This window comes from Streptomyces sp. NRRL WC-3626 (genome assembly GCF_000718785.1).
In the GTDB taxonomy this organism is placed as follows: Bacteria; Actinomycetota; Actinomycetes; order Streptomycetales; family Streptomycetaceae; genus Streptomyces; species Streptomyces edwardsiae.
On the sequence record NZ_JOCA01000032.1, the window covers coordinates 1 to 56264 of the forward strand.

General features: G+C 74.0%; 53 protein-coding genes (1 of these 53 running past the window's edge). 34 read left to right on the forward strand and 19 right to left on the reverse strand.

Annotated features, from left to right (window positions below):
• Positions 1–382: 382 nt before the first annotated feature.
• From IF28_RS0133930 to IF28_RS0133945, 4 genes are read left to right on the forward strand one after another with little or no spacing between them, the layout of a single operon-like run.
• Entirely contained in the window at positions 383–895 is a 513-nt protein-coding gene (locus IF28_RS0133930) for an SRPBCC family protein (protein ID WP_030228799.1), read from the forward strand.
• Entirely contained in the window at positions 888–2534 is a 1647-nt protein-coding gene (locus IF28_RS0133935) for a phytoene desaturase family protein (protein WP_030228801.1), read from the forward strand. The genes IF28_RS0133930 and IF28_RS0133935 overlap by 8 nt, the downstream gene beginning before the upstream one ends.
• 43 nt (positions 2535–2577) lie before the next feature.
• Positions 2578–3039, forward strand: a complete 462-nt coding sequence (locus tag IF28_RS0133940) for a hypothetical protein (RefSeq protein ID WP_030228805.1) — start codon at positions 2578–2580, stop codon at positions 3037–3039.
• A complete protein-coding gene (locus IF28_RS0133945) occupies positions 3036–3917 on the forward strand; it encodes an SDR family oxidoreductase (protein WP_030228807.1) in 882 nt (293 codons plus the stop codon). The genes IF28_RS0133940 and IF28_RS0133945 overlap by 4 nt, the downstream gene beginning before the upstream one ends.
• Positions 3918–3927: 10 nt before the next feature.
• On the opposite strand, the gene IF28_RS0133950 is transcribed toward IF28_RS0133945, so the two are convergent.
• The 3 genes from IF28_RS0133950 to crtI are packed head-to-tail and all read right to left on the reverse strand — an operon-like array spanning position 3928 to position 7453.
• Positions 3928–4929 carry a DUF5914 domain-containing protein gene (locus IF28_RS0133950; protein ID WP_030228809.1) on the reverse strand — a complete coding sequence of 334 codons (1002 nt, stop codon included), beginning with the start codon at positions 4927–4929 and terminating at the stop codon, positions 3928–3930.
• On the reverse strand, positions 4926–5927 hold the full coding sequence (locus IF28_RS0133955) for a phytoene/squalene synthase family protein (protein WP_030228812.1): 1002 nt from the start codon (positions 5925–5927) through the stop codon (positions 4926–4928). Before IF28_RS0133955 ends, IF28_RS0133950 begins: the two co-directional genes overlap by 4 nt.
• A complete protein-coding gene (gene crtI, locus IF28_RS0133960) occupies positions 5924–7453 on the reverse strand; it encodes a phytoene desaturase family protein (RefSeq protein ID WP_030228815.1) in 1530 nt (509 codons plus the stop codon). Before crtI ends, IF28_RS0133955 begins: the two co-directional genes overlap by 4 nt.
• A gap of 484 nt (positions 7454–7937) precedes the next feature.
• Here crtI and IF28_RS0133965 point away from each other — a divergent pair, with 484 nt between their 5' ends.
• Genes IF28_RS0133965 through IF28_RS0133975 form a run of 3 tightly spaced genes read left to right on the forward strand, consistent with a single transcriptional unit; the run spans position 7938 to position 11462 of the window.
• The gene (locus IF28_RS0133965) at positions 7938–9131 is read left to right on the forward strand and encodes a lycopene cyclase family protein (protein WP_030228818.1); all 1194 of its coding nucleotides are present in this window, start codon (positions 7938–7940) and stop codon (positions 9129–9131) included.
• Positions 9132–9165: 34 nt separating this feature from the next.
• Positions 9166–9897: a class I SAM-dependent methyltransferase gene (locus IF28_RS0133970; protein ID WP_030228822.1), complete on the forward strand. Its 732-nt coding sequence runs from the start codon at positions 9166–9168 to the stop codon at positions 9895–9897.
• Complete coding sequence (locus IF28_RS0133975) at positions 9894–11462, forward strand: FAD-dependent oxidoreductase (protein ID WP_030228824.1); 1569 nt, start codon at positions 9894–9896, stop codon at positions 11460–11462. The genes IF28_RS0133970 and IF28_RS0133975 overlap by 4 nt, the downstream gene beginning before the upstream one ends.
• Positions 11463–11517: 55 nt before the next feature.
• Here IF28_RS0133975 and IF28_RS0133980 read toward each other — a convergent pair whose 3' ends face one another.
• From IF28_RS0133980 to IF28_RS0134000, 5 genes are all read right to left on the reverse strand, one after another.
• A complete protein-coding gene (locus tag IF28_RS0133980) occupies positions 11518–12600 on the reverse strand; it encodes a cobalamin B12-binding domain-containing protein (RefSeq protein WP_030228826.1) in 1083 nt (360 codons plus the stop codon).
• The gene (locus IF28_RS0133985) at positions 12597–14132 is read right to left on the reverse strand and encodes a PP2C family protein-serine/threonine phosphatase (protein WP_078621632.1); all 1536 of its coding nucleotides are present in this window, start codon (positions 14130–14132) and stop codon (positions 12597–12599) included. The genes IF28_RS0133980 and IF28_RS0133985 overlap by 4 nt, the downstream gene beginning before the upstream one ends.
• Positions 14133–14431: 299 nt before the next feature.
• Positions 14432–14581: a hypothetical protein gene (locus IF28_RS39595; protein ID WP_199809082.1), complete on the reverse strand. Its 150-nt coding sequence runs from the start codon at positions 14579–14581 to the stop codon at positions 14432–14434.
• Positions 14582–14675: 94 nt separating this feature from the next.
• Positions 14676–15728, reverse strand: a complete 1053-nt coding sequence (locus tag IF28_RS0133995) for a DUF6745 domain-containing protein (protein WP_030228833.1) — start codon at positions 15726–15728, stop codon at positions 14676–14678.
• A gap of 58 nt (positions 15729–15786) precedes the next feature.
• On the reverse strand, positions 15787–16113 hold the full coding sequence (locus IF28_RS0134000) for a hypothetical protein (protein ID WP_030228836.1): 327 nt from the start codon (positions 16111–16113) through the stop codon (positions 15787–15789).
• Positions 16114–16323: 210 nt separating this feature from the next.
• Here IF28_RS0134000 and IF28_RS0134005 point away from each other — a divergent pair, with 210 nt between their 5' ends.
• The 8 genes from IF28_RS0134005 to pgm all read left to right on the forward strand — a co-directional run bounded on the left by IF28_RS0134005 (position 16324) and on the right by pgm (position 24698).
• Positions 16324–17280, forward strand: a complete 957-nt coding sequence (locus IF28_RS0134005) for an STM4015 family protein (protein WP_030228838.1) — start codon at positions 16324–16326, stop codon at positions 17278–17280.
• Positions 17281–17290: 10 nt separating this feature from the next.
• Positions 17291–18241, forward strand: a complete 951-nt coding sequence (locus IF28_RS0134010) for an STM4015 family protein (protein WP_030228841.1) — start codon at positions 17291–17293, stop codon at positions 18239–18241.
• The gene (locus IF28_RS0134015; protein ID WP_051713973.1) at positions 18222–19397 is read left to right on the forward strand and encodes an STM4014 family protein; all 1176 of its coding nucleotides are present in this window, start codon (positions 18222–18224) and stop codon (positions 19395–19397) included. Before IF28_RS0134010 ends, IF28_RS0134015 begins: the two co-directional genes overlap by 20 nt.
• 37 nt (positions 19398–19434) lie before the next feature.
• On the forward strand, positions 19435–20256 hold the full coding sequence (locus IF28_RS0134020) for an STM4013/SEN3800 family hydrolase (RefSeq protein WP_030228847.1): 822 nt from the start codon (positions 19435–19437) through the stop codon (positions 20254–20256).
• Positions 20253–21599, forward strand: coding sequence for an STM4012 family radical SAM protein (locus tag IF28_RS0134025; RefSeq protein ID WP_030228849.1), 1347 nt, complete (start codon positions 20253–20255; stop codon positions 21597–21599). Before IF28_RS0134020 ends, IF28_RS0134025 begins: the two co-directional genes overlap by 4 nt.
• A 10-nt stretch (positions 21600–21609) precedes the next feature.
• Positions 21610–22485, forward strand: coding sequence for an STM4011 family radical SAM protein (locus IF28_RS0134030; protein WP_037894628.1), 876 nt, complete (start codon positions 21610–21612; stop codon positions 22483–22485).
• A gap of 28 nt (positions 22486–22513) precedes the next feature.
• Positions 22514–22942, forward strand: a complete 429-nt coding sequence (locus IF28_RS0134035; protein ID WP_106982205.1) for a hypothetical protein — start codon at positions 22514–22516, stop codon at positions 22940–22942.
• A 115-nt stretch (positions 22943–23057) separates the two neighbouring features.
• Complete coding sequence (gene pgm / locus IF28_RS0134040) at positions 23058–24698, forward strand: phosphoglucomutase (alpha-D-glucose-1,6-bisphosphate-dependent) (RefSeq protein WP_030228858.1); 1641 nt, start codon at positions 23058–23060, stop codon at positions 24696–24698.
• Positions 24699–24738: 40 nt separating this feature from the next.
• Here pgm and IF28_RS0134045 read toward each other — a convergent pair whose 3' ends face one another.
• Complete coding sequence (locus tag IF28_RS0134045) at positions 24739–25245, reverse strand: hypothetical protein (protein WP_030228861.1); 507 nt, start codon at positions 25243–25245, stop codon at positions 24739–24741.
• A gap of 260 nt (positions 25246–25505) precedes the next feature.
• Here IF28_RS0134045 and IF28_RS0134050 point away from each other — a divergent pair, with 260 nt between their 5' ends.
• The 6 genes from IF28_RS0134050 (at position 25506) to IF28_RS0134075 (ending at position 32603) form a co-directional block, all read left to right on the forward strand.
• Positions 25506–25907, forward strand: a complete 402-nt coding sequence (locus IF28_RS0134050; protein WP_030228863.1) for a hypothetical protein — start codon at positions 25506–25508, stop codon at positions 25905–25907.
• A 64-nt stretch (positions 25908–25971) separates the two neighbouring features.
• Positions 25972–27237: a glycosyltransferase family 4 protein gene (locus IF28_RS0134055; RefSeq protein ID WP_030228864.1), complete on the forward strand. Its 1266-nt coding sequence runs from the start codon at positions 25972–25974 to the stop codon at positions 27235–27237.
• Positions 27234–28031 (forward strand): hypothetical protein, encoded by a 798-nt coding sequence (locus IF28_RS0134060; protein ID WP_030228865.1) that lies wholly within the window; start codon positions 27234–27236, stop codon positions 28029–28031. The genes IF28_RS0134055 and IF28_RS0134060 overlap by 4 nt, the downstream gene beginning before the upstream one ends.
• A 108-nt stretch (positions 28032–28139) precedes the next feature.
• Positions 28140–29483 carry an NAD(P)/FAD-dependent oxidoreductase gene (locus tag IF28_RS0134065; RefSeq protein WP_030228866.1) on the forward strand — a complete coding sequence of 448 codons (1344 nt, stop codon included), beginning with the start codon at positions 28140–28142 and terminating at the stop codon, positions 29481–29483.
• A gap of 214 nt (positions 29484–29697) precedes the next feature.
• Entirely contained in the window at positions 29698–30711 is a 1014-nt protein-coding gene (locus IF28_RS0134070; protein WP_030228869.1) for a hydroxyacid dehydrogenase, read from the forward strand.
• A complete protein-coding gene (locus IF28_RS0134075; protein WP_030228870.1) occupies positions 30708–32603 on the forward strand; it encodes a DUF2264 domain-containing protein in 1896 nt (631 codons plus the stop codon). Before IF28_RS0134070 ends, IF28_RS0134075 begins: the two co-directional genes overlap by 4 nt.
• A gap of 15 nt (positions 32604–32618) precedes the next feature.
• On the opposite strand, the gene IF28_RS0134080 is transcribed toward IF28_RS0134075, so the two are convergent.
• A complete protein-coding gene (locus IF28_RS0134080; protein WP_030228872.1) occupies positions 32619–33380 on the reverse strand; it encodes a hypothetical protein in 762 nt (253 codons plus the stop codon).
• A gap of 307 nt (positions 33381–33687) precedes the next feature.
• Here IF28_RS0134080 and IF28_RS0134085 point away from each other — a divergent pair, with 307 nt between their 5' ends.
• A complete protein-coding gene (locus IF28_RS0134085) occupies positions 33688–37068 on the forward strand; it encodes a CARDB domain-containing protein (RefSeq protein ID WP_030228874.1) in 3381 nt (1126 codons plus the stop codon).
• Here the strand turns inward: IF28_RS0134085 and IF28_RS39335 are convergent.
• Positions 37065–37220, reverse strand: a complete 156-nt coding sequence (locus IF28_RS39335; RefSeq protein ID WP_158713739.1) for a hypothetical protein — start codon at positions 37218–37220, stop codon at positions 37065–37067. The two genes, IF28_RS0134085 and IF28_RS39335, sit on opposite strands and share 4 nt — an antisense overlap.
• A 9-nt stretch (positions 37221–37229) precedes the next feature.
• On the opposite strand from IF28_RS39335, the gene IF28_RS0134090 reads away from it, so the two are divergent.
• The gene (locus IF28_RS0134090) at positions 37230–38042 is read left to right on the forward strand and encodes a L,D-transpeptidase family protein (protein ID WP_030228877.1); all 813 of its coding nucleotides are present in this window, start codon (positions 37230–37232) and stop codon (positions 38040–38042) included.
• A 7-nt stretch (positions 38043–38049) separates the two neighbouring features.
• Here the strand turns inward: IF28_RS0134090 and IF28_RS0134095 are convergent, their stop codons facing one another.
• The 3 genes from IF28_RS0134095 to IF28_RS0134105 form a co-directional block, all read right to left on the reverse strand.
• Entirely contained in the window at positions 38050–39465 is a 1416-nt protein-coding gene (locus tag IF28_RS0134095; RefSeq protein ID WP_030228880.1) for a hypothetical protein, read from the reverse strand.
• 149 nt (positions 39466–39614) lie between these two features.
• On the reverse strand, positions 39615–40616 hold the full coding sequence (locus IF28_RS0134100) for an MASE1 domain-containing protein (protein ID WP_199809083.1): 1002 nt from the start codon (positions 40614–40616) through the stop codon (positions 39615–39617).
• Between the two features lie 51 nt (positions 40617–40667).
• Positions 40668–41498, reverse strand: coding sequence for a PP2C family protein-serine/threonine phosphatase (locus IF28_RS0134105; RefSeq protein ID WP_030228886.1), 831 nt, complete (start codon positions 41496–41498; stop codon positions 40668–40670).
• A gap of 95 nt (positions 41499–41593) precedes the next feature.
• On the opposite strand from IF28_RS0134105, the gene IF28_RS0134110 reads away from it, so the two are divergent.
• Positions 41594–41944, forward strand: a complete 351-nt coding sequence (locus tag IF28_RS0134110; RefSeq protein ID WP_030228888.1) for a hypothetical protein — start codon at positions 41594–41596, stop codon at positions 41942–41944.
• 125 nt (positions 41945–42069) lie between these two features.
• Positions 42070–44121, forward strand: coding sequence for a discoidin domain-containing protein (locus IF28_RS0134115; protein ID WP_030228890.1), 2052 nt, complete (start codon positions 42070–42072; stop codon positions 44119–44121).
• Here the strand turns inward: IF28_RS0134115 and IF28_RS0134120 are convergent.
• Together IF28_RS0134120 and IF28_RS0134125 are read right to left on the reverse strand one after the other, a co-directional pair.
• Entirely contained in the window at positions 44109–45686 is a 1578-nt protein-coding gene (locus tag IF28_RS0134120; RefSeq protein WP_030228892.1) for a glycerol-3-phosphate dehydrogenase/oxidase, read from the reverse strand. The genes IF28_RS0134115 and IF28_RS0134120 overlap by 13 nt on opposite strands.
• Positions 45683–46282, reverse strand: a complete 600-nt coding sequence (locus tag IF28_RS0134125) for a TetR/AcrR family transcriptional regulator (RefSeq protein WP_030228893.1) — start codon at positions 46280–46282, stop codon at positions 45683–45685. The genes IF28_RS0134120 and IF28_RS0134125 overlap by 4 nt, the downstream gene beginning before the upstream one ends.
• Before the next feature lie 82 nt (positions 46283–46364).
• Here IF28_RS0134125 and IF28_RS0134130 point away from each other — a divergent pair, with 82 nt between their 5' ends.
• Both IF28_RS0134130 and IF28_RS0134135 read left to right on the forward strand, forming a co-directional pair.
• Entirely contained in the window at positions 46365–47957 is a 1593-nt protein-coding gene (locus tag IF28_RS0134130; protein ID WP_030228894.1) for an FAD-binding oxidoreductase, read from the forward strand.
• 37 nt (positions 47958–47994) lie between these two features.
• Entirely contained in the window at positions 47995–48876 is an 882-nt protein-coding gene (locus tag IF28_RS0134135) for a YegS/Rv2252/BmrU family lipid kinase (RefSeq protein ID WP_030228895.1), read from the forward strand.
• A 7-nt stretch (positions 48877–48883) separates the two neighbouring features.
• On the opposite strand, the gene IF28_RS0134140 is transcribed toward IF28_RS0134135, so the two are convergent.
• Positions 48884–49330, reverse strand: a complete 447-nt coding sequence (locus IF28_RS0134140) for a DoxX family membrane protein (RefSeq protein WP_030228896.1) — start codon at positions 49328–49330, stop codon at positions 48884–48886.
• A gap of 87 nt (positions 49331–49417) precedes the next feature.
• Between IF28_RS0134140 and IF28_RS0134145 the strand changes: the two genes are divergently transcribed.
• The 7 genes from IF28_RS0134145 (at position 49418) to IF28_RS0134175 (ending at position 54781) form a co-directional block, all read left to right on the forward strand.
• Positions 49418–50101, forward strand: coding sequence for a helix-turn-helix transcriptional regulator (locus IF28_RS0134145; protein WP_030228897.1), 684 nt, complete (start codon positions 49418–49420; stop codon positions 50099–50101).
• 23 nt (positions 50102–50124) lie between these two features.
• Complete coding sequence (locus IF28_RS0134150; protein WP_051713974.1) at positions 50125–50670, forward strand: DUF488 family protein; 546 nt, start codon at positions 50125–50127, stop codon at positions 50668–50670.
• 106 nt (positions 50671–50776) lie between these two features.
• Positions 50777–51214 (forward strand): Fur family transcriptional regulator, encoded by a 438-nt coding sequence (locus tag IF28_RS0134155; RefSeq protein WP_030228902.1) that lies wholly within the window; start codon positions 50777–50779, stop codon positions 51212–51214.
• 33 nt (positions 51215–51247) lie between these two features.
• A complete protein-coding gene (katG, locus tag IF28_RS0134160; protein ID WP_030228904.1) occupies positions 51248–53479 on the forward strand; it encodes a catalase/peroxidase HPI in 2232 nt (743 codons plus the stop codon).
• A gap of 109 nt (positions 53480–53588) precedes the next feature.
• Complete coding sequence (locus IF28_RS0134165; protein ID WP_030228906.1) at positions 53589–53822, forward strand: DUF2945 domain-containing protein; 234 nt, start codon at positions 53589–53591, stop codon at positions 53820–53822.
• Positions 53819–54172 (forward strand): DUF3140 domain-containing protein, encoded by a 354-nt coding sequence (locus tag IF28_RS0134170; RefSeq protein ID WP_030228908.1) that lies wholly within the window; start codon positions 53819–53821, stop codon positions 54170–54172. The genes IF28_RS0134165 and IF28_RS0134170 overlap by 4 nt, the downstream gene beginning before the upstream one ends.
• 162 nt (positions 54173–54334) lie before the next feature.
• Positions 54335–54781, forward strand: coding sequence for a hypothetical protein (locus IF28_RS0134175; protein ID WP_051713975.1), 447 nt, complete (start codon positions 54335–54337; stop codon positions 54779–54781).
• A gap of 132 nt (positions 54782–54913) precedes the next feature.
• On the opposite strand, the gene IF28_RS0134180 is transcribed toward IF28_RS0134175, so the two are convergent.
• Together IF28_RS0134180 and IF28_RS0134185 are read right to left on the reverse strand one after the other, a co-directional pair.
• On the reverse strand, positions 54914–55336 hold the full coding sequence (locus IF28_RS0134180; RefSeq protein ID WP_030228913.1) for a DUF350 domain-containing protein: 423 nt from the start codon (positions 55334–55336) through the stop codon (positions 54914–54916).
• An 88-nt stretch (positions 55337–55424) separates the two neighbouring features.
• Positions 55425–56264, reverse strand: the final stretch of a protein-coding gene (locus IF28_RS0134185) for a bifunctional serine/threonine-protein kinase/ABC transporter substrate-binding protein (protein ID WP_030228915.1). Its footprint extends 1254 nt past the window's final position; the window shows 840 of its 2094 coding nt (coding positions 1255–2094); its start codon lies off the right edge, out of view; the stop codon is at positions 55425–55427.

The window sequence follows — 56264 nt, forward strand, 5'->3', positions numbered from 1 at the left end:
CCGCTGGGGCGGCACGGGTGGGCGCGACGGCACCCCGCAAGCGCCGGGCCGCGCGAACATCCCCCGGTTCCCCCACGCGGAGCGCCTCGCAAGCGCCGGGCCGCGCGGACATCCCCCGGTCTCCCCCCACGCGGAGCGCCTCGCAAGCGCCGGGCCGCGCGAACATCCCCCGGTTCCCCCACGCGGAGCGCCTCGCAAGCGCCGGGCCGCGCGGACATCCCCCGGTCTCCCCCCCACGCGGAGCGCCTCGCAAGCGCCGGGCCGCGCCGGCCCGCACACAACGGCACCCCCAGAAGAGGCACCCGGCGGCACCCCGGGTTGACCCCCGTCAGATGGGGCACTCAGTGCTCACCGACACCACCCACCTCCCCGGGAGGCCGACGTGGCGGTCCGCCATCGTCTGATCCGCACACCCCCGCACACCGTCTGGTCCGTCCTGGCGGACGGCACCCGCTACGCGGAATGGGTCGTAGGCACAGCGACCTCGAAACCCGTCCACGGCCACTGGCCCCGCCTCGGCTCGGCGATCGGCTTCGAGATCCGCCTCGGCCCCCTGAGCCTCACCAACGAGACCATCGTCCGCCGCTGCGTCGAGGGCGAGATCCTCGAACTGGAGGCCAAGGCCGGCCCCCTCGGCACGGCCCGCATAGCCATCGAGCTGCGCTCCTGGGGCGACCACAGCCTGGTGATCGTCGACGAACACCCCCTGCGCGGCGCCGGCGGCCTGGTGCACAACGTCGCCGTGGATGCCCTGATCCAGCTCCGTCACCGAGCCATGCTCGCCAGGCTGGCCACCCTCTGCGAAACCCAGGAAGCCGAGGCCGAACACCACCGCACACTGGGCCAGGTCGTCTCCACCGACCCCGCCCCCGACGGCGGAGGCCCCCATGCCTGACGCCGTGGTCATAGGCGCCGGCCCCAACGGACTCGTCGCGGCCAATCTCCTCGCCGACGCCGGCTGGAGCGTCGAGGTGCTGGAGGAACAGCCCGTCCCCGGCGGCGCCGTACGGCACGACCGGGGCGTCGAGCCCGACTTCGTCAGCGACCTCTGCAGCTCCTTCTACCCCCTCGCCGCCGCCTCCCCGGTCCTCACCGGTCTGCGCCTGGAGGAACACGGCCTGCGCTGGAGCCACGCCCCGCAGGTCCTCGCCCACCCGCTGACCGACGGCAGGTGCGCGGTCCTCGACCGCCGTGTCGACGCCACCGCCGACTCCCTGGAGGCCTTCGCACCGGGCGACGGCGCCGCCTGGCACCGGCTGCACGAGGTGTGGGAGACCCTGCGGCCGGCCCTCGTCGACGCCCTGTTCACCCCATTCCCGCCGGTGCGGTCCGCGGCCCGGCTGGCCGTCCGGCTGCGCGGCACCGGCGGGCTGCGGATGGCGCGCACCCTCGTCCTGCCGGTGCGCCGGCTGGGGGAGGAGGAGTTCCGCGGCGAGGGCGGAGGACTGCTCCTGGCCGGCAACGCGCTCCACGCCGACCTCGCCCCGGAGGCCGCCGGCAGCGGAGGCTTCGGCTGGCTGATGTCGATGCTCGCACAGACGTACGGATTCCCCGTCCCGGCCGGCGGCGCCGGAGCCCTCACCGAGGCCCTGACGCGCCGCCTGCGCGCACGCGGCGGCGTGCTGCGCTGTGACACACGCGTCGACCGGATCCTCGTACGCGACGGAAGGGCGGCCGGAGTGCGCACGGCGGGCGGCGACACGGTCCGGGCCCGCCGGGCCGTCCTCGCGGACGTGGCGGTACCCGCCCTGTACCGCGACCTCCTCGGTCCGCAGGACGTCCCCGCCCAGCTGCTGTCCGACCTGCGGCGCTTCCAGTGGGACTTCGCCACCTTCAAGGTCGACTGGGCGCTGGACGGCCCGGTGCCCTGGCAATGCGAGCAGGCCGCGGGCGCCGGAACCGTCCATCTCTCGGACGGCCTCGGCGAGCTGACCCGCTTCGCCGCCCAGCTCGCCACCGGCAGTGTCCCGGACCGCCCCTTCTGCCTCTTCGGCCAGATGACCACCGCCGACCCGTCCCGCTCCCCCCGCGGCACCGAGTCCGCCTGGGCCTACACCCATGTGCCCCACGACGTCACCGGCGACGCCGGCGGCGAGTCCCTCACCGGCGGCTGGGACGCCAGGGAGCGGGAACTGATGGCCGACCGTGTGGAGCGCCAGGTGGAACGTTTCGCGCCCGGCTTCCGGACACGGGTGCGGGCCCGGCGCGTCCTCGCACCGCCCACCCTCCAGGCCCTCGACCGCAATCTGCACGGCGGCGCCATCAACGGCGGCACGGCGGCCATGCACCAGCAACTGCTCTTCCGCCCGCTCCCCGGTACCGGACGCCCCGAGACCCATGTGAAGGGCCTCTACCTGGCGTCCGCCGGCGCCCACCCCGGCGGCGGTGTGCACGGCGCGCCGGGCGCCAACGCCGCACGGGCCGCGCTGCGCCGGCCGTTCGCGCCGGCCCTGGCCGGCACCCAGCGACTGCTGGCCCGCCGCGACCGCACCGGCCGCAGACAAGCCGGCACGTACGACGGCGGCGGCACATGACCGATGCCCGACGACCCCCTCGATCCCCGGCGGAGGCGAGACGATGACCCCACCCGACGACGGCCCCGACCTCGCCCACCGGCGCCCCGAGGGCGTCGGCGACACCACGGTCGCGGCGCTCGGCTCCCTGTCGAAGGCACTGGAGACGACCGAGCGCGCCCGCGGCCACCTCTACGGCTTCCACCAGCTCACCGGCACCGCCGACCTCGAACTCGACCGCGCCGTCGAACTGCTGACCGAAGCCGGCCATCCGGACTGGGCGGAGACGGTACGCACCCAGGTCCTGGGCCGCAACGTCATCCCCGGACACTGGACGTTCCAGATCGTCGAGGACTACGACGCCACCTACTACGAGCCGTTCAAGGAGATCGAACGGGCCGCCGTCGAGGAACTCGCCGAGGGCCGGCAGCATCTCCACGAGGCCGAGATGAAGGAGGCCCGCCGGACCGTCGGCCACCCCGACCACACCGCCCGGCCCGGGCCCGGCGAGGGGAGCCGGGGATGAGCCACGGCCCGCTGCGTGACCGTACCGTCGTGATCACGGGCGCCGCCCGCGGTATCGGCGCGGCCCTGGCCCGCGACCTCGCCCGGCGCGGCGCCAGGATCGCGCTGCTCGGCCACGAGGGGCCCCTGCTGGCCGCGGTGGCGGACGGTCTGCCCACCGCGACCCGGGTGTGCGAGCTCGACATCACCGACGAGGCCGCGCTGGAGCGGGCGGCCGTGGAGGTCGGCACACACCTCGGCACCCCCTCCGCCGTGGTGGCCAACGCCGGCGTCGCGGAGGGCGGCCCCTTCGTCACCTCGGACCCCGCCGTGTGGCGACGCGTGATCGACGTCAACCTGACGGGCAGCGCGGCCACCGCCCGCGCCTTCCTGCCGGACCTGATGGCGACGCAGGGCTACTACCTCCAGGTCGCCTCGCTGGCCTCGATCGGCGCCGCCCCGATGATGAGCGCCTACTGCGCCTCCAAGGCGGGCGTGGAGGCCTTCGCCCACTCCCTGCGCGCCGAAGTGGCACACCACGGCGTCGCCGTCGGGATCGGTTATGTCAACTGGACCGACACCGACATGATCCGGGACGCCGACCGCCACCCCGTACTGCGCGAGCTGCGCGGGCACATGCCGCCGCCGGCCCGGCGCCTGTATCCGGCGGACCGGGTCGCAGCCCGGCTCGCGGCCGGGGTGGAGCACCGCAGCACGGCCGTCTACGTGCCCCGCTGGCTGCGTCTGGCCCAGGCGGCACGCGCCGCGCTGCCCCCGGTCGTACTGCGCGTGTCCCGCCGGGAGCTGGCCCGCCTGGAGGCCGAGGACCCCCTGCGGCACACCGGGCTCCTCGGCGCCGGCGGCGCCGCCGACCTGACCGGGCGCCCCACGCGCCCCTGACACCGGCCGGTCAGCCGGGGAAACGCCCCGTGGAACGCAGTGACCAACGGCGCTCCGCATAGGCCAGGTCGTCGCGCCACAGCCGCCCCGCCACGGCCCGTACGAGCGGACGCAGCAGCGGTGCGGCCCCCCGCGCCAGGGCGAACCCCGGACGGCCGGACGCCGCCACCACCGCCTCGACGACCGCCGTACGAGGCCGTCCGCGGTCGTCGGATCCCAGCGGAGTGGCGTGCGACTCGACCACCGACCCCGCACCCTCCCCCTCGGTGATGTGCATGACGACGGTGCGCGGCTCGGGCGCGGTGAACACCGCGCGGACCGGCACCACCAGCCGGCCCGCCACCTTGAACGACACGTCCACGGTGAAGCCGTCCTCCCCGCCGTCCGCGCCGTCCGGAGTGCCCGTCACCGTGAGATCGACGAACGAGTACGGGTGCAGCCAGGCCCCGTGCCAGGGATCCAGCCGGTTGGCCACCACGTCCTCGGGCTCGCACACCCCCACCGCCGTGTGGACGGCCGTCAGGGCGCGCCCCCGGGCCGGCCTCCGCGGCACCACCGGCGCGTCCAGCGGCGGTTCGCCGCCCGCCGCGTCCAGCCGCACCCACACCAGCACGCCGTCGTCGTACGCCGGGAACGGCTCCCAGCCGGCGAAGGACCCGCCGTCCAGGGCGAGTCCGTGCCAGCGGCACACCAGGGTGCCGCAGCGCACGCGGCCGTCCCCCAGGGGCGCTCCCAGGTGCGGGCAGATCCCGGGCCCGGCGACCGGGCGGCCCGCCGCGTCCCGCCACAGCACCACCTCCCGTCCCGCGACGGTCCGCGCCAGCGGACGGTCGTCGCGTACGGCGCGGGAGGCGCCGACGACGTACCAGTTCCCGGACGGACGCGCGCGGGCCCGTTCCAGTGCCCCGGCGATCAGGGCCGGCCGGGCCTCGCGCCAGGTGGGGGACTGCCGTTCCCACGGCACCGCGTGTCCGCGCAGGGACAGCGGCAGGCGCCGCCGCCCGGAGCTCACGCGACCACCTCGGAAACCGGCGGCCACGGGCCGGACGGCAGGACGTCCGGCCGCCGGCCGCCGCCGTGGGCCCGCAGCCGCGCGGCGGCCACCCGCGCGAGGCCGTCCGCGGCCACCACGGCACGGCGCCGGCGCGGCACCACCGCCCGCCGGTGCAGCACCGACCAGCCGTCGCGCGCCACCGCGTCCAGGATCGAGCCGTACAGCACGAACGCCGCGCGGATGCACGGCCGGGACACCGGGTCGAGCATCGCGAGCCCCGGTGCCGCCTCCCCGTACACGCCGCGCGTGAGTGCCCCGAACTCCTTCAGCGCGGAGGTGACGCGCCGGTCTCGGCGGCCCGTGTCCCGGCACCAGCGCAGCAGTGCCCGGTGGGCGCCGTGCGCGGCGAGCAGGTCCGCGGGCAGGTACACCCGGCCCCGGTCGAGGTCCTCGCCCACGTCCCGCAGGAAGTTGGTCAGCTGGAAGGCGACCCCGAGGGCGGCGGCGTGCGGGGCCGCCGTCTCGCGCGGGACGACCGTGCCGAGGACGGGCAGCATCTGCAGTCCGATGACCGCCGCCGAGCCGTGCATGTAGCGGCGCAGAGCGGCGTAGTCGGCGTAGTCGGTGACCACCAGGTCGGAGCGCATGGCCGCCATGAAGTCGGTGAAGTGCCCGTGGTCGATGCCGTACCGGTGTGCCGTGTCGGCGACCGCGCGCACCACGGGCTCGCCGCTGCCACCGTCCCGCAGACCCCGGTCCAGTTCCCGCCGGAGAGCCGACAGCTCGGCGTCCCGGCGCGCGGTGCCCGCCCCCGTGCCGAGCGCGTCGACGATGTCGTCGGCCCAGCGGGCGAAGCCGTACAGGGCGTGCACGGCGGGCCGCCGTTCGACCGGCAGCAGCCGGGTGGCGAGGAAGTACGTCCTGCCGTGCCGGGCGTTGAGCGCGCGGCAGTGGTGGTAGGCCTCGCGCAGCGCCGGATCGGTGACGCCGGCCGCGTCGAGTTCACGGTCGGTCATACGGCGGCCTCCTGCGTGGGGGTGAGTGGGCGGCGCGGCGGTCGCGGGCCGCCGGTGATCCGTGCCGCGGCCAGCTTCCCGGACAGCAGCACGGTCGGCACGCCGACACCGGGGGTGGTGCCGCAGCCGGCGAGTACGGCGTTCTCGGTGCCTCGGACCAGATTGCGGGGCCGGAACGGTCCCGTCTGGGTGAGGGTGTGGGCCGTGGCGAACGGCGTACCGGCCGCGTGCCCCTGCGCGTGCCAGTCGGCGGGGGTCACCACGCACTCCGCCTCGACGGCGGCCCCGAGCCCGGCGAGACCGCGCCGCTCCAGCTCCCGCAGCAGCGCGTCCCGGTAGCCCGGCGCCAGGTCCGTCCAGGCGGCCGGACCCGGACCGATGTCGGTGTTGGGGCAGGGCGCGAGGACGTAGTGCAGATGGCGCCCCGGCGGGGCGAGGGAGGGGTCGGTGGCGGTGGGCCGGGTGATGAGCAGCGACGGGTCGCTCATCAGCCGTCCGGTACGGGTGAGCTCGTCGAAGGTGCCGTGCCAGGCCGCGCCGAAGGACAGGGTGTGGTGCGCCAGCTGCGGCCAGGTCCGGTCGGTGCCCAGGTGCAGCACGACCGCGGAGGGGGAGTGCCGCAGTCGTAGCGGGCGGCGGGGCCGGCGGCCGAGGAGGGCGTAGGCGACGGGCAGGTCGGGGGTGAGCACGAGCGCGTCGCAGGGGACGCGGCCCCGGTCGGTGACGACGGCGGTGATCCGGCCGCCGGAGCGTTCCAGTCGGGTCACCTCGTGGCCGAACCGGAGATCGGCGCCCGCGCCGGCGGCGGCGTCCGCCATGGCCCGGGGCAGCGCGTGCATCCCGCCGCGTGGGAAGTACACACCGGCGACCGTGTCCATGTAGGCGATGACGGCGTACGCGGCCAGCGCGCGGGCCGGCGGGACGCCCGCGTACAGGGCCTGGAAGGTGAAGACCCTGCGCAGCCGCTCGTCCCGCAGGAACCGCCCCACGCGCGCGTCCAGCCGGCCGAAACCGCCGAGCGCCGCCAGCCGTACGAGGTCGGCGCCGAGCAGGCCGAGGGGCGAGTCGAAGTTGGCGTCGATGAAACGGCGCGTCTGGGCGCGGTGCAGCCGTTCCAGCCAGCCGCGCAGCCGCAGATAGCCCGCCGCCTCACGGGCACCGGCGAACCGCTCGACCTCCGCGGCCATCGCCTCGGCCCCGGTGTGCACGTCGAGGCTGCTGCCGTCGGCGAAGCCGGCCCGGTACGCCGGGTGCAGCGGGATCAGTTCCACCCGCTCGCGCAGACTGTCGCCGACCGCGGCGAACGGCTCGTCGGCCAGGTCGGGCATGGTCAGCACGGTGGGGCCGGTGTCGATCCGGTACCCGTCGAGCAGCATGCGCCCGGCACGCCCGCCGGGCGCGGCGTCCCGCTCGACGACGGTCACCCGCCGGCCGGCGCCCAGCAGATGCAGCGCCGCCGACAGTCCGGCCAGCCCGGCCCCGACGACCACGACATGATCCGTACGCCCCGGGACACGGCGGCTCACCGTCCGTCCCCCTCGCCGGCTGTCCGCCCGACGGGCCGGGCGCCCGCACCACAGGCCCCCGCGGCCCCTCCCACCGCCGCCCCGCGCCGGGCCCCGGCAGGCCCGGCGACCCGGCTCCCGGCCGGAGCCCCCGCGGCGGACGGTCCGTCAGGTGCGGGCGCCGCCGTGGTCCTCGACGGGGCGGACGGGTGCGCCCCGCGCTTCACGCGGTCGGACCGCACCCGGACGGAGGGTCCCGGCGGGCCCGCCGGGCGCGGCGCGCGCGGTGGAACCGCCGGGTCGTGGACCTTGGCCTCGGTGGGGCACATCGCGGTCTCTTCCTCTCGTCGGCACGGCACATCGCTCCGGCAGGCCGGACGACCGGCGCATGCCTTCCCCTCCACGCCCGTCGTCTCACACCCGAGTGACCCGGATCCGACCGGGCACACGGACGGACACACCGGCCGCACACGCGCGGGACGAACCACAGGAGGGAGGCGCCGTCGTGCTGGAGGCGGACGTCGCCATCGTCGGAGCCGGAGCGGCCGGACTGTCCCTGGCCCACCGCCTGGCCGGCGCCGCGCCCGGGCCCCGCGGGCCGTCCGTCGTCCTGCTGGACGCCCCGCCCGGCCCGCTGCGGCCGCCCCGGCGCACCTGGTGCTTCTGGGAGCCCGGCCGGGGCCGCTTCGACGCGGCGGTCACCGCGTCGTGGCAGCACCTCAGGGTGCGCCACCCCGCAGGCGCCGCGGTCGACGGCGACATCGCGCCGCTGCGCTACAAGATGCTCCGCTCCGACGACTTCGAGCACCTCGTCGCACGCCACCTGGCCGACCGCCGGACCGTGCGACGGCTGGAGGCCACCGTCGACACCGTGGAGGACGTCTCCGGCGGAGCCCTGGTCCGGTTCCGGGACGGCGACGGGAGCCCCCGGACCGTGCGGGCCCGCTGGGTCTTCGACTCCCGCCCCCCGGGCAGCCTGCCCGCCGCCCGCACCACGCTGCTCCAGCACTTCCACGGCTGGTTCGTCCGTACCGACCGGCCCGCCTTCGATCCCCGCACCGCGGAGCTGATGGACTTCCGCACCCCGCAGCCCGGCCGCGGACTCTCCTTCGGCTACGTCCTGCCCGTCGGCCGGCACGAGGCCCTCGTGGAGTACACCGAGTTCTCCCCCCGCCCCCTGACACCGGCCGGCTACGAGACGGCCGTACGCCAGTACGCCGAGGAGGTGCTCCGGCTGGGCGAACTCCAGGTGCTGTCCACCGAGACGGGCGTCATCCCGATGACCGACGCCCCGATGCCCCGGCGGACCGGCGAGTCCGTCTTCCGCATCGGCGCGGCCGGCGGCGCCACCCGCCCCTCCACCGGCTACACCTTCGCCGGACTCCAGCGCCAGACACACGCCGTCGCCGCCGCCCTCCGCCAGGGCCGCAGGCCCGTTCCGCCGCCCGCCCACTCGGCCCGCTCCCGCGCCATGGACGCCGTACTGCTGCGCGCCCTGGACAGCGGCCGGGCCGACGGGCCCGCGCTGCTGTGCCGGCTCTTCGCCCGGGTGCCGATGCGGCGGCTGCTGCTCTTCCTCGACGGCCGCACCCGGCTGCACCAGGACCTCGCCATCGGTCTGCGCACGCCCGTCAAACCGATGCTCCGGTCGGCGCTGGAACTGCCCGGCCTGCCCCGCCGCCCCTTCGACGGCCCCTGACCCGCCCACCCGGCACCCCCGCCCCGGAGACCCCATGACCCTGCTGCGCGACGAACGGCTCGCCGCCGCCTTCGACCAGGCCGCCCGCCGTTACGACACCCTGGTCGCCGCCAACCCCGGCTACCACGCCCACCTGCGCCGCTCCGCCCGACGTCTCGGGCTGCCCCACCGGGGCCGGGGGCTGCGCGTGCTCGACCTCGGCTGCGGCACCGGCGCCTCCACCGCCGCGCTCGCCGCCGTACTGCCCGACGCGCGGATCACCGCGGTGGACGCCTCCGCGGGCATGCTGGAACGGGCCGCCGCCAAACCCTGGCCGCCCGGCGTCACCTTCACCCGCGCCCGCGCCGAAGGGCTCGCCGAGGCCGGCGTGGACGGGCCGTTCGACGCGGTCTTCGCCGCCTACCTGTTCCGCAACGTCACCGACCCCGGCGCCGTGCTCACCACCGTGCGCGGAGTACTCGCCCCCGGCGGACGGCTCGGCGTCCACGAGTACGCCCTCGGCGGGCGCCGCGTGGACCGGGCCGTGTGGAACCTGGTGTGCCGGGGCATCGTGCAGCCCGCGGCCACCGCGCTCGGCGACGGCGAGCTGTACCGCCATCTGCGGCGCAGCGTCGTCGAGTTCGACACCGCGGACCGTTTCGCCGGCCGGCTGCGCGCGGCCGGCTTCGACGCGGTGCGCGTCCTGCCCCTGCCGGGATGGCAGACGGGCATCGCCCACACCGTCGTCGGCCGGCGGCCCCGTACGGCGAGCGGGGCCGAGGGATGACCCGCCCCGGCCGCCCGGACGCCACCCGGCACGGCCGGGACCGCCGCGCCCGGGTGCTCGCGCCCCCGCCCGGGACCCGGAGGATCGAGGGCACCCGCCCCACGACCGCCGTCGTCGGCGGCGGCATCGCCGGACTGGCCGCGGCGACCGCGCTCGCCGAGCGTGGCGTCGCCGTGACGCTCTACGAACGCGAACCCTTCCTCGGCGGACGGGCCGGAGGCTGGCCCACCCGCCTGGCGGACGGTACGCCGGCGACCATGAGCCGGGGCTTCCACGCCTTCTTCCGTCAGTACTACAACCTGCGCGGCCTGTTGCGTCGTACCGACCCCGGCCTGGAGCGGCTCACCGGTCTGCCGGACTACCCGCTGTGGCACAGCGACGGACTGCGGGACGGCTTCCGCCACGTCCCGCGCACCCCGCCGTGGAGCGCGCTCGGCTTCGCCGCCCTCAGCCCCTCCTTCCGCCTGCGCGACCTGCGCCGTATGAGCCTGCCGGCCGCCCTGCCGCTGTTCGACGTGCGTGTGCCCGACGTGTACGCACGCCTGGACGGCGTCAGCGCCCACGACTTCCTCGACGCGGTCGGCTTCCCGCCAGGCGCCCGCCATCTGGCCTTCGAGGTGTTCTCCCGCAGCTTCTTCGCCGACCCCCGGCGGCTGTCGGCCGCCGAGATGGTCCTGATGTTCCACATCTACTTCCTCGGTTCCGCCGAGGGACTGCTGTTCGACGTACCCGGCGCGCCCTTCCCCGCCGCCCTGTGGGACCCCCTGGCCGGCTATCTGCGCCGGCACGGCGCCCGGATCCGCACCGGCACGGCCGTCGAGCACATCACCCCCGCCGGGGACGGCGGCCACGAGGTCGCCACCACCGCGGAGGAGACCCGTCACGACACCGTCGTCCTCGCCCTCGACGCCCCGGGACTGCGCCGCCTGGTGGCCGGCTCCGGCCGGCTCGGCGACGGCCCGTGGCGGGAACGGGTCGCGGCGCTGCGCGAAGCCCCGCCGTTCCTGGTCAGCCGCCTGTGGCTGGACCGGCCCGTGGCACCCGACCGGCCCGCGTTCCTGGGCACCGGCGGCTACGCCGGCCTCGACAACATCAGCGTGCTGGAGCGCTACGAGGACGAGGCGGCGCGCTGGGCCGCCCGCACCGGCGGCTCCGTGGTCGAACTCCACGCGTACGCGCGGCATCCCGGGGACTCGCGCGAGACCGAAGAGAAGGCGCTGATCGGCGAGCTGCACCGCGTGTACCCGGAGACGGCCGGTGCCGGGATCGTCGACGCCCGCCACCTGTGGCGGTCCGACTGCCCGCTGTTCCCCGTCGGCGGGTACGCCGGCCGGCCCACGGTGCGCACACCGGACCCCGCGCTGGTGGTGGCCGGCGATCTGGTGCGCACCGGTCTGCCGGTGGCGCTCATGGAACGTGCCGCGACCTCCGGGTTCCTCGCCGCCAACGCCCTGCTCGAGCGCTGGGGAGTGCGCGGGCAGACCCTGTGGACGGTGCCCGGCCGGGGGCGTGGCGTCCTGCTGCGGTCCCTGGCCCGGCCGGCCGCCGGGGTCCGGCGCGGGTGAGCCGGTCGAACACGTCGGTCCGGCACGGCGCGCACGCCGGCGGTGTGCGGCGCGGTCACACGGTGGTGCCGTGGACGACCGTTCCGGAGGACCTGCCGCGCAGACCGGCCGCGCCCTCGCGGACGAAACCCAGGGCCCGCGGGAAGTCGTGCAGCTGCTCGGCGAGGATGTCCAGCCCCGTCACCAGGGACCCCACCGGAACACTGCGGGCGTCCAGCACGTCGGCGGTCCATTCCAGGAATCCGGTGAACACCCCCGCGTCGTCCAGGTACAGGGCGGTGGCCAGGAAGTCGAGGATGTGCACCACGTCCTCCGCGGTCCGCTCCCGCCTCGCGGCGTCGTAGCCGCGCATGGCCGCGAACCGGCTCTCCAGGTCCGTCAGCACCTGTTTGACCAGGCGGCTGCGGGACTGGACCACCATCGTGTACTCCTGGTCCGCCAGATGCGGCAGGTCGTCGACCACCTGCCGGACCGCGGTGGGGCGCCGCAGCCCCGCCTCCAGCGCGGCGGCCGCCCCGCGGGCGTCCGCGGCCCACCCGTCGGCGCCCAGGGCGCGCGCGAACCGGCCGTCCTCGCCGAACGCCCTGCCGCCGGCGAGCACGGGCACCCGGACGGCCTGACAGGCGGTGATGGCCGCGTGCGCGGCCGGAAGATGGGTGGGGATCGAACCCGAGAGCAGGACGGCGTCGGAGTTGGTGTGGTGCTGGTGGGCGACGAGGTGGGGTGTGGGCGTCTGGGCACCCAGGTAGTCCACCTGCCAGCCCCGCAGCCGCAGGACCTCGGCGACGAGCCGGGCGGGGAAGGCGTGCCATTCGCCGTCGACGCAGGTGACCGTCACCCGTCCCCGGTGCGGGGGAGCGGGCCTGGCCGCCGCCGGACGGTGCACGAGGGCGGCGATCACCCGCTCGTTGATGGCCGTGGCGGCGTGTTCCTGGGCCACGGTGATGCGGTCGGCGGCCCATTCGGTGCCGATCCGCTCCTGCACCGCCGCGACGACGTCGAGCAGCAGGACCTCCTCCCCGCATCCCGCGTCGAGACCGGCCCGTACCGTGTCGACGGCGTCGTACTCACTGCCCTCGAGCACCGCCCGCCAGAGCCGGTCGCGCAGCACGGCGGCCGACGGAGGAGTCCCGCTCACGCGTCCCTCCCGGCGCGCGGCGCGCTGATGGCGAGGGTGGCCATGTCGTCGTGGCTGCCGCCGCCCAGCCACTGGGCGGCCAGCATCTGCACCCGCTCCACGATCGCCTCTCCCGGCATTCCCGCGCACTCCACCAGTGCCTGCCGCAGCCGGTCCTCCCCGAACAGCTCGTCGCCCAGCGGTCCGCCGCGGGCCTCGGTGATGCCGTCCGTGTAGAGCAGACACGTCTCCCCGGGCGCCAGCGTCTCCTCGGCCGTCCGCACCGTGACCGAGGGAAGCGCGCCGACGAGGGTGCCGTGCGTGGCCGCCTCCTCCACCCGGCCGTCGGCGCGCACGAGGAGCGGTGGCATGTGCCCGGCGCTGGTCAGCCTGAGACGCACCCGGCCGTCCTCGCGCCGGACGGAGGCCAGCACCAGGGTGGCGAAGCGGGTGTGGTGCGAGCCGAGCAGGGCGCCGTTGAGCAGGGTGAGGACCTGCTGGTGGTCGGCGGCCAGGGGCAGCAGCGCCTGCAGTGTGTTGCGGATCTTCCCGGTCAGGACCGCCGCGTCCAGGCCCTTGCCGGCCACGTCGCCCAGCACGACGAACGTCTCCCGCGAGGCGTCGGCCCCGGGGTGGACGTCGTAGAAGTCACCGCCGATCCGTTCGTGGTCGCTGGCCGCGCGGTAGCGGCCCGCGTAGTCCACGCCGTGCAGGCTCTCCAGGGCCGGCGGCAGGAGTTCCCGCATGAGCGTGGTGGTGATCGCGCTCTGCTCGCTGTAGAGACGCGCGGCCGACAGCGCGGCGCCCGCGCGTGCCGCGAAGAGCCGGGCGAACGCCTCCTCGTCCGGGGTGAAGGCCCGCTCCGTGCTGGAGCGGAGCAGGATCAGCGCACCGGCGGACACACCGTGCCCCGGCAGCGGGGTGACGATGACCGAGCCGACGGGCCCGCCGAAGCCGTCCGGGACGACCCAGCCGGGAAGGACACCGGGATCGATCCAGCGCGCGGGCACCGGCGGGAACCCCTGGAGGGCCTCGGCCAGCCCCGGCACGCCCCGGGGATCGAACTGCAGCGAGCCATGTTCCGCCGGCCGCCCGCGCAGGGCGTGGGTGACGGGATGGCGGCGGCCGACGGGTGGCAGCACGAGCAGCGCGGCGTCGGCGAGGTGCTCCGCCGCCAGTTGCGCCGCGACCGCCGCGCAGCGCGGCACGTTCAGCGACGCCAGCAGGGTGCTGGAGACCATGGCCCGGATCTCCGCCTGCTTCCTGGCGACGCGCAGGGACGCTTCGGCCCGGTGGCGGCCGGTGTCGTCCACCAGCCACCACGCCACACCGCCGTCCGCGACGGGACCGGGACGGGCTTCGAAGAACCGGTCACCGATCTCCCCCGCGGCCACGGGGCCCGCCGACGCGAAACGCGTTCCCCCGGTGAGGCTCCGGTGCGCCTCCGCAAGCCAGGGCGGCACCGCGCTCTGCGCGGCGCCCGTGTCCGTCAGTATCAGCCGGGCGGCCGGGTTCTGGTCCACGACCGTTCCCTGCGCGTCGAGGACCACCACCGGCCAGGGGGCTTCCTTCCATGTCGGACCGACGCGGACGTCCGTCTCGCGTGGGTGGGCGGGAGAACCGGGGGAAGGAATCACAAGCGTAGGCACGCGACGTGCGCACCCCACCACCTCTCTGCCGGGGAAACCGGATTCGGTTGCCACCGTCCCCCATCCCTGTCCGTGAAATCAACCTGCCCGGGCGCCCACGCGCCCGCCGGACGGCTGCGTACCCCGCAGAGGAGGCCCTACTCCTTCTTTCCCCCGTGGCCGAACGGGCACCCGCCGGACCGCGGGGAGGACACCGGAACGGTTCAGCGCCGGCCGCCCCGGAACCGGCCCAGCAGCCGCTGCGCCTGCGCCCGGCGCCGGGGATCGGCCGCCGCCCGCCGCACCTGCTCGGCCGTGCGCCGCCCCTGAGGGCTCCTGGCGAACTGCTTGATGCGCTCCATCATGCTGGGCATGGGTGCTCCCCTTCCACGGGTCCGCTGTGTTCTTGCTCTCCTGCGCCTACCCCCCGCGGGCGTCCTCAGCCCCGTCGGCGGGCCCCGGACGGGCTCACGTCTCCTTCAGCGGCTCGTACACCTCCGCCCCCAGGCCGAACGTCCACGCCACACCCTCCCGGGCCGTCCGGGTCGCCGGCGGCACCCGGAGCCAGTACGTGCGGTGGGTGCCGTCCGGTTCGGGCGTGGAATTGAGGACCTCGACCATGACGACCGGCTCGTCGTCGTCCAGTTCGATCCGCCAGAGCGTGCCCGTGTCGTCCCGGTGCAGAGGCTTCGCCCCGGAGTCGGCCAGATAGCGGTCGTAGCCGTAGTACTCGAGCATCACCCGGCGCAGTTCGGCGTTCTCCTCCTCCCGGATCCGCTCCGCGGTGAGGGTCCGCAGCTCCTCCAGGAAGGCGCGGGTCACCGGCATGCCGCGCCAGGCGCACAGCGCGAATCCGTCGGGGAACTCCAGCGCGGGGCCGTCCCCGTGGTCGAGCCGCCCCGCCTCGTCCCGGTGCAGCGCGACGGGCCGCTCGCACACCACCGCCACCTTCTCGAACGGCCACCACCAGCCGGCGCTGCGGCACACCCGCGCCGGCCCTTCGAGCGCGGCCCCCTCGGTGTGCAGGGCGGCCAGCCACGGCGCGTCGTGCTGCCCGAGCAGCGCGTCCAGCAGGACCAGCCGTATCTCCGTGCGCGCGGCCGGGTCGCCGGGGGCGAGCTCGTCGAGCACTCCGGTGCGGATCCGGTCGACCAGCGCCTGCGTGGTGTCCCACAGGGCGCCGCCGGTCTCCGACCAGCGCCGGGACCAGCCCGCCGCACCCAACTCCTCGTACATCCGCCCGCGTTCGGCCGCCCACGGCGCGTTGCGCACCGCCTCGCGCACGCTCGCCCCGAAGTCCGTCCCCTGCCGGACCAGCGTCACGCCCTCGCGCGGCGACCCGGCCCAGAGCACACGCTCCGGTTCGGGCAGCCCCGCGTCGCGGTAGGCCAGCCGGACGCCCTCCTCCGCCGCCGCGCGGTCGGCGGGACCGGTGTCCGCGGCCCACGCGCGCCAGCGCGCCGTCTCCTGCGAGAGGCTTCCGGTCACGGCGGCCGCCCCGCTCTCCTGCGTGATCGTCATCGTCGACGTCCCCTGTTCCATGGTCGGGTGTGAAGTTCCGTACGCTCGCCCGGTCCGGTCAGTCGGCCACCAGCCGCACCGAGCCGGGGACGTACTCCCGCTGCCGGATCACCCGGAACCAGCCCTTCGGCAGCGCGATCGCCGCGTGCTCCTCGTGGACCACCCGGCCGCCCTCGGGCAGATGCAGCAGGAACGGCCCGTACGGGCCCGGCTCACGCACGAGTTCGCCCCGCCCGACCACGGCGTGCGCGTGTCCGGTGACCTCGCCCAGCGCCAGCACCAGCCGGCCCCTGGCGTCCCGCGGCTCCTTGGGCGCGTCCGGAACATGGGACGGCACCGCCTCGTCCGCGACGGGCACGATCAGCACGTCTCCCTGCCGGTACATGACTCTCCCCTCCACTCCGGCGCACCCTGCTCCGGAGCCCATGCCGCAGACAGTACGAGCCGCCACTGACAACGGACCGTCACCAGCCCCGCCACCGGGCGTTGTCAGTCGCTGTTGGTAGAACTGCTGCACGCACCGCCGGACGGCCCGCACCCCGTGCGCCGACCCGGCCCCGCCTTCCTTCACCCACCGCACGACAGGAGAGCCCGGATGACCATCGGAGGCCACCTCGAGGAGCTGTACGGGCTCCCCGTGTTCCCCTTCGCCGAGGGCACGGGCCCGGCGACGCCGCCCGAGCCCGGCTCCGTGGCCTGGCGGCCGGCCGGCGGGACGTACGACGACGACATGGGATGGGCGGAGGGGTTCGCCCGCTTCTGCGCCGAGGTCGACACCACACGGGTGCGCGCCCTGGTCGTCGGCATGTGGGACGACGCCTACGACTCCGGCCCGACCGACGTCATCGAGGCGCTGCTGGCCGCGCGTGACCGGCTGCCCGCGCTGCGGGCGCTGTTCCTCGGCGACATCGTGTTCGAGGAGTGCGAGATCTCCTGGATCCACCAGACCGACGTCACCGGGCTGCTCGCCGGTTTCCCCGCGCTGGAGGAGTTCGGTGTGCGCGGCGGCCAGGGCCTGGTGTTCCCCGCCCTGCGCCACGACGGACTGCGGAAGCTGGTCGTGGAGACCGGAGGACTCCCCGTGGAGGTGGTGCGCGGGATCGCGGCCAGTGAACTGCCCGCGCTGGAACACCTCGACCTGTGGCTGGGCACCTCGTGGTACGGCGCCGACAGCGAGGTCACCGACCTGGAACCGATCCTCTCCGGCGCCCGGCTGCCCCGGCTGCGGCACCTGGCCCTGCGCAACAGCGAGATCCAGGACGAGGTCGCCGCCGCCGTCGCGTCCGCGCCGGTCGTCGCCCGCCTCGAGGTGCTCGACCTGTCCATGGGCACCCTCGGAGACGAAGGCGCCACCGCCCTGCTCGGCGGCCAGCCGCTCACCCACCTCAAGCGGCTGGACCTGCACCACAACTACCTGAGCGAGCCCCTCCGGCAGCGCATACGGGACACGCTGGAACCGGCGGGTGTCGAGGTGGACCTCGACGACAACGACGCCGACCGCGACGAGGACGAGGACGGCACCGTCCACCGCTTCGTCGCCGTGGGGGAGTGAGCGCGTCCCCATGGGCTACTACCCCTCCCGTCTGGAGCACTTCCACGGCCTGCCCGTGCACGACGTCACCGGCCCCGAGGGCGATCCGGGCCCCGGTCCGCCCCCTCCCGCCTCCGTCGCCTGGCGGCTCGCCGCGGACTGGGAGGTCCCGTTCGAGGACCGGTGGCGCTCCTTCCTGGACCGGGTCCGCACCGACGAGGCCGTGGCCCTCGTCATCGGCGCCTGGTGGCAGGAGTGGGACGAGGACGGCATCGGTCCCGTACTCGACCTGATCACCGCCGACGCACACCGGCTGCCCCGGCTGCGGGCCCTCTTCCTCGCGGACGTCGAATCCGAGGAGACGGAGATCTCCTGGATCAAACAGGGCGGCATCGGCCCCGTCCTGCACGCCTGGCCGGGCCTGTACGAACTCGGCCTGCGCGGCGGCGAGGGCCTGGTGATCGAGCCGCTGCGCCACGCCGGACTGCGCAGACTGCGCGTCGAGTCCGGCGGCCTGCCCCCCGAGCCGGTGCGCGGCCTCGCCGCCTGCGACCTCCCCGCCCTGCACCATCTGGAACTGTGGCTGGGCACCTCCTGGTACGGCGGCGACTGCACCGCCGACGACGTCCGGGCACTCCTGGACACCCTCGGCCGCGGCCCGGGACTGCGCCATCTCGGTCTGTGCAACAGCGACATCCAGGACCACATCGCCACCGCCGTGGCCGCCGCGCCCGTCGTCGCCGGTCTGGACTCCCTCGACCTGGGCATGGGCACCCTCGGAGACGACGGGGGCGCCGCCCTGCTCGCCGGGCAGCCGCTGACCCATCTGCGCGCCCTCGACCTCGGACACCACTTCATGGGCGAGGAGATGACCCGCCGGGTCCGCGACACACTCGGACCGCACATCCCGGACCTCGGCCTCACCCCCGCCCACCGCAGCGCCCACCGCCCGGAGGACCGCTATGTCGCGGTCGGGGAATGAACCGGGAACGGCGGGCGCGCCCGTGCGCCTCGCCGTCGTGGGCAACCCCGAGAACCGCAGGACGACCCTGTTCACCGACGCCGTCCGCGCGGCCGGACTGCCCGCACCGCGCGTCGTGCCGTGGGAGCGGGTCCTCGGCGACGGCGGGGCCGACTTCGCCGCCGACGAGACCGTCCGGCTCGACTCACCCGGCGAGCATCCCGAGGTCGACCGGCTGCTGAGGGACGTACCGGACCCCACCCGCGTGGAGGGCTCGGCACGCTGGTACGCGCGGTTCACCGCGGCGGTCCGCGGCCTGCGCGGCGGGGTCCGGCTCGACGACCCCGGCGAACTGGCCGTCCTGTTCGACAAACGGCGCTGCCACGCCGTCCTCGACGCGGCGGACATCCCCGTGCCCCGGTCACCCACCTCGGGCCCGGACGCCGTACCCGTCACCGGCTGGGACGACGTACGGACCGTCATGCGCGACCACCGCATGCCCCGACTCTTCGTCAAGCTCGCCCATGGCTCCTCGGCCTCCGGCGTGCTCGCCGTCGAGGCAGCCGGCAGCGGCCGGATCAGGGCCACCACCTCCGTCGAACTGACCCCGGACAAAAGCCTGTTCAACTCCCTGAAGGTGCGCCGCTACGAGCGGGAGCGGGACATCGCCGCGATCGTGGACGCCCTCGCCCCGGACGGGCTGCACCTGGAACACTGGCTGCCCAAGGCGTCCCAGCGGGGCCGCGCCGCCGATCTGCGGGTCGTGGTGGTGGCCGGCCGCGCCACCCACGCCGTCGTGCGCACCAGCACCGCGCCGATGACCAACCTCCACCTCGGCGGCGCCCGCGGCGACCTCGACGCCGTACGCGACGCCGTCGAGGCGGCCGGCGGGAGCTGGGCGGACGTCCTCGCCGTGTGCGAGCGCGCGGCGGCCTGCTTCCCACGCACCCTCTGCGTCGGCGTCGACCTGCTCCCGGCCGTCGGCTGGCGCCGGTTCGCGGTCAGCGAGGTCAACGCCTTCGGCGACCTGCTGCCCCGCCTCACCGGACTCCCCGGCAGCGGGGCGGAGGGCCTCGACACCTACGCGGCCCAGGTCGCGGCCGTCCTGCGCCGCGCCCCGGACCGGCCGCACCCGTACCACCAGCACAGAACGGGAACCACCCATGTCAGCGCCTGAACCGGCACCCGCGCCCGCCGCACCGGACCATCCGGACATGAACGAGATCGTCGGCAGTCACGACATCCTCCTCGTCACCCTCGACACCCTCCGGTACGACGTCGCCGCCGAACTCGCCGCCGAGGGACGCATTCCGAACCTGGCCCGCCGTCTGCCCGGCGGCCGCTGGGAGCGGCGGCACGCCCCCGGCAGCTTCACCTACGCCTCCCACCAGGCGATCTTCGCCGGATTCCTGCCCACGCCGGCCGTCCCCGGCCCGCACCCGCGGCTGTTCGCGGCCCGCTTCGCCGGCAGCGAGACCACGGCCGGGCACACCTTCGTGTACGACACCCCGGACCTGGTGTCCGGCCTCGCGAAGGAGGGCTACCGCACGGTGTGCGTCGGCGGCGTCGGCTTCTTCAACCGCCGGGCCCCGCTGGGCTCGGTGCTGCCCGGACTGTTCCAGGAGTCCCACTGGACACCGGAGTTCGGCGTCACCTCCGCCACGTCGTTCGAGTCCCAGGTGACCCGCGCGGAACAGGTGGTCCGCGAACTTCCCCACGAACGGCGCCTGTTCCTCTTCGTCAACGTCGCCGCACTGCACCAGCCCAACTGGTTCCACACGCCCGGCGCCACCCGCGAGGACGGCGACACCCGCGCCACCCACGCCGCCGCCCTCGAGTACGTGGACCGGCACATCGGCCGGCTGTTCGCCGCCGCGAGCAGCAGACGCCGCTGCCTCGCCATCGTCTGCTCCGACCACGGCACCGCCTACGGCGACGACGGCTACACCGGCCACCGCATCGGCCACGAGTCCGTGTGGACCGTGCCCTACGCCCACTTCTTCCTGGACCCCACCCCCGCCGAGGCCGCCCGATGACCACCACCACCAGCCGGACGACCCCGTACCAGAGCTACGTCTACGCCTACCCGCACAAGACCGCCTACCGGAAACTCGCCGACCGCCCCCTCCTCGGCGACCTGTGGGCCGGCGAACCCAAGGACGCCCTCTCCCTCTATCTGCACATCCCGTTCTGCGAGGTCCGCTGCGGCTTCTGCAACCTGTTCACCCGCATCGGCGCCCCCGACGGCCTCACCGGCGCCTACCTGGACGCCCTCGAACGGCAGGCGACCGCCGTACGCGAGGCGCTGGGGGAGCGTGAACCCGTACGGTTCGCCACCGCGGCCTTCGGCGGCGGCACCCCCACCTTCCTCACCGCCGCCGAACTCGAGCGGCTGTGCGACATCGCCGAGCACCGTATGGGCGCCGGCCTGCGCGCCGTCCCGCTGTCCGTGGAGGCCTCGCCCGCCACGGCCACCGCCGACCGGCTGGAAGTCCTGGCCGCCCGCGGCACCACCCGGCTCAGCCTGGGCGTACAGAGCTTCGACGACACCGAGGCCCGCGCCGCCGTACGCCCCCAGCGCCGCGCCGACGTCGAAGCCGCCCTCGGCCGCGTCCGCGACGCCCGCGTCCCCGTCCTCAACATCGACCTCATCTACGGCATCGACGGCCAGACCGAACACACCTGGCTGCACTCCCTCGACGCCGCCCTCGCCTGGCACCCCGAGGAGCTCTACCTCTACCCCCTCTACATACGCCCCCTCACCGGACTGGGACGCCGCGCCGGCGACCCCGACCCGGCCTGGGACGCACAGCGGCTGCGCCTGTACCGCCTGGGCCGCGACCACCTCCTCGCCCACGGCTACACCCAGCGGTCCATGCGCATGTTCCGCCGCGCCGACGCCCCGCCGCAGGGCGCGGACGACCACGCCTGCCAGACCGACGGCATGATCGGGCTCGGCTGCGGCGCCCGCTCCTACACCGCCGGGCTGCACTACTCCTTCGACTACGCCGTCGGCATGCACGAGATCCGCGGCATCATCGACGACTACGTCTCCCGCCCGGCCGCCGACTTCGCCCACGCCGAGTACGGCCGCCGCATCGACGCCGGCGAGGCGCGACGGCGGCATCTGCTGCAGTCCCTGCTCCAGGCGGACGGCCTCGACGTCGCCGGCTACCGCACCCGGTTCGGCGGCCGCACCCCGGCGGACGACTTCCCGGCCGAACTGACCCGCTTCGCCGACCGCGGCTGGCTGACCGAGGACACCGCCGCCGGGCTGCTGCGCCTGACCCCCGAGGGGCTGGCCCACTCCGACGCCGTCGGCCCGGAGCTGTTCTCCCCGGCCGTGCGGGCCGCCATGGCCGCCTACGAGCGGAAGTGAGACCCGCCCGATGGACCTGACCCTCCTCTACCGGGGCCCGCTGGCCTCCTGCGACTACGACTGCCCCTACTGCCCGTTCGCCAAGCGCCGCGACAGCCGCGAGCAACTCCGCACCGACCGTGCCTGCCTGGCGAGGTTCGCCGACTGGGCCGAGGCACGGACCACCGACCGGCTCTCCCTTCTGTTCACCCCCTGGGGCGAGGGCCTGGTCCGCTCCTGGTACCGCGACACCCTGACCCGGCTGTCCCACCGGCCGCACATCCGCCGCGTCGCCATCCAGACCAACCTCAGCTGCCGCACCGACTGGCTCGCCGGCGCCGACCTCGACACCCTGGCCCTGTGGTGCACGTACCACCCGGGGCAGACCCCCTACGACCGCTTCCTCGCCAAATGCCGCGAACTGGAGCGGCTCGGCGCCCGGTTCAGCGTCGGCATCGTCGGACTGCCCGACCACCTGGACGCGGCCCGGCGGCTGCGCGCCGACCTGCCCGAACGGGTGTACCTGTGGGTCAACGCCGCCGAGGGCCACACCTACGACGACGCCGAGGCCGACGTCTGGACCGCGCTCGACCCCCTGTTCCCGTACAGCCGCCGCCCCCACGCCAGCGCGGGCCTGCCCTGCCGCACGGGGGAGTCCGTCATCTCCGTCGACGGCGAGGGCACCGTCCGCCGCTGCCACTTCGTCCGCGCCGAACTCGGCAACCTCTACGACGGCAGCTACCGGCAGGCACTGCGCCCCCGCCCGTGCCCCCTCACCACCTGCGACTGCCACATCGGCTACGTCCACCTCGAAACACTGCCGCTGTACGACGTGTTCGCCGGCGGCGTGCTGGAACGGATACCGGCCCCGGCCCCACAGCGGTCCCGCGCGGGCGGACATGTTTGACGGGAGAGCCGGCGGCAAGTCGGTCTCCATGAGTGAACAGAACAGGAATACGAACCGGAAGACCACCTCCACCCGGTCCGCCGCGACCAAGGCCCGGGAGACCACGGACAAGGCGACCGCGCCCGCAGGGAAGGCGGCCGACGAGGCAGCCGGCAAGGCGGGTGACGCCGCGTCGGCCGCCGCCTCGGGCGCCGAACGCGCGGCACAGGCGGCGACCGGCGCCGCGCAGAGTGCCGCCAAGGGTGTCGAGGCGGGCCGCCGCGTGGTCGTCGCCACCTCGGGACAGGTCGCCGCCGGCGCCAAGACCGCCTGGACCGTCATCGCCCACCGCAGGCTCGCCGCCGCCGGGGCCGCCGCCGGCCTCACCGCGCTCACCGCCGCCTCCTACGCGGTGGGCCGGCGCGCCGGACGCCACACCCACGGCCCCCTGACCCGGATGACCGGCGGCCGGATCTGACACCGGGGCGGCGGGACGGGACGGGGAGCAGCCGGGCCCCACTCGCGCGGTGCTGCCCCGACGAGGAAAGATGTCTCCGCAAGCGAGGAAGCAACCCAGGCGGAGGAGTGGGCACATGCAGCACGAGCGAGCGGGCGGTCCGGCCGGCCCCGAGGATCTCGTCGACGTCGCCCGGCTGGTCACGGCGTACTACGCGCTGCACCCCGACCCCGAGGATCCGGCACAGCGCGTCGCCTTCGGCACCTCGGGGCACCGCGGCTCGTCCCTGGCGGCCGCGTTCAACGAGGACCACATCGCCGCGACCAGCCAGGCCATCTGCGAGTACCGCAGGGAGCAGGGCACCGACGGCCCCCTCTTCCTCGGCGCCGACACCCACGCCCTGTCCGAGCCGGCCCGCGTCACCGCCCTGGAGGTGTTCGCCGCGGGCGGGGTCACGGTGCTCGTCGACAGCGCCGACGGCTACACCCCCACCCCGGCGGTCTCGCACGCCATCCTCACCCACAACCGGGGCCGTACCACGGGCCTCGCGGACGGCGTCGTCGTCACGCCGTCGCACAACCCGCCCGCCGACGGCGGGTTCAAGTACAACCCGCCCACCGGCGGCCCCGCGGGCTCGGACGCCACCGGCTGGATCCAGGACCGGGCCAACGACATCATCCGCGGCGGCCTGAAGGACGTCCGCCGCATCCCGTACGCCCGCGCCCTCGCCGCACCCGGGACCGGCCGGTACGACTTCCTCGGCACCTATGTCGCGGACCTGCCGAACGTGCTGGACCTGGACGCGATCCGCGCGGCCGGCGTACGGATCGGCGCCGACCCGCTGGGCGGGGCGTCGGTGGCGTACTGGGGCCGGATCGCCGAGGAGCACCGGCTCGACCTCACCGTGGTCAACCCGCTCACCGACCCCACCTGGCGGTTCATGACGCTGGACTGGGACGGGAAGATCCGGATGGACTGCTCCTCACCGCACGCCATGGCGTCCCTCATCCGCCGGCGCGACCGTTTCGACATCGCCACCGGCAACGACGCCGACGCCGACCGGCACGGCATCGTCACCCCGGACGCCGGGCTGATGAACCCCAACCACTACCTCGCCACGGCGATCGGCTACCTCTACGCGCACCGGGAGCGGTGGCCGGCCGGGGCCGGTGTCGGCAAGACCCTGGTGTCCTCCGCGATGATCGACCGGGTCGCCGCCGACCTGAAGCGCGAACTCGTCGAGGTGCCCGTCGGGTTCAAGTGGTTCGTGGACGGACTCGCCGACGGCGGCCTCGGCTTCGGCGGCGAGGAGTCGGCGGGGGCCTCCTTCCTGCGCCGCGACGGCTCGGTGTGGACCACCGACAAGGACGGCATCATCCTGGCGCTGCTCGCCTCCGAGATCACCGCCGTCACCGGCAGGACGCCCTCCGCGCACTACGCCGACCTCGCCTCCCGGTTCGGCGAGCCCGCCTACGAGCGGATCGACGCCCCGGCGACCCGTGAGGAGAAGGCCCGCCTCGCCAGACTGTCGCCCGCCCAGGTCACCGCCGACACCCTGGCCGGGGAGGCGGTCACCTCGGTGCTCACCGAGGCGCCGGGCAACGGCGCGTCCATCGGGGGCATCAAGGTCACCACGGACAGCGCCTGGTTCGCCGCCCGGCCCTCCGGCACCGAGGACGTCTACAAGATCTACGCCGAGTCGTTCCAGGGCCCGGACCATCTGCGCCGGGTGCAGGAGGAGGCCAAGGACGTGGTCCTCGCGGCACTGGGCGACTGAACCGCACCCCCGCGCGGCGCGCCCCGGCTGCCGGGGCGCGTCAGCCCGCCCGGACGCCGGGCACGGACGGGGACGGGGAGGCGAGCTCGGGCGGCACCGACGTCGCCGCCGTGGGCAGCTCCACGGGCGCCTCCTCCGACTGCTGCAGCACGGTGTCGCCGCCGGGCCCCTCCGCCGGCGTCCCCGCACCGGTGGACAGCTGGGACCACGCGCCCAGTGCCAGGGCGATCGCGGCGGCGGTGCCCACCACGCGGCAGACCCGGCGCAGCCGGGCGCGCCCGTCCATCTGCCGCCAGGCCGGGCCCTCCCACGGATCGTCCGGATGCCACAGATCACCGACCGCCTCGACACCGCCGGCGTCCCCGCGCGGCGCACCGCCGCCGGCGCGCGGCCGTGTCCGCTGGAGGGCGGACGGCTCCCGCGGGGCGGTGGCCCGGATCGCACGCTCGTTGTCGGTGAGGAACCGCTGCCAGACGTCCTCGGGCAGGGACGGGCCACCGTCCCGCTCCTCCGGCGTTCCGCCGTCGTCCGGTCTCCGCGCGGTCACGTCCGTTCATTCCCTTCGACGATCCCGCCAGGATCATTGCACAGCGCAAAATCGGGAGAACAGCGGGTCGGACGACCGAACATATCGCTGACAGGCGTCCACCGGGCGCGTGGACCCGATCGGACAAAGGTCCGTCGGGGGGACACGGCCCGGCCGGCCTCTGCAAGGCCGCCGCGGGACGGCGGAGCATGAGCCGCCCAAATCCGCATGCTAGGTTCGCATTTGGAAGAGGCTCCGCACATCCGGGACGGTGACACCCCATGACGACGTCAGCAGACGGCGACGACCTCCCCCTGCCGAAGGCCCTGTGCGACACGGCCGCGCTCGCCGCCCTGGACGACGCGTCCGCCGGCGCCCTGTGGCGGCTCGCCGAACCGGGCCGGCAACTCGACGCCAACGTCGTACGCGTCCCGCCGGGGCAGCGGGTCGGCACCCACCGCGAGCCCGACCTCGACGTCCTGCTCCTGGTCCTCGCCGGCCACGGCACCCTCACCGCCCCCGACGGTCCGCAGACGCTCCGTCAGGGCACCCTGACCTGGCTCCCGCACGGCTCCACCCGGAGCCTCGACGCGGGCCCCGAGGGACTGACCTACCTCACCGTCCACCGCCGCCGCCCCGGAATGCGGATCCAGTCCATGCCCCCGGAAGCCCGACAACAGTGATCATCGCGGCCACGAAGTGATAACAGCGGACAACTTCTGAACGTGTTTCACGGTCTGGACCGCTATGAAGATCTCTTTTCTGATCCACAACGCCTATGGGATCGGAGGCACGATCGCCACCACGTTCAACCTGGCGGCCGCCCTGGCCGAACGGCACGACGTGGAGATCGTCTCGGTGTTACGGCACCGCGAGCACCCCAATCTCACCGCGCACCCCGGAGTGCGGCTGCGGGCGCTGGTGGATCTGCGGCGGGAGAAGGACCACCCGCTGCACGGCAGACCGGCCAGGGTGTTCCCCGCCGCCGAGTACCGCCACCACCAGTACAGCGAGCTGACCGACGAGCGGATCGCCGCCTGTCTGGCGGACATCGACGCCGACGTCGTCGTCGGCACCCGGCCGGGGCTCAACGTGCACCTCGCCCTCCAGGCCCCGGAGCATGTCGCGCGCGTCGGCCAGGAACACCTCACCCTGGATCACCATCCGCCCGCCCTGCGCACCGCCCTGCGCCGTGCCTACCGCGGGCTCGACGTGCTGACCACCGTCACCGAGGCCGACGCCGCCTCCTACCGGCGCAAGACGCGCCTGCCCGGCGTACGGGTCGAGGCACTGCCGAACAGCGTCCCCACCCCGGTGCTCCCCGCCGCCGACGGCACCGGCAAGGTCGTGGTCGCGGCCGGCCGGCTGGTCCCGGTCAAGCGCTACGACCTGATCATCGAGGCGTTCGCCCGGGTCGCCGCCGAATTCCCCGACTGGCAGCTGCGCATCTACGGCAGGGGCGAGGAACGCGGCCGCCTGCGCGCCCTGATCGAGACGCTCGGCCTGTGGAACAACGTCTTCCTCATGGGCGCCGTGACCCCCATGGAGGCCGAGTGGGTGAAGGGCTCGATCGGCGCCGCCGCGTCCGACTACGAGCCCTTCGGCATGACCCTCGTCGAGGCGATGCGCTGCGGACTGCCCGTCGTCAGCACCGACTGCCCCTACGGACCCGGCGAGATCATCAGGGACGGCGAGGACGGCCGGCTGGTGCCGGTCGGGGACACCGCCGCCTTCGGCACGGCCCTCCTCGGCCTGGTCCGCGACGACGAGCGCCGCCGCCGCATGGGCCGGGCGGCCCTCACCAACGCCGAACGGTTCGCCCCCGGACCGGTCGTCGCCCAGGCCGAACGCCTGCTCCAGGAGGCGATCGACGCCCGGAACGGCGCACGGCGCGGCACAACGGAACGCACCGGAGCGCACCACACCCTCGTCAGCCGGGGCCACGCCACCCGCGACCTCGCCCACGTCGCCGCGTCGCGTGCGCTGCGCACCCTACGGAAGGCACGCCGATGAGCACGGCCGCGCGCACCCACTGCTCCGTCGACGCCGACGGGCGGATCACCTTCCGTCTGCGCCCCCCGACGGCCGCGCCGGCCCGGCTGCTGCTGGTGCTGCGCCCCAAGAAGGGGCGGCCCGAGGAGTCCACCCACACCCTCGACCTCGAACCCCACGGCGACGACGGCGAGTTCCGCGCCGTACTGGAACCGCTGCCCCGGCTCGCGGAGGGCCGCTGGGACGCCTATCTGCTGTCCGGCCCGGACGACGCGCGCGAGCGCCTGCTCCCCGGCCTGCGGGACCTGCGGACGCTCGTCGACGGAGGCACGCGCGAGCGGCCGTCACCGGTCGCGGTCCGGGCGCCGTACGCCACCCTGGACGGCTTCCTCGCGATACGGACCTGGCTGCGCCCCGCGCTCGCGGAGGCGGGCCCCGTCGGCGTCGACGGCGCGACGATGACGGTCCGCGTCCGCCTGCACGGCACGGAACCCGGCGCGGGGGCCGAGGCGGTACTGCGGTTGCGGGGGGACAAGGACACCGTCCGCAGCTACCCGGCGCGGACCGCGGAGGACGGCGGCCTCTCCTTCACCGTCGCCTGCGCGGACCTCACGACCGCCGTCGGCCGCGTCTGGAACGTCTTCGTCCGGCCCGCCGCCGGCGCCCGGCAGGTCAGGGTCGCCCGGCTCCTCGACGACCTGGCCGACCGCAAAGGCGTGTTCGTCCTTCCGCGGGTCACCGTGGACGGTCGCGTGGTCCGCCCCTACTACACGATCGACAACGACCTCGCCGTCGAGGTGACCGCCGCCGACTGAGCTGCCCCGGCCGCTGTGACGGGACGCACACGCGCGGGCGTTCCGCACCTGTCACATCCCGGTGCCCTGCCCGGTCGTCATGGTGACGGACGAGGAACAGAGGACACCATGCGAGAGATCCTGATCGTCGGCGGCGGCTATGCGGGCTTCTACACCGCGTGGGGCCTGGAAAAGACACTGCGCAGGGGCGAGGCGCGGGTCACGGTCGTCGACCCCCGTCCCTACATGACGTACCAGCCGTTCCTGCCGGAGGTCACGGCCGGTTCCGTCGAGGCGCGGCACGCGGCGGTGTCCCTGCGCCGGCATCTGCGCCGCACCCGCCTCGTCGCCGGTTCCGTGACGGGCATCCGCCACGCCGACCGCACCGTGACCGTGCGGCCGGCGCAGGGGGACGAGTACGAACTGGGCTACGACGTCCTGGTGGTGACCGCGGGCGCGGTCACCCGGACGTTCCCCGTGCCGGGACTGGACCGGCAGGCCATCGGCCTCAAGCACGTGGAGGAGGCGGTCGCCGTACGGGACCGGCTGCTGACCGCGTTCGACCAGGCGGCCTCCCTGCCGGCCGGCGACCCCGCCCGGCGCAAGCTGCTCACCGTCACCTTCGTCGGCGGCGGCTTCTCCGGGGTCGAGGGCTTCGGTGAACTGCTCTCCCTGGCCACCGCGATGCTCGACCGCTACCCCGAACTGGGCCCCGACGACCTCTCGTTCCACCTGGTCGAGGCACGCGACCGGATCCTGCCCGAGGTGACGGACCGGCCCGGCGCGTGGGTCGTGCGGGAACTGGAGCGGCGCGGTGCGCGGGTGCATCTGAACAGCCGGCTCCTCTCGGCGGTGGACGGGCACGTGGTGCTGTCCGGCGGAGAGGAGTACGACTCGGAGCTGATCGTGTGGACCGCCGGCAACGCCTCCAACCCCGTGGTGCACAACCACACCGATCTGCCCGTCGACGAGCGGGGGCTGCTGGTGGTGCGGCCCGATCTGCGGGCCGGCACGGACGAGGCGCCGGTGCCGGACGCGTGGGCGGCCGGTGACGACGCGGCCGTGCCCGACCTGGCGTCGGACGTGCCGGGTGCGCGGACGGTGCCGAACGCCCAGCACGCGGTGCGGCAGGGCAAGCGGCTGGCGAAGAACCTCGTGGCCGATCTGCGGGGACGCCGGCCGCGGCCGTACCGGCACGGCAGTCTCGGTGTGGTGGCCACGCTGGGACTGGGCCGGGGCGTCTTCGAGTTCCGGGGCATCGTCGTCAAGGGCTTCCCGGCGTGGCTGATGCACCGGGGCTACCACGTGCTGGCGGTCCCCACCTGGGAGCGGAAGATCCGCGTCCTCGCGGTCTGGCTGACCGCCGCCCTCTTCGGCCGCGACCTCGTCTCCCTGGCCTCCGTCCAGCACCCGCGCGACGCCTTCCTGGCGGGGGCGGCTCCGCGGGACGGGCGGGCCGACCGCGCCGCCTGACCGGCCTCCCCCGGGTGGCCGTCCGAACCGTTCCGCCGTCCCGGCCGGTCGTTGTGATGCGCCGCATCGTTCAAACGAACATCCGGGTACGGGGGAGGGGCCTCGTTTGAACGATTCATCCTCCACTGAACGATCTGTTGACCGTTCGCCGGTGGAGCGTCGAGGATTTCCGTGTCAGCCGTGTCGCCCCGCACGCCCGAACCCGGGAGGCACCATGCCCGGCCCACGCCCGCGCGCCGCGCTGGCCATGTCCCCGGACGTCGCCTCCGCCGTCCTCGACGAGGAGTCGCTCACCGCGCTCGCCGCGCTGTGCGACCTCGCACCGCCCCCGGTCCTGGACGACCTGAGCACGCCCCGCGCCCGCGGTGTGCTCGCCGGCATCGACCTGCTGGTCACCGGCTGGGGCTGCCCGCCCCTGGGCGCGGAGGTGCTGCGGGCGGCGCCCCGGCTGCGGGCCGTCGTGCACACCGCGGGCAGCGTACGAGGCCATGTCACCGACGCCTGCTGGGAACGCGGCATCGAGGTGTCCTCCGCCGCCGCGGCCAACGCCGTCCCTGTCGCCGAGTACACCCTCGCGATGATCCTGCTCACCGGCAAGCAGGTCCTTGAGAGCGCGCGCGAGTACCGCGCCGCCCGCACCCGCCCGGACTGGCTGCGCACCTCCCGCGCGGTCGGCAACCACCGCCGTACGATCGGCATCCTGTCCGCCTCCCTCGTCGGCCGCCGCGTCATCGAGCTGCTGCGCCCGCACGACGTCGACGTGCTGCTGTACGACCCGTTCGTCGACGAGGCGGGGGCCAGGGAACTGGGCGCGGAGCGCGTGGACCTGACGGAGCTCTTCCGGCGCGGCGACACCGTGAGCGTGCACACCCCGCTGCTGCCCGAGACCCGCGGACTGGTCGGCGCCGAACTGATCGGCTCCATGCGCCCCGACGCCGTACTGATCAACACCGCGCGGGGCGCCGTCGTCGACCAGGACGCGCTCGCCGAAGCCGCCGCGGCCGGCCGGATCCGCGCCGTGCTCGATGTGACCGATCCAGAAGTCCTGCCGCCGGAGCACCCGTTGTGGCGGTGCGACAACGTGCTCCTCACCCCCCACCTCGCCGGCTCCCAGGGCAACGAGTGGCGCCGGCTCGCCGATCTCGCCCTCTCGGAGATCGCGCGCTGGGCGTCCGGAGCGGGCTTCCTCCATCCCGTACGACGCGAAAGGCTGGCCTTCCTGGCATGAGTGTCCCCTTCGAACTGCCCGCCGAGGACCGTCGTTCGAGCCCCCGTACCGGATACACCCGCGCCCACTGGGAGGCCATGGCCGACGGACTGCTCGCCTCGGCCTGGCGCTGGAGCACCCCCGGCTGCGCGCTGCTGGACCTGCCGGGACGCCCCTCCCGCTCGGGGGTGCGCTCCGACGGACTCGAGGGCTACGCCAGGACGTTCCTCGCCGCCGCCTTCCGGGTCGCGGGCTCAGGCGGCGACGATCCCCACGGACTCCTCGAGCGGTACGCGAGCGGACTCGCCGCCGGTACCCGCACACCGGGCCGTGACGACACCGAGTCCTGGCCGCTGATCCTCGGCCACGAATCCCAGGGCCAGCCCATGGTCGAGTCGGCGTCGGTCGCGCTCGGACTGCGGCTCACCGCCCCCTGGTTGTGGCGGCGGCTCGACTCCGGTGTGCAGGACCGCGCGGAGGAGTGGCTGCGGGGGTCGCTGCGGCACACCCCGGCGCCCAACAACTGGTACCTCTTCCCGTACACGGTGGCCGGATTCCTGGAGTCCGTCGGGCGCGGCGACGCCGGGACGGCCGCCGCCCGGCAGCGGGCACGGGAACTGCTGGAGGACTGGTACCGGGGCGACGGCTGGTACGCCGACGGCGACGGGCGCGCCTTCGACCACTACAACGGCTGGGCGCTGCACCTGTACCCGGTCCTCGACGCGCATCTCGCGGGCGACGCCGAGGCGCTGGCGCGTCACGGCGCACGCCTGCGCACCCATCTGGAGGGCCTCGCCCTGATGTTCGGCGGGGACGGGGCGCCGCTGCACTTCGGCCGCTCACTGACGTACCGCTTCGCGGCCTCGGCGGCCGTCTCCCTCGGCGCGGTCACCGGCCACACCCCGCTGACCCCGGGCGCCTCGCGCCGTATCGCCAGCGGCAGTCTGCGCCACTTCCTCGACCGGGGCGCGCTGACCGCCGACGGTCTGCTGAGCCTCGGCTGGTACGGCCCCCACGAGGCGAGTCTGCAGTGCTACTCGGGTCCGGCGTCGCCGTACTGGGCCTCGAAGGCCTTCACCGCCCTGCTCGCGCCCGCGGACCACGCCTTCTGGACGGCCACCGAGGATCCGGCGCCGGTGGAGGAGTCCGACCACGTGCTGGCACTGCCCGCGCCGGGACTGCTGGTCCAGGCGACCCGGAGCGACGGCGTCGTACGGCTGCACAACCACGGCAGCGACCATGTGCGCCCGCACGAGGGCGAGTCGGCGGCCGACGACGACCCGCACTACGGGCGCCAGGCGTACTCCACGCGCACCGGCCCCACCGCACCCGGCAATGTCGCCGACAACCATCTGTCGGTGGAGACCGGTGGCCGGCGCAGTGTGCGCCGCCGCATCCACCCGCTGGGCGCGGGACACGGCGACGGCTGGGGCTGGGCGGCGTCCTGGCACCGGCCGGTGTTCGCCGGCGGCCCGCCCATGGTGCCGGGCCTGCGGGTGGAGAGCGTCACGGTGGTACGCGGCCGCCACGAACTGCGGGCGCACCGGGTGGTGGGGGCGCCGGAGGGCTCCCGAGTCACCCACACCGGCTGGGCCACCGGCCCGGAGGAGTCACTGACCTCCGCCCTGCGCGGCCTTCACGGCTGGGACGGTCCCGCGGCCGACCCGGTCCGCGCCCCCCAGGGCACGGCCTGGACCCGCTGGGCACAGGTTCCGCGCCTCACCGGGGCGTGCGGGGGCACCTCCGTGCACGTCGCCCTGGCATGCCTCACGGCGGACGCGGACACCGCGCCCCTGCCGGAGGCGGTCGACGAGGTCCGGGTGACCGGCGGGGCGGTCGAGGCCGTCTGGGCCGACGGGGCCCGTACCAGGATCACCTTCGAGCCGGTGGAGGTGCGTCACACGGAGCGGTGAGCGGACGGCGTCGCGTCAGGACCGCGCCGCCTCCTCGGCCTTCGGGGCCTGCCCGGCGCCGTCGGGCGCGGTGTAGAACACCGACGAACCCTGCTTGGAACGCTGGGCCCGGTTGCGGGCGACGAGGCCCTCAAGCGTGCTGCGCACGACCGTGGTCTTCACGGTACGCCCGGGGAGCGCCTGCTCCAGCGCACCGGCGATCTCCGCCGCCGAGCGCGGCTCGCTCTGCTCACCCAGGTGCCGGCTGACGAGTTCGACGAGCTTGGGCCCGTCCGTCTTCGTCGCCCCGGCCTTCGTGCTGTCCGTCTTCGGCCGCTCCGTCCCGGGCCGCCGCGCCTTCGCGGCGGCCGGCTTGTGCGCGGACCTCTCCGGCACGGCCGGCTTCCCGGCGGCCGCCTTGCCGGACGTGGCGCGCGCCGACACCTTCCGCGCGCGCTTCGGCTTCTGCGCAGCCGCCTCGGCCCCGCTCTTCCCGCGCGGTGCAGGCACGGTCGTACCGCCCGGCACGGTGCCGGCCGCGGACGCCTCCACGGCCTCTGGCCGCGGCTCCGGTCCGGGATCCGTCACGGCCTCCGCGGCCACCGAGGTGAGCCCCAGCGCCTGCCGCATGTTCACCAGCACGGTGTGATCGTGCTGAAGCACGGTCAACTGCTCCTGCAGCGCCACGATCTCGGCGGTGATCCGCTCCTGCTCCTTGACGTTGCGCTCCAGGTCGCCCGCCACCTGGGCGGAGTACTGCGACGTGAGATCGGTGGCTGCGGTCGGGCTCTCGGACATGGCGCTGCCTCTTTCTGCCTGTTGGTTCCCCCGGTGGCCAGCCATGGTACGGCCGCACGCGGTTGACCGTTTCTGCTGCGAGGCCACCGGTTGACGTCCGCGCGCGGCGCCGGCCACGCCTCCGCTCCCCAGGACGTTGTGTCCATGCCATTGACAAGCAGGACGCGAGCCGGAAACTTCAATCCAGAACGCGCAAGAAATCAACTGCGCATCGCAAAAGTCGAACCAGGCCATGGCAGTTCATGGCAGAAGCATCGACTGCCCGGTTCGCCGTCCGCCCCGACCCCCGCCGTGGAACGAGGACTTGATGAGACGGAAGCGTTTCGGCCTACGGACGATCACCGGCCTGCTCCTGGCCGGCCTGGTCGCCGTCGGGCTCCCATCCACAACGGCCGGCGCCGCGGCCCCAGCGGCCCGCGGCCCCAACCTGGCGCTCGGCAAGAGCGTCACGGCCGGCGGCTCCCACGCCGGCTACCCCGCCGCCCACGTGACCGACGGCAGCCAACTGAGCTACTGGGAAGGGCCGACGGGCGCCTTCCCGCAGTGGATCCGCGTCGACCTCGGCGGTACCGTCGAGGCCGAGGAGGTCGTCCTCGAACTGCCCACCGCCTGGGAGGCCCGCGCCCAGACCCTCACGGTCGAGGGCAGCACCGACGGCTCCACCTTCACCAGCCTGTCCGGGTCCGCGGCCCACCGCTTCGATCCCGAGTCCGGCAACACGGTCACCATCGGCTTCCCCGCCCGCGGCATACGCCACATCCGCGTCCAGGTGAGCGCCAACACCGGCTGGAACGCCGCCCAGTTGTCCGAGATCGAGGTCTACGGCGGTGACGACGGCGGTGACCCCGGGGAACCGCCGGTCGACGGCACCAACCTGTCGCTCGGCAAGCCGATCGAAGCGTCCTCCACAATTCACTCGTTCGTGGCGACCAACGCCAACGACGGGCAGCTGAACACCTACTGGGAGTCCAACGGCCACCCCGCCGCACTCACCGTCCGGCTGGGCGCCAACGCCGACCTCAGCGCCGTCGTCGTCAGGCTCAACCCCGACGCCGCCTGGGCGCAACGCACCCAGAGCATCGCAGTCCTGGGCAGGGAACAGTCCTCGGGCGACTTCACCGCACTCAAGGCCCGCACCGACTACACCTTCGACCCCGGCTCCGGCGGCAACACCGTCACCATCCCGGTCACCGGCCGCTACGCCGACGTGCGGCTGGACTTCACCCGCAACTCCGCCGGATACGGCGCCCAGGTCGCCGAGTTGCAGGTCATGGGCACCGCCGCGCCCAACCCCGACCTGATCGTCTCCGACCTCGGCTGGACACCGGCGTCCCCGACCGAGACGGACGCCGTCACCGTGCGCGCGACCGTGCGCAACGCCGGGTCGGCCGCCTCCGCCGCCGCCACCCTCGACGTCAGCCTGGAAGGCACCGTCGCGGGCAGCGCCCCCGTCGGCGCGCTCGCCGCGGGCGCCTCCACGACCGTGTCCGTGGACGTGGGCAGGCGCGCGCAGGGCAGCTACACCGTCTCCGCCGTGGTCGACCCCACGGACACCGTCCCCGAACAGGACGACACCAACAACAGCCGCACCGCGACGGGCAAGCTCACCGTCACGCAGAGCCCCGGCCCCGATCTGGAGGTGCGGAGCATCGGGACCGACCCGGCGAGCCCCGCCACGGGCGCGTCGGTGTCCTTCACCGTCTCCGTGCACAACCGGGGCACCTCGGCGGCCGCCGGCTCCGTGACCCGGCTCGCCGTCGGCGACAGAACGTTCGACGGCACCACCGGGACCATCGCCGCCGGCGCCACCGCCGAGGTCGCCATCGGCGGCACCTGGACCGCCACCGGCGGCGCGAGCATCCTCACCGCCACCGCGGACGCCACGGACACCGTCGACGAGACCAACGAGAACAACAACATCCTCACCCGCTCGATCGTCGTCGGACGCGGTGCCGCCGTGCCGTACACCGAGTACGAGGCGGAGGACGGCGGCTACCGGGGCACCCTCCTCACCGCCGACGCCGAACGCACCTTCGGCCACACCAACTTCGCCACCGAGTCCTCCGGACGCGAGTCGGTCCGCCTCGACTCCACCGGCCAGTACGTCCAGTTCAGCTCCACGAACCCGGCCAACTCCATCGTCGTACGCAACTCCGTCCCCGACGCCCCCGGAGGCGGCGGCGCCGAGACCACCCTCAGCCTCTACGCCGACGGCGAGTTCGTGCAGAAGATCGGCCTCAGCTCCAAGCACAGCTGGCTCTACGGCACCACCGACGACCCCGAGGGACTCACCAACACCCCGGGGAGCGACGCCCGCCGGCTGTTCGACGAGTCCCACGCGCTGCTCGGCGCGACCTACCCGGCGGGCACCGTCTTCCGGCTCCAGCGCGACGCCGACGACAACGCAGCCTTCCACATCGTCGACCTGGTGGACCTGGAGCAGGTCGCACCGGCCGCCGACAAGCCGGCCGGCTGTGTCTCCATCACCGAGTACGGCGCCGTGCCCAACGACGGGATCGACGACACCGACGCCCTCCAGCGCGCCGTGACCGCCGACCAGAACGGGCGGATCGACTGTGTGTGGATCCCGCCGGGCCAGTGGCGCCAGGAGCAGAAGATCCTCACCGACGACCCCCAGAACCGCGGCCAGTACAACCAGGTCGGCATCCGCGACGTCACCGTCCGGGGCGCCGGCATGTGGCACTCCCAGCTCTACACGCTCACACCGCCGCACCAGGCGGGCGGCATCAACCACCCCCACGAGGGCAACTTCGGCTTCGACATCGACGACAACACCAGGATCTCGGACATCGCCATCTTCGGCTCGGGCACCATCCGCGGCGGCGACGGGGGAGCCGAGGGCGGGGTCGGCCTCAACGGCCGGTTCGGCAAGAACACCAGGATCAGCAACGTGTGGATCGAGCACGCCAACGTCGGAGTCTGGGTGGGCCGCGACTACAGCAACATCCCCGAGCTGTGGAACCCGGCCGACGGACTGGAGTTCACCGGCATGCGGATCCGCGACACCTACGCCGACGGTGTCAACTTCGCCAACGGCACCCGCAATTCCTCGGTGGAGAACTCGTCACTGCGCAACACCGGCGACGACGCGCTGGCGGTGTGGGCGAGCAAATACGTCAAGAACACCTCGACCGACATCGGCCACGACAACCACTTCCGCAACAACACCGTCCAACTGCCCTGGCGCGCCAACGGGATCGCCGTCTACGGCGGCTACGGCAACACCATCGAGAACAACCTGATCCACGACACGATGAACTACCCCGGCATCATGCTGGCGACCGACCACGACCCGCTGCCCTTCTCCGGACAGACCCTCATCGCCAACAACGGCCTGTACCGCACCGGCGGCGCCTTCTGGAACGAGGACCAGGAGTTCGGCGCCATCACCCTGTTCGCGCAGGGGCCGGACATCCCCGGCGTGGTCATCCGGGACACCGGCATCCACGACTCCACCTACGACGGCATCCAGTTCAAGACCGGCGGGGGAGTGGTGCCGGACGTCCGGATCAGCGACGTCACCATCGAGAAGTCCAACAACGGGTCCGGCATCCTCGCCATGAGCGGCGCCCGTGGCAGCGCCACCCTGACGGACGTCACCATCACCGGTTCGGCCCAAGGGGACGTACTGGTCGAACCCGGCTCGCAGTTCGTGATCAACCGCTAGTACGGGCTCCGTCCGGCGGGCCCGTACTCCACCCGGGGTACGGGCCCGCCGCCCGTACGGAACCCGTCCCGCGCGTGCCGGGAGCGGCGCAGATGGGGGACTTCGGCGGACTCGCGCGCGGAGCTGACGCGTTTGCGGGAAGTCGAAGTCACGCTGAGGACATGGCTTCATCGATCGACTGCCCGCCCCGCCCGCGCCGCCGCGCTCCGTACCGTGCCGTCGTCCTCGTCCCCGTCCTGCTGGCGGCGCTCAGCGGATGCGCGGCGGGCACCGGCACCAACCCGACGGGGGGCGCCCCGACGGCCGGGGCACCGGGCGCCGCGGGCACCGCGCCCGGCACCGGCAACACCACGCAGGGCCGGGCCGGCACCGGAACGCCGGCGTCGCCCGCCCGGATTCCCGGCCTGGGCCCCCGCACCCGCGCGTGGATCCCGGCGAACGCCCGCCAGGTGGTCGTCGTCACCGGCGCCGGCAAGGACGCCAACCGTTCCCGGGTCGTGCTGTACCGGCACACCGGGGCCGGATGGGAGAGCGGTCCGGGGTGGCCCGCGCACAACGCCCTCAAGGGCTGGACCGACGACCACTGGGCGGGCGACCTGCGTTCACCCGTCGGCGTGTTCACCCTCACCGACGCCGGGGGGCTGCTGCCCGATCCCGGCAGCCGGCTGCCGTACGACAGGTCCGACGGGTTCGCCGTCGGCGGCACCGGTTTCGAGGGCGAACCGCTGGAAGGCTCCTTCGACTACGTCGTCGCCATCGACTACAACCGTGAGCCGGGCACCTCCCCGCTGGACCTGACCCGTCCGCTGGGCGCCGACCGGGGCGGCGGCATCTGGCTGCACGTGGACCACGGGGGGCCCACCCAGGGCTGCGTCAGCCTCTCGGAGACCCATATGAAGGAGCTCCTGCGCACCCTCGACCCCGGCCGGCACCCCGTGATCGTCATGGGCGACGCCGCCTCCCTGCGCGAGTGACACGGCCTCAGGGAGCGATGCCGACCCCGTCGACACGGCTCCAGGCCTTCTCCTGCGCGGCCGTCATCGCCGGCCACGTCCTGCCGCCCGGACGCGGTTCGACACGCGAGGCGTACGAGGACGGCCGGTACTCCGGCTCGTAGAAGCAGCCGGTGCCGTACGTACGGTCGAAGGCTGCGCAGGACGCCGCGACCGACCGCGGGGTCGGCTTGTCGCCGCCGCGCACCCAACGGTCCAGCGCCGTGATCGAGTTGGCGTACTCCGACGTGCTCAGCCCGCTGTGCTCGTGCTCGTCGGTGAACGTCTGCACCAGATGCCGGTCCCGGTGCGCGCCGGCGAGGGTGTCCCGGTAGGCCGCCTCGTGCTCGACGAACGCGGTCGGGTCGTCGATGGCGTGCAGCGTGAGCACCGGGATCCTCACCTTGCCGGTGAGGTCACTGTCGTACGACAGATCGCGTTCGGCCGTCGGATCGGCGGTAAAGCGTTCCACGCCCGCGTTGAGCGCCTTGTCGTCGTGCGAACCGGAGTACCGCACCCCCACGTTGGTGAACGGGTTACGGTCGCCCAGCCGCTTGTGCACGATGTCCCGGAACGTGAAGACGGAGAAGCGCAGATGCGACTCCAGCGTCCGCTCGGGAACCTTGGTGACGGCGAGGATGTCGTCCAGGTTGCGCTGCTGCAGCGCCGTGCGCTCCCCGGACGGGAGGTCGTAGCCGGTGCACTCCCGCAGCCTGGCGCGCATTCCGGTCGTCGTCAGCGTCGACGTGGGACGCAGCCCCTGCCACAGCGGGTACTGCGGCTCACTCGGGCGCGGCAGGTTCTGACAGTAGTACTGGTAGACGACGCGCAGATCGACCCGGTAGTCGTAGCCGCGGGAGCCGCCGCCGAGGACGCCGTTGGTGAGCAGCGCGCCGTCGTAGGGGCCGTGCGCACCGCCGTACATCTCGATGGTCTTGGCGGCCACGTCGCCACCCCAGGACTGGCCGTGGAGGTACGTCCGCCGCGGACTTCCGAACTCCTCGGTGAACAGCCGGCGGAGGTTCTCGGTGTCGGTCGCGGCCATCCGGGTGCCGTAGCCGCCACGGCGGTACGACGAACCGGCCCAGGCATAGCCCTGGTCCACCATGACCTGCCAGCGCTCCAGATCCCCGACGCTGCGCTCGGGGTCGGACTCGTCGCCGAGGTCCGGGCCGCCGTGCGAGTGGACGACGAGCTTGTGGTTCCAGCGGTGGGGGATCGCTATCGCGTAGTGGGCGCCGTTGTCGTCCCGACCGGTGTAGCAGGCCGCCTTCCCGGCGAGGGGGGCGGGGCAGGCGACGGGGGCGGGCGCCGTCTCCGCGGCATGGGCGGCGGGTGCCTGGGTGAGGGCGAGGAGGGCGGCGCCGGCGAGCCCGAGACTCACCGTGTGACGTGATCGGTTCATGACCGGCGATGCTAGGAACCCGACTCCGCCGGGGCCATGGCCTCACGTTTTACGTTCATAGTGTTCGCCCCTCCGGCGTCCGGGGAGCGGGGAGCGGGGTCCGGGGCGGAGCCCCGGGGCCGGAAAGAGGCGGCGGGGGCGGGCGGACATCACTCCCCCTCCCGCCGCGGCGGCGGAGGCGGAGGCGGGCGGCCCCCCGCCTCCCCCGCCGTCAAGTGCTCCAGCACTTCCACCAGCTCCTGACACGCCCGCTCCACCGACCGCCGGGTATTCCGCTGCTCCGTGATCACCGCCGACAACAGCAACGCCGTCAACGCCAGCGCCCCGTTGAACGCCTGCAGATTGCTCAGCACCTCCACCTCGCTCAGATTCCGGAACGGCCCCACCCGGTCCGTCGCCGAGATCGTCGCCATGACGGACGCGAACAGCGCGCACGCCATGCTCCCCGCCAGCTGGAAGCGCAGCGCCGCCCAGATCAGCAGCGGGTAGATGACGAACAGCAGACTGGCCCGGCTGTGCGTGGCCAGCGGCACGAGACCGGCCGCGATCACCGCCAGCACCACCCCCTCCACCCACCGCTGCCACGGCACCGGCGCCCGCACGCGGTACAGCACGAGCAGCACCGGGGCGACGAGCAGCACCCCCATCGCGTCACCCACCCACCACGCGAGCCACACCAGCCAGAAATGCGCCGCCGGGAGGTCGCCCGTGGCGAGGAGCATCACGGCGCCCGTGGTCGAACTGATCAGCATGGCCGCGAACGCGCCGAGGAACACCAGGGAGAGACAGTCGCGTAATCGGGTGAGATCCATGCGGAAACCCACCCTGCGCAGCAGCAGGTACCCGACCACCGGCGCGGCGGTGTTGCCGACGAGGACGCCGAGCGAGGACAGCCGCAGCGTGGTGAGGTGGAGCAGGATCAGCAGGGCGCCGAGCGCGATACCGGCCCAGCAGCGCAGCCCGAGGACGAGCAGGCAGGCGACGGCCACTCCCGTCGGCGGCCAGACGGGTGAGACGACCGAACCGCCGACCCGGAGTTCACGCATCAGCCCCAGCCGTCCGCCCGCGTAATAGCAGCCGGCGACGGCCAGTGTCTCCAGCACGAAGACGGCCGGTGTACGAAGATCCTCGCGGGCCACCACACTCGCCATCAGACACCGGGGCGGCCGTGTCGGCGAGGTGAGAGGCGCGGGCCTGCGGCCCTATGGCTGAAAGGCCGGTCCGTCGTGCCCGATCACCAGGACGGCCGCGTCGTCCTCGTGCCCCACCTGCTCCGCCTGCTTGATCACGGCGGCGGCGAGCGCGTCCATGTCCAGCCGTGCGACCGCCGCCACGCCCGCGAGCCGCGCCACCTGCTCCAGTCCCTCGTCGAGATGCAGGGAGGGCCCCTCCACGACCCCGTCGGTGAGCAGCACGAACACCCCGCCCTGGTCGAGCCGGTAGCGGGTGACGGGGTAGTCGACCCCGTGCTGGATCCCCAGCGGAGGGCCGCCCTCGTCGTCGCTCACGCCCGAGCGGCCGTCCGCGGTGGCCCACACGCACGGCAGATGCCCGGCCCGCGCGCTCTCCAGCACCCGGGTGGCCGGATCGAGCCGCATGAAGGTGCAGGTGGCGAAGAGGTCCGAGCTCAGGGACAGCAGCAGTTCATTGGTCCGGGCGAGCAGTTCGCCCGGATTGCTGTCGACGGAGGCGAGCGCCCGCAGACCGACCCGGACCTGCCCCATGAAGGCGGCCGCCTCGATGTTGTGCCCCTGGACGTCGCCGATCGACAGTCCGATCCGGCCGTCGGTCATGGTGAACGCGTCGTACCAGTCCCCGCCGACATTGAGCCCCTGGTACGCGGGGGCGTACCGCACGGCCAGCCGCACCCCCTCGGCGACCGGCAGTCCGCGCGGCAGCATCCCGCGCTGCAGGGCGATGGCCAGTTCGACCCGGGAGCGCTGCACCTCCGCCTGGGCGCGCGCCTGCGCGGTCAGCGTCCCGAGCCTGATCAGCAGCTCGTCGCCGTCGTCCGTGGCGCCGGTGCGGGACATGGATCACTCACTCGGAACAGAGCTCGCATTTACATATGAAAAGGATGATAGTCGGAACCGGTTCGGGCGGGCCAGTCCATGTCTAGGCTGTGGCCATGGAGCAGCGGGAGATCATGCAGCGGAGTGTCGGCATCCTCACCGAGGCCCTGGAGATGCGGAGGCGACTGCGGGCGGACCCGGACGCCGACGTGGGGCGCAGCGGCGCCGTCGCGCAGCTGCTGGAGGAGATGCTGCCCAGGATCCAGCTGCCGGCCGACGCGAGCGCGCGCGAGGTGGCGGACATCGTCACCGAGAAGCTGGGCCCCGCCATCGTGCAGATCGCCTCCGCCCTCACCTTCGCCTTCGTCCAGCTCGCCGAGATCCACGACGAGGGCCGTACCGACGTGTCCTCCGCCGACGTGCTCCGCTCCATCTCGCTGCACTACGAGAAGAGCGGCGAGCGGTAGCCCGCCGGCCGGGCGGAGCGGACCGCCGGTGCGCGTGCTCTTGACTCCGTACGCGTCAGTAGCCATTCTCTGGCCATAACTTGCGCCGGTCATGACAAGCTCCGTCGACGGAGGGACGTGCGTCCATGCCCACGTATCGCGGACGGCGCCACACCGCCGTCGTCACGCTGCTCCTCCTCGTGCTGGCCGCGGCCCTCGGCCCCACGCCCAGCTCCGCCGCCGGCGGCGACTGGTGGGACCCCGTCGCCCGCCCCGCGCCGGACTCCGGGGTCAATGTCACCGGGGAGCCGTTCAAGGGCACGAACGCCGCCGGCGAGGTACGCGGGTTCGTCGACGCGCACAACCACATCATGGCCAATGAGGCGTTCGGCGGGCGGCTCATCTGCGGCAAGGCGTTCTCCACGAAGGGGATCGCCGACGCGCTCAAGGACTGCCCCGAGCACTACCCCGACGGCTCCCTCGCCCTCTTCGACTTCATCACCAACGGGGGCGACGGCAGACACGACCCGGTCGGCTGGCCCACCTTCAAGGACTGGCCCGCGCACGACTCCCTGACCCACCAGCAGAACTACTACGCCTGGATCGAGCGTGCCTGGCGCGGCGGCCAGCGGGTGCTCGTCAACGACCTCGTCACCAATGGCGTGATCTGCTCCGTGTACTTCTTCAAGGACCGCAGCTGCGACGAGATGACGTCCATCCGGCTGCAGGCGAAACTGACGTACGACATGCAGGCGTACATCGACGGCATGTACGGCGGACCGGGAAAGGGCTGGTTCCGGATCGTCACCGACAGCGCCCAGGCCCGTGACGTCATCGCCCAGGGCAGGCTCGCGGTCGTCCTCGGCGTCGAGACCTCCGAACCCTTCGGGTGCAAGCAGGTCCTGGACATCGCCCAGTGCGACAGGGGCGACATCGACGCGGGGCTGGACGAGCTGTACGCGCTCGGCGTGCGCAGCATGTTCCTGTGCCACAAGTTCGACAACGCGCTGTGCGGCGTGCGCTTCGACGAGGGCGCCCTCGGCACCGCCATCAACGTCGGCCAGTTCCTGTCCACCGGCACCTTCTGGCAGACCGAGAAGTGCGCCGGGCCCCAGCACGACAACCCCATCGGCCTCGCCGCCGCGCCCGGCGCCGAGAAGGAACTCCCGGCCGGCGTCGAGGTGCCCTCGTACGACGAGGACGCGCGGTGCAACACCCGCGGGCTCACCGAACTCGGCGAGTACGCCGTGCGCGGCATGATGGAACGCAACATGATGCTCGAGATCGACCACATGAGCGTCAAGGCCACCGGCCGTGTCCTCGACATCTTCGAGTCCGCGTCGTATCCCGGAGTGCTCTCGTCGCACAGCTGGATGGACCTCGACTGGACCGAGCGGGTCTACGGCCTCGGCGGGTTCGTCGCCCAGTACATGCACGGCTCGGAGGACTTCGTCGACGAGGCGGACCGCACCGCGGCACTGCGCGACGAGTACGGCGTGGGCTACGGCTACGGCACCGACATGAACGGCGTCGGCGGCTGGCCCGCCCCGCGCGGCGCGGACGCCCCGAACGCCGTCACGTACCCCTTCCGCAGTGTCGACGGCGGCTCCGTCCTCGACCGGCAGACCGCCGGCGAACGCACCTGGGACCTGAACATCGACGGGGCGGCGCACTACGGACTCGTCCCCGACTGGATCGAGGACATCCGGCGCGTCGGCGGACAGCACGTGGTCGACGACCTCTTCAAGGGCGCCGAGTCCTACCTCGACACCTGGGGCGCCTCCGAACAGCACCGGGCCGGGGCGAACCTCGCCGACGGCGCGACGGCGACGGCGAGTTCGGCGGAGTGGAACCCGTTCACCAGCTACGCGCCCGGCCGGGCCGTGGACGGCGACCGGGGTACCCGCTGGGCCAGCGACTGGAGCGACGACCAGTGGCTGCGCCTCGACCTCGGCGCCACCCGTCAGGTCGGACGGGTCACGCTGGACTGGGAGCGCGCGTACGGCACGTCGTACCGCGTCGAACTCTCCACCGACGGCGTCGACTGGCGTACGGCCTGGTCCACCACCGCCGGCGACGGCGGGCTGGACACGGCCACGTTCGCGCCCTCACCGGCCCGCTATCTGCGCGTGCGGTTCACGGACCGGGGGACCGAGTGGGGCTACTCGCTCCGGGAGGTGGGCGTTCAGGGCCGGTGACCGGACCCGTGGGCCTCGACCGCCGTGCGGACCGTCGCCAGGGCCGTCTCCCGGTCGGCGGGGACGAGCCCGATCCGGGTACGGCGGTCGAGGACGTCCTCCTCGTCGAGCGCGCCCTCGTGCCGCAGGGCCCACACCAACTCGGCACCGGTGACCGGATGTCCGGGCAGCACCGGCTCGCCCAGCCGCGGGTCCCGCGCGCCGAGCGCGTGCACCGCCGGTGCCTCGGTGCCGTACCGCCCGACGAGCCGGCGGGGCGCGGGCAGGTCGGCGAGGACCTGCGGCGGCGCGGCCCCCACCAGGGGCAGCGACGCGGTGACGGACGGCCCGGCCGGCAGGCCCCGCAGGCGTACGGCGGTGTCGACCGCGTCCTCGGCCATCCGCCGGTACGTGGTGAGTTTGCCGCCGACGACCGTGACGACACCCTCGCCGGAGGTGAGGACCGCGTGCCGTCGTGACAGGTCGGCGGTCCTCGGTGCCGCACCCGGGCGCGTGGAGTCCAGCAGGGGCCGCAGTCCGGCGAACGCGCCGACGACGTCGGCGCGTCGGACCGGCGCGTGCAGCACGGAGCCGAGCACGTCGAGGAGGAAGCCGATGTCCGTCTCGGGCGCCCGGGGGACGTCGGGGATGTCCCCGTCCACGGGTTCGTCGGTGAGGCCGACGTAGACCCGGCCGTCGTCCTGGGGCAGCACCAGGACGAAGCGGTTGCTCTCCCCGGGGACCGGGATGTGCAGGCCCGCGGTCAGCGGGCCGAGGCTCTCGGGGCGCAGGACGAGGTGGGTGCCGCGCGAGGGCCGTATCCGGACCCCGTCGACGAGGCCTCCCGACCACACACCGCACGCGTTGATCACCGCGCGGGCGCTGATCCCGCCCTCCTCGCCGGTGAGTTCGTCGCGGACCCGGGCTCCCGTCGCGCCCAGCTCCAGGGCCCGCACCCGGGTCAGGACACGCGCGCCGCGCCCCGCCGCCGTACGGGCGAGGGCGGTGACGAGGCGGGCGTCGTCGGTGAGCCGGCCGTCCCAGGACAGCAGTCCGCCGCGCAGCCCGTCGCGCCGCAGGGCGGGGGCGAGATGCCGGGTCTCCACCGCGGACAGCCGGCGCGGCGGGGGCAGGGTGGCCCGCGCCGTACGGGCGGCCAGGCGCAGGGTGTCCCCGGCCCGGAACCCGGCCCGCGCCAGGGCGGCCCCACCGCGCGACACCAGCGGGGTGAGCGGCAGTACGAACGGCTGGGCCGCCACGAGATGGGGCGCGGTGCGCTCCATCAGCACCCCGCGCTCCACCGCGCTCTCGTGCGCGACGTCGAGCCGGCCCGAGGCGAGATAGCGCAGCCCGCCGTGGATGAGCTTGCTGCTGAACCTCGAGGTGCCGAACGCTAGGTCGTGGGCGTCGACGGCGACCACGCTCAGCCCGCGCGCGGCGGCGTCCAGCGCCACCCCCGCGCCCGTGGCGCCGAGGCCGACGACCAGCACGTCCACCGTGGGGCCGTCCACGGAATCGGCCAGTTCCCGCGCGCGGCGGGCGGTGGACAGGGACGAGGCGGAGGCCGGGCCGGCGAGGGGGGTCATGGGGTGAGGGTCCTCTCCAGGATGTGGCGCAGTTCGCCGAGGAACGCCTCGGCCGTGAGCTCGGGGTCGTCCTCGTCGGTCATGGTCCGCAGGGACAGCGTGAAGGACTGCGCGATCAACAGCACCGCCCGCGCCTGCCGTTCGGGAGGCGCGGCGCGCACCGAGCCGTCGGCGTGGCCCTCGCGCAGCGAGTCGGCGAGCCGCTCCAGCAGGGCCTCCTGGCTCGCGCCGCGGCGGTCGAGCACATAGGGCAGGAGCAGTTCGGGGTCCACGTCGAGGATCTTCCGGAAGAGCGGGTGGGCGCCGAACGCGCGGACCGCCGCCACCAGCCCCTCGGTGATCACGCCGCGCATCGGCATCCCGGGACCGCGCTCGGGGATGGCGCCGGTGGCCACGGCGATCCACTCGCGGGTCATCAGATCGCCGACCAGCGACCGCACATCGGGCCACCGCCGGTACAGGGTCATCCGGGAGACCCCGGCGCGCCGGGCGACGTCGGTGAGCGTGGTGCGGCGGACCCCGACGGCCAGGACACAGTCCCGTACCGCGTCGAGGACCGCGTCGTTGTCCGAACCGTTGTGACGAATGGGCGTCATGTGTCACAGTGTAACGCCCGCTGGGGTGGCCGGTCGAGACCGGCGGCCCCGTCATTCCGACCGACCGGTGAGGACGGCACGCATGGACATGCTGTGGAACGGCTGGGGCGACCCGGCCCGGGCGACGCCGCTGCCCGACACGGTGATCGGGCTGCTGCGCGATCTGCTCGGCGTCGAACCCCGCGAGACCGAACCCCTCGCCCTCGAGGACCTGAGCGTCCCGGAGAGCCCGTTGGACCGGTCCGCGCACCGCGCCCTGGCCGCCGCCCTGGGCGGCGACGCCCACGTGCGCACCGACGCCGGGACCCGCGTCCGGCACACGCGCGGGAAGTCCACCCCCGACCTGCTGCGCATGCGCGAGGGCGACCTCACCGACGTCCCCGCCGCCGTACTCCTGCCCGGCGGCCACGACGAGGTGCTCGCCGTGCTGCGGGTCTGCGCCGGACACGGCCTGCCGCTGGTGCCGTTCGGCGGCGGCACCTCCGTCGTCGGCGGTCTCGCGCCCGCACGGCGCGGTCCCTTCGTCGCCCTCGACCTGCGGCGCATGGACGGCCTGCTCGACCTCGACCCCGTCTCCCGCACCGCCACCCTGCAACCCGGCCTGCGCGGCCCGCGGGCGGAGGCGCTGCTCGCCGAACACGGCTTCACCCTCGGCCACTTCCCCCAGTCCTACGAGTGGGCCACCGTCGGCGGCTTCGCCGCCACCCGCTCCAGCGGCCAGGCGTCCGCCGGATACGGCCGCTTCGACGAGATGGTCCTGGCCCTCACCCTCGCCACCCCCCAGGGCACCCTCGACACCGGCCGCGCCCCGCGCTCGGCGGCGGGACCCGACCTGCGCCAGCTGATCCTCGGCTCGGAGGGCGCCTTCGGCGTGATCACCTCGGTGACCGTCCGCGTCCGCCCCGTGCCGGAGACCCGCCACTACGAGGGCTGGCACTTCCCCACCTTCGAGGAGGGGGCCACCGCACTGCGCCGGCTCGCCCAGGACGGGCCCCGGCCGACCGTGCTGCGGCTGTCCGACGAGACCGAGACCCTGATAGGCCTCGCCGACCCCGATGCCATCGGCGCCGGCGCGCGCCGGTCCGCCGGCTGCACGGCCGTCGCCGGATACGAGGGCACGGCGGAGGACACCGCCCACCGCGGGGAACACGCCGCCGCCGTGCTGCGCGGATGCGGCGGAACGCCCGTCGGGGACGAGCCGGGGCGGCGCTGGGCACACGGCCGCTACTCGGCCCCGTATCTGCGCGACGCGCTCCTCGACGCCGGGGCCTTCGCCGAGACGCTGGAGACGGCCACGTTCTGGTCCCGGATCCCCGCGCTGTACGCCGCCGTCCGCGACGCGCTCACCACCACCCTCACCGGGGCCGGCACCCCGCCCCTGGTCATGTGCCACATCTCGCACGTCTACGAGAACGGCGCCTCGCTCTACTTCACCGTGGTCGGTGCCCGGGGTGAGGACGCCGTGGCGCACTGGACCCGCGCCAAGCACGCCGCGGGCGAGGCGATCCTCGCAGCCGGCGGCACCATCAGCCACCACCACGGCGTCGGCACCGACCACCGGGACTGGTACGTCCGTGAGGCGGGCCCGCTGGGCATCGACGCCCTGCGCGCGGTGAAACGGCGGCTGGACCCGGCGGGGCTGCTCAGCCCCGGCGTCCTGCTGCCCGCCGACTGACCGAGAACCCCCGACCGCCCGCCCCGGAGGCACCCCGATGCGCCAGTTCACCGCCGTCGTCAACCCCACCGCGGGCGCGGCCGCCACAGCGGCCGCCGCACTGCTCGCCCTGGCCAGGCTGCTCCGCGAGGAGGGCGCGGACCTGCGCACCGAGTACAGCCGCAGCCTCGCCCACGCGCGCCGACTGGCCCGTGAGGCCGGGCAGGAGGGCCGAATCGTGCTCGCGGTCGGCGGGGACGGCATCGCGGGCGGCGTCGGCGGCGCGCTCAGCGGGACCGACGCGGTCCTCGGCCTGGTCCCCGCGGGCCGCGGCAACGACTTCGCCCGCGCCCTGGGTCTGCCCCGGGACCCGGCGGCCCTGGCCCGCGTCCTGCTGCACGCCGCACCCCGGCCGGTCGACACCGTCGAGGTCAGCTCCGCCGTCCACGACCGCACCGTCGTCCTCGGCAGCGTCTACGCCGGGGTGGACGCGCTGGCCAACCGCCACGCCAACCGGTCCCGGCTGCGCGGCTCCGCCTCCTACTACGCGGGCGGCCTGCGCGCCGTCACCACCTGGCGGGCGGCCCGTTTCCGGGTCACCGTCGACGGCGAGGAACTCACCCACACCGGGTACACGGTGGTCGCCGCCAACTCGGGCTACTACGGCTCCGGCCGCCTCGTCGCCCCGGACGCCCGCGTGGACGACGGCCTGCTGGACGTCGTCCTGATCCGCGAGGCGCCCCGGCGGCTGTTCTTCGCCCTGATGAAGGAGCTCAGGACCGGTGCCCACGTCCACCGGCCGCAGGTACGGGTCCTGCGCGGCCGGGAGATCCGGATAGCGGCCGACCGGGAGGTCCCCTACGGGGCCGACGGGGAGGTCGACTCCGTCCTCCCCGTCACGGTCAGGGTCCTGCCCGACGCCCTGCGCGTCCTGTACTGACCGGCCGTCACCGGCCGTCGTCGGAAGCGGGCGTGCCGTGGTAGCGCTGGGCCAGCCTGGCGAGCGCCACCGCCGCGAGCAGCAGCCCGAAGTCGCGCAGGGCGACGTCGTAGTAATCGGGAATCGTCAGCAGATCGACGATGATCCCCGCGAGCCAGCCGGCCACCAGCCAGCCCCCGAAGCGCGGCGCGAGGCCCACGACGACACCGGCCACGATCTCGATCACCCCCACCGCGTACATCGCCGACTGGGCGCTGCCCGGGACGACGTCGTCGATCCACGGCGCGAGATAGCCGGGCCAGTCGGTGAGGAGGTTCGCGAACTTGTCCAGTCCGAACAGGACCGGCGCCACGGTGAACGCCGTACGCAGGATGACGAACGCCTGATAGCCGGGGTCGGCGAGCGCGGCCCGCCGGGGCGCGACCGAGGGGCCGCCCGTGGTTGTGGAGGTCATGACCTGCACCCTTCTTCTATCGACAACTCTCGTTAATTATAGAAGCGGGGTTTCCTTCTTTAGTCAATGGCTGTTGCTTTTACACTGGTGTTCGTGGACGACACGGAAGAAGTACGCGACAAGGACGTCTCCGCCATCGCCGCTCTGGACGAGCCCACCCGCCGGAGGCTGTACGACTACGTGGTGCGCCGGCCGCACCCGGTCGGCCGGGACGAGGCGGCCGAGGCCCTCGGCCTCGCGCGGCAGACCGCGGCGTTCCACCTGGACCGGCTGGCCGCCGAACACCTCCTCGACGTGCTCCATGTACGGCGCAGCGGACGCAGCGGACCGGGCGCGGGCCGCCCCGCGAAGCTCTACCGCCGCTCCGGGGAGCAGATCAGCGTCAGCCTCCCCGACCGCCGGTACGAACTCGCCGGCCGGCTGCTCGCCCAGGCCGTGGAGGAATCCGGCGCCACCGGGGAACCCGTACGCGAGGTGCTGCACCGCAGGGCACGCGAGACGGGCGTCCGGCTGGGGGAGGACGGCGACGGACAGGAGGTCGTACGGGTGCTGGAACGGTACGGATTCGAGCCCCGCCGCGAGGACGCGTCCGTCGTCCTCGGCAACTGCCCCTTCCACGCCCTCGCCCGGGCCCACACGCAGACGGTCTGCGGCATGAACCTGCACTTGATGTGCGGTGTGCTCGAGGGACTCGGCGGCGACACGGGGTACGAGGCCCGCCTGGCCCCCGAACCCGGCCGGTGCTGCGTCCGCCTGGAGCCCGCCGCCTGAACCCGCCGCCCCGGAGGTGCGCCATGACCCCGCGCGAGCTGTCCACCTTCGGCCACGGCACCGCCGGCCGGGAGGCCCTCGCCCGGCTGCTGCACGACGCCGGGATCACCGCCGTCGTGGACGTCCGGACCGGCCCCGGCAGCCGCCGCGACCCGGACCTCGGGCGCGACCGGCTCGCCGTATGGCTGCCCGGGGAGGGCATCTCCTACCGCTGGGAGCGGGATCTCGGCGGCTTCCGCAAACCGCCGTCCGACTCGCCCGACACCGTCTGGCGCAACGACTCCTTCCGCGGCTACGCCGCCCACACCCGCACCCCCGGATTCCTCGCCGCGATGGACACCCTGCTCGAGCAGGCCGCCCGCGAGCCCACGGCGGTCATGTGCGGCGAGTCCGTGTGGTGGCGGTGCCACCGGCGGCTCATCGCCGACTTCGCCGTCCTCGCCCGCGACGTGCCGGCCCGTCATCTGATGCACGACGGACGCCACACGCCGCACACCCCCACCCCGGGCGCCCGCCTGCGCGCCGACGGCCTGCTCGTCTACGACGACACCGACGCCGTGTCACGCTAGGCGGCCGGACGCAACTCGGGAGTCACCCGCCGTTACCGGACGCGCCCCAAGACTGGATCCGTTCGTTCTCTGGAATTGGTCGTGTCTGGGGTTGTAGGTTCGCCCCATGACCGCATCCCGGCCGCCGACCACCGCCGAGGAGCTCCGCGCCGCGGGCCTGCGCGCGACGGCCGCCCGCGTCGCCCTCCTGGAAGCCGTCCGCCAGGGCGGCCACCTCGGCGCCGAGGACCTCGCCTCCGAAGTGCGCCGGCGTATCGGGCACGTCTCCCTGCAGGCGGTGTACGAGGCGCTCCACGCGCTCACCGGGGCGGGGCTGGTGCGCCGTATCGCACCGGCCGGCGGCCCCGCCCGGTACGGCGGGCGCGTCGGGGACAACCACCACCATCTGGTGTGCCGGTCCTGCGGCACCGTCGCCGACGTCGACTGCGCGGTCGGCGACGCCCCGTGTCTGACCCCCTCCGACAGCCACGGCTTCGTGATCGACGAGGCCGAGGTCGTCTACTGGGGCCGGTGCCCCGGCTGTTCCACCTCCCGCAGTAGCTGAACTGCGCGAACCGTTTCGCCCGGAAGGACTCCCATGACCGAGAACCACGACGCGATCGTCACCGAACCCAAGGCACAGGAGGCAGGTGGCTGCCCGGTCGCGCACGGTCGCGCCCCGCACCCCACCCAGGGCGGCGGAAACCACCGGTGGTGGCCCGAGCGCCTCAACCTGAAGATCCTCGCCAAGAACCCGGCCGTGGCGAACCCGCTGGGTGAGGACTTCGACTACGCCGAGGCGTTCCGGGCCCTCGACCTGCCCGCGGTGAAGCGGGACATCGCCGAGGTGCTGACCACCTCGCAGGACTGGTGGCCCGCCGACTTCGGCCACTACGGCCCGCTCATCGTCCGGATGGCCTGGCACAGCGCCGGCACCTACCGCATCAGCGACGGCCGCGGCGGCGCCGGCGCCGGCCAGCAGCGCTTCGCCCCGCTCAACAGCTGGCCGGACAACGCCAACCTCGACAAGGCGCGCCGGCTGCTGTGGCCCGTCAAGAAGAAGTACGGCAAGAGCCTGTCCTGGGCCGACCTGCTGATCCTCTCCGGCAACGTCGCCCTGGAGTCCATGGGCTTCACCCCCTTCGGCTTCGCCGGCGGCCGCGCCGACGTCTGGGAGCCCGAGGAGGACGTGTACTGGGGTCCCGAGTCCACCTGGCTCGGCGACGAGCGCTACACCGGCGACCGGGAGCTGGAGAACCCGCTCGGCGCCGTCCAGATGGGCCTCATCTACGTCAACCCGGAGGGCCCGGGCGGCAATCCGGACCCGATCGCCTCGGCCCGCGACATCCGCGAGACGTTCCGCCGGATGGCGATGAACGACGAGGAGACCGTCGCCCTCATCGCGGGCGGCCACACCTTCGGCAAGACCCACGGCGCCGGCCCCGCCGACCACGTGGGCGACGACCCGGAGGCCGCCGGCCTGGGGGAGCAGGGCCTGGGCTGGAAGAGCACCTTCGGCACCGGCAAGGGCGGTGACACGATCACCAGCGGTCTCGAGGTGACGTGGACCAACACGCCGACGACCTGGGACAACAGCTTCTTCGAGATCCTCTTCGGCTACGAGTGGGAGCTGTTCAAGAGCCCCGCGGGCGCCAACCAGTGGCGGCCGAAGGACGGTGCGGGCGCCGGCACCGTGCCCGACGCCCACGACGCGTCGAAGAGCCACCAGCCGACGATGCTCACGACGGACCTCGCGCTCCGCTTCGACCCGGTCTACGGCCCGATCTCCCGGCGCTTCCTGGAGAACCCGGACGAGTTCGCGGACGCCTTCGCCCGCGCCTGGTACAAACTGACCCACCGCGACATGGGCCCGAAGTCGCTGTACCTCGGCCCCGAGGTGCCGGCCGAGACCCTGCTGTGGCAGGACCCGCTGCCGGAGCGCACCCACGACCTGATCGACGCCGCGGACGTCGCCGCCCTCAAGGAGCGGGTGCTCGCCTCCGGGCTGTCGGTGGCCGACCTGGTCTCGACGGCATGGGCGTCGGCCTCCTCCTTCCGCGGCAGCGACAAGCGCGGCGGCGCCGACGGTGCGCGCGTCCGCCTGGAGCCGCAGCGCGGCTGGGAGGCCAACGACCCCGACCGCCTGGCCGCGGTGCTGCGCACCCTGGAGGGCGTCCAGGAGTCCTTCAACGCCGGGCGGGCCGGAGGCAAGCAGGTCTCGCTGGCCGACCTGATCGTGCTGGCCGGCGCCGCGGGCGTCGAGAAGGCCGCCCGGGACGGCGGCGTCGAGATCGAGGTGCCGTTCACGCCGGGCCGTGTGGACGCCGCGCAGGAGCAGACCGACGCGGAGTCCTTCGCCCCGCTCGAGCCGGCCGCCGACGGCTTCCGCAACTACCTGGGCAAGGGCAACCGGCTGCCGGCCGAGTTCCTGCTCCTCGACAAGGCCAATCTGCTCACCCTGAGCGCCCCCGAGATGACCGTCCTCGTCGGCGGGCTGCGGGTGCTGGGCGCGACCTACCAGCAGTCGTCGCTCGGTGTGCTCACCACGGCCCCCGGGACCCTGACCAACGACTTCTTCGTCAACCTGCTCGACCTGGGCACCACGTGGCAGGCGACGTCCGAGGACCAGACCACGTTCGAGGGCCGTGACGCGGCCACCGGCGAGGTCAGGTGGACCGGCACCCGTGCCGACCTCGTGTTCGGCTCGAACTCCGAGCTGCGCGCGCTCGCGGAGGTCTACGCGAGCGACGACGCCAAGGAGACCTTCGTGCGGGACTTCGTCAAGGCGTGGGACAAGGTGATGAACCTCGACCGGTTCGACCTCGTCTGATCCGCACATCCCGGGCCGGCCCGCGGGAACGGCCGGCCCGGGATGCGCGCGGGCCGCCCTGCCACCAGGCTTGAAGTGAGCCGACCGCCACCTGAAGGAGGCGCCTGGGATGGGCAAGGGCAGCAGCGACCGCGGGAAGGACCTCCACGAGGGCGACGAGGTCGCCTGGAGCAGCCACGGCAGCGAGACCGGGGGCAAGGTCGAGAAGAAGATCACCGAGCGCACCGAGGCGGCCGGACGTACGGTCGCCGCCTCCGAGGAGGAACCGCAGTACGAGGTGCGCAGCGAGAAGTCGGGCAGGCCGGCGGTCCACAAGCCCTCGGCGCTCAGGAAGAGGAAGTGAGCGCCGGGGCCGCGGACCGGGAGGACGAGACCTGGGACGAGTTCCGCGAACTGGTCACCATGAAGCCGGCCGAACTGGAGAAGTGGCTCGGCACGGAGGAGTCCCGTGACGCGGGACAGCACGAGGACGGCGGCGAGTCCACCGGCCACGCCTCGGGCCGGCGCATCGTCACCATCCTGCGCACCGCCCGCAAGGACCTCTCCGCCGACGACTACGCCCATATGCGCAAGGTCGTCGGCTACATCCGCCGCCATCTCGCCCAACGCCCGTCCGGTGATGTTCGAGACACCCGCTGGCGCCGCTCACTGATGAACTGGGGCCACGACCCGCTGGTGAACTCGCCCCGGTGACAACCGCGTTGGAACGGCGACTTACGGCCTTCCGCACCGGGAACCGGGCGCGTCGCCCGCGCGTTGTCGGTGTGACGTAGCACAATGATCGGAAAAGGAGATCAACTCCGGCGCCGCGCTGGGTAGACGGTCTCGTGTCCCGGCTCCGGAAAGGTTCTGCAGATGCTCGCCACCGTCGACCGTCCGAACACCCTCATCGCCCTGCCGACCCAGCGGCGCCGGCCGGTGACGACCGAACTCCCGGCCGCTCCCTCCCGGAAGCACAACCTGGCCGGCACCGACCGCGCCGACGTGCTGCGCATCATCTCCGACCCCCGCACCCCCACGTACGTGACCGAGTACGCCAACGGCCGCCGCAGGTACAGCTACTGGCGCCCGGTCGACCCCACCGGCACGGGCGGCTGCTACGCGTCCCTGCCGACCGCCGAGTGCGACGCGCTGCACGCGGCCGGCCGGATCACCCTGGGCGAGCCCGTGGTGGACCCCAACCGCACCACCTACCGCGTCCGCCCCGCGGCCCGCCCGCAGCCCGCCACCCGCCCCGAACCGGCCCCCCGAACCAGCTTCGAGCCGATACGCACACCCCGCGAACGCGCCCGCGTGGCCTGACCGGGCAGGGGCGCTGGGCCGCCTTGGACGTGACGTATCGAGAACGGGAATCCCGAGGGCGCCGTGCCGGCCCCCGAAACCGGTACCGCCCGGCTGCCGTACGCGGCTGCCGGGCGGTCCGAAGTCCCCGTGTCAGGCGATGGACGCCGCGATGACGGCCGAGACCGCGAGGTTGCAGGACGCCGTCACCCAGACCGCCGGGTGGGGTTCGGGCTCGACCAGCGTGGCGCCCAGGCGCCCCGGGGTGATGAGGTCCACGACCAGGAACGCCACGGCCATCATCACCAGCCCCAGCACACCGAACGTCGCCGTCGACGCCAGCCCCTTGCCGAAGTCCTCGTACGTCGTCCAGATCGACGTGAACACGATCCCGCCGATGCCGAGCAGCGCGGAGCTCAGCACCAGCGCGGCGTTGCGGTTGCGCTCCTGCCAGATCTGCCGGCCGAGCTTTCCGGGCGTCAGCACGTCGACCAGGACGATGCCGAGGACCAGCAGGACCAGTCCGAGTGCGCCGTAGGCGGTGGCCCGGCCGAGTCCGTTGACGATGTCGCTCATGGGGGTGCCGGCTCCGTAGGGTGAATGATCGCGGTCAAGGGCGTGCAAAATGTAGCGCACCCGTTCGACGCCCCGGGCCGCTGCCCCGTCATCCCCCGGCCCCGATGTCGTCGGCACGGGCGACGAAGCGCGCGGCGCCGTCGCTGATCCGGTACAGGAAAGCGCCGCCGTCCCGGTCGGCGTCGTAGAACTGGCCGCCGGGATCGTAGGAGAACCGGCGGGTGATGCCCTGCCAGGGGGTGCGCAGCAGTTCGGAGCGGAGGGCGGAGGGGCCGTCGGCGCCGGCGTTGACGAGGCCGTGGGCGGCGAACCGTACGGCGTCGTAGGCCTCGGCCGCCCAGGGCGCGGGGGAGCGGCCGTGGCGATCGCGGTGGGCGGCGGCGAAGGCCCGGGTGCGCGGGTCGGCCTCGGCGTCGGCGTACGCGGTGCCCACCAGCCAGCCCTCCGCCTCGGCGAGGAACCGGCCGCCGAGCACCCGTTCCTCCGCGACCCGCGCCCCGCGGTGGCCCGCCTCCCGCAGCGCGCGGGCGAAGGCGGCGGCGCGCTCCGGACGCACACCGGCGAACATCACCGCGTCCCGGGGACGTTCGGCGACGCGCCCGGCGACGGCGGCGAAGCCCTCGTCCGCCGCGACCTCCTCCACCGCCGTCGCCCCGTCGAGCTTTCCGTACACCGTGACGATGCGGACGTACGGCACGGTCTCGGCGGCGTCGGTGAGATCGTGCACGACCACTGTCCGGGCGGGTCTCACCACGCGGTTGAGATGGCGCAGGATCGCCGGCGGCCCAGCCGACCTGGTCGGCCGCAGCAGCAGCGCGGTGGTGAGGTTGGCGCTGTCCAGCAGGCTGCTGTCGGCCCTGACCACCAGCGCGGTGATCCGCGCCCGGGTACAGGCCTGCACGGCCGTGGGGACGGTCGCGTTCGTGCC

Bases quoted from the DNA above. Each gene is read 5' to 3' on its own strand.
- IF28_RS0133935 (WP_030228801.1), top strand. From the start codon at position 888: ATGCCTGACGCCGTGGTCATAGGCGCCGGCCCCAACGGACTCGTCGCG.
- IF28_RS0133940 (WP_030228805.1), top strand. From the start codon at position 2,578: ATGACCCCACCCGACGACGGCCCCGACCTCGCCCACCGGCGCCCCGAG.
- IF28_RS0133945 (WP_030228807.1), top strand. From the start codon at position 3,036: ATGAGCCACGGCCCGCTGCGTGACCGTACCGTCGTGATCACGGGCGCC.
- IF28_RS0133955 (WP_030228812.1), bottom strand. From the start codon at position 5,927: ATGACCGACCGTGAACTCGACGCGGCCGGCGTCACCGATCCGGCGCTG.
- IF28_RS0133970 (WP_030228822.1), top strand. From the start codon at position 9,166: ATGACCCTGCTGCGCGACGAACGGCTCGCCGCCGCCTTCGACCAGGCC.
- IF28_RS0133975 (WP_030228824.1), top strand. From the start codon at position 9,894: ATGACCCGCCCCGGCCGCCCGGACGCCACCCGGCACGGCCGGGACCGC.
- IF28_RS39595 (WP_199809082.1), bottom strand. From the start codon at position 14,581: ATGCCCAGCATGATGGAGCGCATCAAGCAGTTCGCCAGGAGCCCTCAG.
- IF28_RS0133995 (WP_030228833.1), bottom strand. From the start codon at position 15,728: ATGACGATCACGCAGGAGAGCGGGGCGGCCGCCGTGACCGGAAGCCTC.
- IF28_RS0134000 (WP_030228836.1), bottom strand. From the start codon at position 16,113: ATGTACCGGCAGGGAGACGTGCTGATCGTGCCCGTCGCGGACGAGGCG.
- IF28_RS0134005 (WP_030228838.1), top strand. From the start codon at position 16,324: ATGACCATCGGAGGCCACCTCGAGGAGCTGTACGGGCTCCCCGTGTTC.
- IF28_RS0134010 (WP_030228841.1), top strand. From the start codon at position 17,291: ATGGGCTACTACCCCTCCCGTCTGGAGCACTTCCACGGCCTGCCCGTG.
- IF28_RS0134015 (WP_051713973.1), top strand. From the start codon at position 18,222: ATGTCGCGGTCGGGGAATGAACCGGGAACGGCGGGCGCGCCCGTGCGC.
- IF28_RS0134020 (WP_030228847.1), top strand. From the start codon at position 19,435: ATGAACGAGATCGTCGGCAGTCACGACATCCTCCTCGTCACCCTCGAC.
- IF28_RS0134025 (WP_030228849.1), top strand. From the start codon at position 20,253: ATGACCACCACCACCAGCCGGACGACCCCGTACCAGAGCTACGTCTAC.
- IF28_RS0134030 (WP_037894628.1), top strand. From the start codon at position 21,610: ATGGACCTGACCCTCCTCTACCGGGGCCCGCTGGCCTCCTGCGACTAC.
- IF28_RS0134035 (WP_106982205.1), top strand. From the start codon at position 22,514: ATGAGTGAACAGAACAGGAATACGAACCGGAAGACCACCTCCACCCGG.
- pgm (WP_030228858.1), top strand. From the start codon at position 23,058: ATGCAGCACGAGCGAGCGGGCGGTCCGGCCGGCCCCGAGGATCTCGTC.
- IF28_RS0134050 (WP_030228863.1), top strand. From the start codon at position 25,506: ATGACGACGTCAGCAGACGGCGACGACCTCCCCCTGCCGAAGGCCCTG.
- IF28_RS0134055 (WP_030228864.1), top strand. From the start codon at position 25,972: ATGAAGATCTCTTTTCTGATCCACAACGCCTATGGGATCGGAGGCACG.
- IF28_RS0134060 (WP_030228865.1), top strand. From the start codon at position 27,234: ATGAGCACGGCCGCGCGCACCCACTGCTCCGTCGACGCCGACGGGCGG.
- IF28_RS0134065 (WP_030228866.1), top strand. From the start codon at position 28,140: ATGCGAGAGATCCTGATCGTCGGCGGCGGCTATGCGGGCTTCTACACC.
- IF28_RS0134070 (WP_030228869.1), top strand. From the start codon at position 29,698: ATGCCCGGCCCACGCCCGCGCGCCGCGCTGGCCATGTCCCCGGACGTC.
- IF28_RS0134075 (WP_030228870.1), top strand. From the start codon at position 30,708: ATGAGTGTCCCCTTCGAACTGCCCGCCGAGGACCGTCGTTCGAGCCCC.
- IF28_RS0134080 (WP_030228872.1), bottom strand. From the start codon at position 33,380: ATGTCCGAGAGCCCGACCGCAGCCACCGATCTCACGTCGCAGTACTCC.
- IF28_RS0134085 (WP_030228874.1), top strand. From the start codon at position 33,688: ATGAGACGGAAGCGTTTCGGCCTACGGACGATCACCGGCCTGCTCCTG.
- IF28_RS0134090 (WP_030228877.1), top strand. From the start codon at position 37,230: ATGGCTTCATCGATCGACTGCCCGCCCCGCCCGCGCCGCCGCGCTCCG.
- IF28_RS0134095 (WP_030228880.1), bottom strand. From the start codon at position 39,465: ATGAACCGATCACGTCACACGGTGAGTCTCGGGCTCGCCGGCGCCGCC.
- IF28_RS0134100 (WP_199809083.1), bottom strand. From the start codon at position 40,616: ATGGCGAGTGTGGTGGCCCGCGAGGATCTTCGTACACCGGCCGTCTTC.
- IF28_RS0134105 (WP_030228886.1), bottom strand. From the start codon at position 41,498: ATGTCCCGCACCGGCGCCACGGACGACGGCGACGAGCTGCTGATCAGG.
- IF28_RS0134110 (WP_030228888.1), top strand. From the start codon at position 41,594: ATGGAGCAGCGGGAGATCATGCAGCGGAGTGTCGGCATCCTCACCGAG.
- IF28_RS0134115 (WP_030228890.1), top strand. From the start codon at position 42,070: ATGCCCACGTATCGCGGACGGCGCCACACCGCCGTCGTCACGCTGCTC.
- IF28_RS0134120 (WP_030228892.1), bottom strand. From the start codon at position 45,686: ATGACCCCCCTCGCCGGCCCGGCCTCCGCCTCGTCCCTGTCCACCGCC.
- IF28_RS0134125 (WP_030228893.1), bottom strand. From the start codon at position 46,282: ATGACGCCCATTCGTCACAACGGTTCGGACAACGACGCGGTCCTCGAC.
- IF28_RS0134130 (WP_030228894.1), top strand. From the start codon at position 46,365: ATGGACATGCTGTGGAACGGCTGGGGCGACCCGGCCCGGGCGACGCCG.
- IF28_RS0134135 (WP_030228895.1), top strand. From the start codon at position 47,995: ATGCGCCAGTTCACCGCCGTCGTCAACCCCACCGCGGGCGCGGCCGCC.
- IF28_RS0134140 (WP_030228896.1), bottom strand. From the start codon at position 49,330: ATGACCTCCACAACCACGGGCGGCCCCTCGGTCGCGCCCCGGCGGGCC.
- IF28_RS0134150 (WP_051713974.1), top strand. From the start codon at position 50,125: ATGACCCCGCGCGAGCTGTCCACCTTCGGCCACGGCACCGCCGGCCGG.
- IF28_RS0134155 (WP_030228902.1), top strand. From the start codon at position 50,777: ATGACCGCATCCCGGCCGCCGACCACCGCCGAGGAGCTCCGCGCCGCG.
- katG (WP_030228904.1), top strand. From the start codon at position 51,248: ATGACCGAGAACCACGACGCGATCGTCACCGAACCCAAGGCACAGGAG.
- IF28_RS0134165 (WP_030228906.1), top strand. From the start codon at position 53,589: ATGGGCAAGGGCAGCAGCGACCGCGGGAAGGACCTCCACGAGGGCGAC.
- IF28_RS0134175 (WP_051713975.1), top strand. From the start codon at position 54,335: ATGCTCGCCACCGTCGACCGTCCGAACACCCTCATCGCCCTGCCGACC.
- IF28_RS0134180 (WP_030228913.1), bottom strand. From the start codon at position 55,336: ATGAGCGACATCGTCAACGGACTCGGCCGGGCCACCGCCTACGGCGCA.